55 protein-coding genes and 1 tRNA gene (2 of these 56 only partly in view) are annotated in these 57,671 nt (G+C 59.2%); 36 read left to right on the top strand and 20 right to left on the bottom strand.

Annotated elements, in window-relative coordinates:
* A protein-coding gene (locus tag PL640_RS11685; RefSeq protein ID WP_271362023.1) for a bile acid:sodium symporter family protein crosses the window boundary here: on the top strand, positions 1-84 show its end. It extends 936 nt beyond the left edge of the window; only the last 84 of its 1,020 coding nucleotides appear in the window; its start codon lies off the left edge, out of view; it ends in the stop codon at positions 82-84.
* 66 nt (positions 85-150) lie between these two features.
* Here PL640_RS11685 and hspL read toward each other — a convergent pair whose 3' ends face one another.
* Entirely contained in the window at positions 151-633 is a 483-nt protein-coding gene (gene hspL / locus PL640_RS11680) for a heat shock protein HspL (protein WP_046799048.1), read from the bottom strand.
* 222 nt (positions 634-855) lie between these two features.
* Here hspL and PL640_RS11675 point away from each other — a divergent pair, with 222 nt between their 5' ends.
* A complete protein-coding gene (locus tag PL640_RS11675; RefSeq protein ID WP_193559526.1) occupies positions 856-1,029 on the top strand; it encodes a hypothetical protein in 174 nt (57 codons plus the stop codon).
* On the top strand, positions 1,001-1,942 hold the full coding sequence (locus tag PL640_RS11670; protein ID WP_271362022.1) for an alpha/beta fold hydrolase: 942 nt from the start codon (positions 1,001-1,003) through the stop codon (positions 1,940-1,942). The genes PL640_RS11675 and PL640_RS11670 overlap by 29 nt, the downstream gene beginning before the upstream one ends.
* 19 nt (positions 1,943-1,961) lie before the next feature.
* On the opposite strand, the gene hisN is transcribed toward PL640_RS11670, so the two are convergent.
* Positions 1,962-2,738: a histidinol-phosphatase gene (gene hisN / locus PL640_RS11665; RefSeq protein ID WP_271362021.1), complete on the bottom strand. Its 777-nt coding sequence runs from the start codon at positions 2,736-2,738 to the stop codon at positions 1,962-1,964.
* Between the two features lie 333 nt (positions 2,739-3,071).
* Entirely contained in the window at positions 3,072-3,956 is an 885-nt protein-coding gene (locus PL640_RS11660) for an N-formylglutamate amidohydrolase (RefSeq protein ID WP_046799046.1), read from the bottom strand.
* Between the two features lie 182 nt (positions 3,957-4,138).
* On the opposite strand from PL640_RS11660, the gene cpdR reads away from it, so the two are divergent.
* The 12 genes from cpdR to PL640_RS11600 all read left to right on the top strand — a co-directional run bounded on the left by cpdR (position 4,139) and on the right by PL640_RS11600 (position 18,329).
* Positions 4,139-4,501 (top strand): cell cycle two-component system response regulator CpdR, encoded by a 363-nt coding sequence (gene cpdR / locus PL640_RS11655; protein WP_003497910.1) that lies wholly within the window; start codon positions 4,139-4,141, stop codon positions 4,499-4,501.
* Between the two features lie 82 nt (positions 4,502-4,583).
* Positions 4,584-4,658: transfer RNA gene (locus tag PL640_RS11650), tRNA-Val, on the top strand.
* Between the two features lie 328 nt (positions 4,659-4,986).
* Complete coding sequence (locus PL640_RS11645; RefSeq protein ID WP_271362019.1) at positions 4,987-6,000, top strand: substrate-binding domain-containing protein; 1,014 nt, start codon at positions 4,987-4,989, stop codon at positions 5,998-6,000.
* 69 nt (positions 6,001-6,069) lie between these two features.
* Positions 6,070-7,590, top strand: a complete 1,521-nt coding sequence (locus PL640_RS11640) for a sugar ABC transporter ATP-binding protein (protein WP_271362017.1) — start codon at positions 6,070-6,072, stop codon at positions 7,588-7,590.
* Positions 7,591-7,602: 12 nt separating this feature from the next.
* Positions 7,603-8,604, top strand: coding sequence for an ABC transporter permease (locus PL640_RS11635; protein WP_142841687.1), 1,002 nt, complete (start codon positions 7,603-7,605; stop codon positions 8,602-8,604).
* Positions 8,605-8,656: 52 nt separating this feature from the next.
* Positions 8,657-9,631, top strand: a complete 975-nt coding sequence (locus PL640_RS11630; protein ID WP_271362015.1) for a sugar-binding transcriptional regulator — start codon at positions 8,657-8,659, stop codon at positions 9,629-9,631.
* A complete protein-coding gene (locus PL640_RS11625) occupies positions 9,628-10,626 on the top strand; it encodes an aldo/keto reductase (protein WP_271362013.1) in 999 nt (332 codons plus the stop codon). The genes PL640_RS11630 and PL640_RS11625 overlap by 4 nt, the downstream gene beginning before the upstream one ends.
* A 122-nt stretch (positions 10,627-10,748) precedes the next feature.
* Positions 10,749-12,473: a glycerol-3-phosphate dehydrogenase/oxidase gene (locus PL640_RS11620; RefSeq protein WP_271362011.1), complete on the top strand. Its 1,725-nt coding sequence runs from the start codon at positions 10,749-10,751 to the stop codon at positions 12,471-12,473.
* 2 nt (positions 12,474-12,475) lie between these two features.
* Complete coding sequence (locus PL640_RS11615; protein ID WP_271362102.1) at positions 12,476-13,318, top strand: class I fructose-bisphosphate aldolase; 843 nt, start codon at positions 12,476-12,478, stop codon at positions 13,316-13,318.
* Complete coding sequence (locus PL640_RS11610) at positions 13,311-14,810, top strand: FGGY-family carbohydrate kinase (RefSeq protein ID WP_271362009.1); 1,500 nt, start codon at positions 13,311-13,313, stop codon at positions 14,808-14,810. Before PL640_RS11615 ends, PL640_RS11610 begins: the two co-directional genes overlap by 8 nt.
* A gap of 257 nt (positions 14,811-15,067) precedes the next feature.
* A complete protein-coding gene (locus PL640_RS11605; protein WP_271362007.1) occupies positions 15,068-17,272 on the top strand; it encodes a methyl-accepting chemotaxis protein in 2,205 nt (734 codons plus the stop codon).
* Positions 17,273-17,423: 151 nt separating this feature from the next.
* Positions 17,424-18,329, top strand: a complete 906-nt coding sequence (locus PL640_RS11600; RefSeq protein WP_142841683.1) for a LysR substrate-binding domain-containing protein — start codon at positions 17,424-17,426, stop codon at positions 18,327-18,329.
* A 60-nt stretch (positions 18,330-18,389) separates the two neighbouring features.
* Here the strand turns inward: PL640_RS11600 and PL640_RS11595 are convergent, their stop codons facing one another.
* Together PL640_RS11595 and PL640_RS11590 are read right to left on the bottom strand one after the other, a co-directional pair.
* The gene (locus tag PL640_RS11595) at positions 18,390-19,082 is read right to left on the bottom strand and encodes an SDR family NAD(P)-dependent oxidoreductase (protein WP_271362005.1); all 693 of its coding nucleotides are present in this window, start codon (positions 19,080-19,082) and stop codon (positions 18,390-18,392) included.
* 10 nt (positions 19,083-19,092) lie between these two features.
* A complete protein-coding gene (locus PL640_RS11590; protein WP_271362003.1) occupies positions 19,093-20,295 on the bottom strand; it encodes a pyridoxal phosphate-dependent aminotransferase in 1,203 nt (400 codons plus the stop codon).
* A gap of 432 nt (positions 20,296-20,727) precedes the next feature.
* Between PL640_RS11590 and PL640_RS11585 the strand changes: the two genes are divergently transcribed.
* Genes PL640_RS11585 through PL640_RS11570 form a run of 4 tightly spaced genes read left to right on the top strand, consistent with a single transcriptional unit; the run spans position 20,728 to position 24,675 of the window.
* Positions 20,728-21,660: an ABC transporter permease gene (locus PL640_RS11585; protein ID WP_142841680.1), complete on the top strand. Its 933-nt coding sequence runs from the start codon at positions 20,728-20,730 to the stop codon at positions 21,658-21,660.
* Complete coding sequence (locus PL640_RS11580; RefSeq protein WP_271362002.1) at positions 21,657-22,460, top strand: ABC transporter permease; 804 nt, start codon at positions 21,657-21,659, stop codon at positions 22,458-22,460. Before PL640_RS11585 ends, PL640_RS11580 begins: the two co-directional genes overlap by 4 nt.
* 25 nt (positions 22,461-22,485) lie before the next feature.
* Positions 22,486-23,562, top strand: coding sequence for an ABC transporter substrate-binding protein (locus tag PL640_RS11575; protein WP_271362001.1), 1,077 nt, complete (start codon positions 22,486-22,488; stop codon positions 23,560-23,562).
* A gap of 9 nt (positions 23,563-23,571) precedes the next feature.
* Positions 23,572-24,675 (top strand): ABC transporter ATP-binding protein, encoded by a 1,104-nt coding sequence (locus PL640_RS11570; RefSeq protein WP_271362000.1) that lies wholly within the window; start codon positions 23,572-23,574, stop codon positions 24,673-24,675.
* A gap of 153 nt (positions 24,676-24,828) precedes the next feature.
* Here PL640_RS11570 and PL640_RS11565 read toward each other — a convergent pair whose 3' ends face one another.
* Genes PL640_RS11565 through accB form a run of 6 tightly spaced genes read right to left on the bottom strand, consistent with a single transcriptional unit; the run spans position 24,829 to position 29,619 of the window.
* Positions 24,829-25,596, bottom strand: a complete 768-nt coding sequence (locus PL640_RS11565) for a 5-oxoprolinase subunit PxpA (RefSeq protein WP_271361999.1) — start codon at positions 25,594-25,596, stop codon at positions 24,829-24,831.
* Positions 25,597-25,621: 25 nt separating this feature from the next.
* Positions 25,622-26,620, bottom strand: coding sequence for a biotin-dependent carboxyltransferase family protein (locus PL640_RS11560; protein ID WP_271361998.1), 999 nt, complete (start codon positions 26,618-26,620; stop codon positions 25,622-25,624).
* Positions 26,617-27,330, bottom strand: a complete 714-nt coding sequence (pxpB, locus tag PL640_RS11555) for a 5-oxoprolinase subunit PxpB (RefSeq protein ID WP_271361996.1) — start codon at positions 27,328-27,330, stop codon at positions 26,617-26,619. The genes PL640_RS11560 and pxpB overlap by 4 nt, the downstream gene beginning before the upstream one ends.
* Positions 27,327-27,767, bottom strand: coding sequence for an acetyl-CoA carboxylase biotin carboxyl carrier protein (locus PL640_RS11550; RefSeq protein WP_271361995.1), 441 nt, complete (start codon positions 27,765-27,767; stop codon positions 27,327-27,329). The genes pxpB and PL640_RS11550 overlap by 4 nt, the downstream gene beginning before the upstream one ends.
* Complete coding sequence (gene accC, locus PL640_RS11545; protein ID WP_271361993.1) at positions 27,764-29,158, bottom strand: acetyl-CoA carboxylase biotin carboxylase subunit; 1,395 nt, start codon at positions 29,156-29,158, stop codon at positions 27,764-27,766. The genes PL640_RS11550 and accC overlap by 4 nt, the downstream gene beginning before the upstream one ends.
* Positions 29,155-29,619: an acetyl-CoA carboxylase biotin carboxyl carrier protein gene (accB, locus tag PL640_RS11540; RefSeq protein WP_271361991.1), complete on the bottom strand. Its 465-nt coding sequence runs from the start codon at positions 29,617-29,619 to the stop codon at positions 29,155-29,157. The genes accC and accB overlap by 4 nt, the downstream gene beginning before the upstream one ends.
* A gap of 195 nt (positions 29,620-29,814) precedes the next feature.
* Between accB and PL640_RS11535 the strand changes: the two genes are divergently transcribed.
* A complete protein-coding gene (locus PL640_RS11535; RefSeq protein WP_271361990.1) occupies positions 29,815-30,741 on the top strand; it encodes a DMT family transporter in 927 nt (308 codons plus the stop codon).
* Here PL640_RS11535 and PL640_RS11530 read toward each other — a convergent pair.
* Entirely contained in the window at positions 30,722-31,633 is a 912-nt protein-coding gene (locus tag PL640_RS11530) for a DMT family transporter (protein ID WP_271361989.1), read from the bottom strand. The genes PL640_RS11535 and PL640_RS11530 overlap by 20 nt on opposite strands.
* 198 nt (positions 31,634-31,831) lie before the next feature.
* Between PL640_RS11530 and PL640_RS11525 the strand changes: the two genes are divergently transcribed.
* The 15 genes from PL640_RS11525 (at position 31,832) to PL640_RS11455 (ending at position 45,309) form a co-directional block, all read left to right on the top strand.
* Positions 31,832-32,719, top strand: coding sequence for a LysR family transcriptional regulator (locus PL640_RS11525; protein WP_271361988.1), 888 nt, complete (start codon positions 31,832-31,834; stop codon positions 32,717-32,719).
* A 94-nt stretch (positions 32,720-32,813) separates the two neighbouring features.
* Positions 32,814-33,767, top strand: a complete 954-nt coding sequence (locus PL640_RS11520; RefSeq protein WP_271361987.1) for a tripartite tricarboxylate transporter substrate binding protein — start codon at positions 32,814-32,816, stop codon at positions 33,765-33,767.
* A gap of 96 nt (positions 33,768-33,863) precedes the next feature.
* Positions 33,864-34,532 carry a 4-carboxy-4-hydroxy-2-oxoadipate aldolase/oxaloacetate decarboxylase gene (locus PL640_RS11515; protein ID WP_271361986.1) on the top strand — a complete coding sequence of 223 codons (669 nt, stop codon included), beginning with the start codon at positions 33,864-33,866 and terminating at the stop codon, positions 34,530-34,532.
* Positions 34,533-34,604: 72 nt separating this feature from the next.
* Positions 34,605-35,057: a tripartite tricarboxylate transporter TctB family protein gene (locus PL640_RS11510; RefSeq protein ID WP_271361985.1), complete on the top strand. Its 453-nt coding sequence runs from the start codon at positions 34,605-34,607 to the stop codon at positions 35,055-35,057.
* A complete protein-coding gene (locus PL640_RS11505; RefSeq protein ID WP_269698912.1) occupies positions 35,054-36,565 on the top strand; it encodes a tripartite tricarboxylate transporter permease in 1,512 nt (503 codons plus the stop codon). Before PL640_RS11510 ends, PL640_RS11505 begins: the two co-directional genes overlap by 4 nt.
* A gap of 42 nt (positions 36,566-36,607) precedes the next feature.
* Entirely contained in the window at positions 36,608-37,594 is a 987-nt protein-coding gene (gene denD, locus PL640_RS11500; RefSeq protein WP_271361984.1) for a D-erythronate dehydrogenase, read from the top strand.
* Complete coding sequence (locus PL640_RS11495) at positions 37,591-38,346, top strand: SDR family oxidoreductase (protein ID WP_271361982.1); 756 nt, start codon at positions 37,591-37,593, stop codon at positions 38,344-38,346. Before denD ends, PL640_RS11495 begins: the two co-directional genes overlap by 4 nt.
* A 9-nt stretch (positions 38,347-38,355) precedes the next feature.
* On the top strand, positions 38,356-39,291 hold the full coding sequence (locus PL640_RS11490; protein WP_271361981.1) for a 2-hydroxyacid dehydrogenase: 936 nt from the start codon (positions 38,356-38,358) through the stop codon (positions 39,289-39,291).
* Between the two features lie 182 nt (positions 39,292-39,473).
* A complete protein-coding gene (locus PL640_RS11485; protein ID WP_271361979.1) occupies positions 39,474-40,292 on the top strand; it encodes an SDR family oxidoreductase in 819 nt (272 codons plus the stop codon).
* Positions 40,289-40,996: an amino acid ABC transporter permease gene (locus PL640_RS11480; RefSeq protein WP_080819611.1), complete on the top strand. Its 708-nt coding sequence runs from the start codon at positions 40,289-40,291 to the stop codon at positions 40,994-40,996. Before PL640_RS11485 ends, PL640_RS11480 begins: the two co-directional genes overlap by 4 nt.
* On the top strand, positions 40,993-41,751 hold the full coding sequence (locus PL640_RS11475) for an amino acid ABC transporter permease (RefSeq protein WP_135396999.1): 759 nt from the start codon (positions 40,993-40,995) through the stop codon (positions 41,749-41,751). The genes PL640_RS11480 and PL640_RS11475 overlap by 4 nt, the downstream gene beginning before the upstream one ends.
* Positions 41,748-42,512: an amino acid ABC transporter ATP-binding protein gene (locus PL640_RS11470; protein ID WP_271361977.1), complete on the top strand. Its 765-nt coding sequence runs from the start codon at positions 41,748-41,750 to the stop codon at positions 42,510-42,512. Before PL640_RS11475 ends, PL640_RS11470 begins: the two co-directional genes overlap by 4 nt.
* 93 nt (positions 42,513-42,605) lie before the next feature.
* Positions 42,606-43,442: an ABC transporter substrate-binding protein gene (locus PL640_RS11465; protein ID WP_137453553.1), complete on the top strand. Its 837-nt coding sequence runs from the start codon at positions 42,606-42,608 to the stop codon at positions 43,440-43,442.
* A gap of 94 nt (positions 43,443-43,536) precedes the next feature.
* Complete coding sequence (locus PL640_RS11460) at positions 43,537-44,211, top strand: 4-carboxy-4-hydroxy-2-oxoadipate aldolase/oxaloacetate decarboxylase (protein ID WP_142841660.1); 675 nt, start codon at positions 43,537-43,539, stop codon at positions 44,209-44,211.
* Between the two features lie 66 nt (positions 44,212-44,277).
* Complete coding sequence (locus PL640_RS11455; protein WP_271361974.1) at positions 44,278-45,309, top strand: L-idonate 5-dehydrogenase; 1,032 nt, start codon at positions 44,278-44,280, stop codon at positions 45,307-45,309.
* Positions 45,310-45,383: 74 nt separating this feature from the next.
* Here the strand turns inward: PL640_RS11455 and PL640_RS11450 are convergent, their stop codons facing one another.
* Positions 45,384-46,325 (bottom strand): bifunctional helix-turn-helix transcriptional regulator/GNAT family N-acetyltransferase, encoded by a 942-nt coding sequence (locus PL640_RS11450; protein WP_271361973.1) that lies wholly within the window; start codon positions 46,323-46,325, stop codon positions 45,384-45,386.
* Positions 46,326-46,556: 231 nt separating this feature from the next.
* On the opposite strand from PL640_RS11450, the gene PL640_RS11445 reads away from it, so the two are divergent.
* Complete coding sequence (locus tag PL640_RS11445) at positions 46,557-46,901, top strand: hypothetical protein (protein ID WP_271362101.1); 345 nt, start codon at positions 46,557-46,559, stop codon at positions 46,899-46,901.
* 27 nt (positions 46,902-46,928) lie between these two features.
* On the opposite strand, the gene PL640_RS11440 is transcribed toward PL640_RS11445, so the two are convergent.
* The 7 genes from PL640_RS11440 to PL640_RS11410 all read right to left on the bottom strand — a co-directional run.
* Entirely contained in the window at positions 46,929-48,077 is a 1,149-nt protein-coding gene (locus PL640_RS11440) for an alpha-hydroxy acid oxidase (RefSeq protein WP_269698921.1), read from the bottom strand.
* A 138-nt stretch (positions 48,078-48,215) separates the two neighbouring features.
* Positions 48,216-49,226, bottom strand: a complete 1,011-nt coding sequence (locus PL640_RS11435; protein ID WP_271361972.1) for a 2-hydroxyacid dehydrogenase — start codon at positions 49,224-49,226, stop codon at positions 48,216-48,218.
* A gap of 63 nt (positions 49,227-49,289) precedes the next feature.
* Positions 49,290-50,912, bottom strand: coding sequence for an ABC-F family ATP-binding cassette domain-containing protein (locus PL640_RS11430; RefSeq protein WP_271361970.1), 1,623 nt, complete (start codon positions 50,910-50,912; stop codon positions 49,290-49,292).
* Between the two features lie 160 nt (positions 50,913-51,072).
* Positions 51,073-52,311: a vWA domain-containing protein gene (locus PL640_RS11425; protein ID WP_271361969.1), complete on the bottom strand. Its 1,239-nt coding sequence runs from the start codon at positions 52,309-52,311 to the stop codon at positions 51,073-51,075.
* A gap of 166 nt (positions 52,312-52,477) precedes the next feature.
* The gene (locus PL640_RS11420; RefSeq protein WP_271361968.1) at positions 52,478-53,359 is read right to left on the bottom strand and encodes a transglutaminase family protein; all 882 of its coding nucleotides are present in this window, start codon (positions 53,357-53,359) and stop codon (positions 52,478-52,480) included.
* Between the two features lie 4 nt (positions 53,360-53,363).
* Positions 53,364-55,769, bottom strand: a complete 2,406-nt coding sequence (locus PL640_RS11415) for a circularly permuted type 2 ATP-grasp protein (RefSeq protein WP_271361967.1) — start codon at positions 55,767-55,769, stop codon at positions 53,364-53,366.
* 1 nt (position 55,770) lies between these two features.
* Positions 55,771-57,671, bottom strand: partial view of a transglutaminase family protein gene (locus tag PL640_RS11410; protein ID WP_271361966.1) — the 3' portion only. 1,426 nt of this gene lie beyond the right edge of the window; only the last 1,901 of its 3,327 coding nucleotides appear in the window; its start codon lies beyond the right edge, outside the window; it ends in the stop codon at positions 55,771-55,773.

Here is a 57,671-nt window from a genome sequence, read left to right as displayed (position 1 = left end):
CAGCGTTATGCCCGCAAGGCCCATGAAAAGGCAGCAATAACCGAAACGTCTGCCGCAGAAGGCGCGGCGGCATCCACCCGCTGACACAAAAATTTCTGCAAACAAAAACGGCCCCGTGAAGGGGCCGTTCCGATTTCATTTCAGGATAGTTTAGTTGACCTGAGCCGGCGTGATTTGGGCTTCGATCGTCTTCGGCGCATCGGCGCTGTCGGACGAGATCGCGATGCGGCGCGGCTTCATGGCTTCCGGAATATTGCGGACGAGATCAATGTGGAGCAGGCCGTTCTTTAAGGACGCGGTCTGGACTTCGACGTGGTCGGCAAGCTGGAAGCGGCGTTCGAAAGCGCGCGTGGCGATGCCGCGATACAGGAATTCGCCTTCGGATGACTTCTCGTCCCCGGACTTCTCAGCCTTCACCGTCAGCGCATTGGCGCGGGATTCAATGCTGAGTTCGGTCTCATCGAAACCGGCAACAGCCATGGTGATACGATAGGTGTTTTCACCCGTCCGCTCGATATTATAGGGCGGATAGGACTGGGCCTGTTCGGGCTGGCCGAGGCCGTCAAGCATCGAGAAAAGACGGTCAAAGCCAACGGTGGAGCGATAGAGGGGGGAAAAATCGACGTGACGCATGGTGTCCTCCTAAGAAGCGACTGTTTGCGGTTAAATCCGGCGTCCCGTTCTGGCAACGGCCGGACATAGGGCGCGGTCCCGTTCTGGCGACCGCATGAAGGAGATGGGAATGGCTTGAGCCTGCGTCAAGGGGTGGTCACAACATGAACCATGGCTGAACATCCGGTTCCGGCATCGTTCAGTTTGAGCGCCATAAAACTGCGGTCATCGGAGACATTCTCCGTGGACAGAAGCAATAACGTCCCTTCTTCTTCTGTCTTACTGGCCGGAACCGCGACTGCTTTAACCGACGGTTCCGGCAATTTTTTCTTTGACCTTCTGTCGCCGCCGACCTATCCGAAAAGAGTTGAAAAGCCGGAAAAGACCGATGATCGAAGCCACATTGCGCGTCAGTGAAGATAACCCGGTTCCCGGCAACCATACCGTCGGATATTTTGCCGGCCATCGCGGAAAGCAGCTTCGATATGCGATCTTTCGCGCCAGCCGCCATATTGCCCGCGGAACGGTGGTTCTTCTGCACGGCCGCAACGAGTGTATCGAGAAATATTTCGAAACGATTGCCGATCTGACGGCCATGGGCTTCTGGGTCGCGACCTTCGACACGCGCGGGCAGGGCGGTTCTGAACGGCTGCTGAAGAGGCCGGGCGCCGGGCATGTTCGGCGGTTTTCCGACTATCAGCGCGATATCAGCCTGTTTCTCGAGCAGGTGGTGTTGCCGGATACGCGGCTGCCGTTCTTCATGATCGCGCATTCCACCGGTGCGCTTGCAGCACTTGCGGCGGCACCCGACCTGTCCAACCGGATAGACCGTCTGGCGCTTTGCTCGCCATTCATCGAGCTGGACAGCCAGCAATCCATTCCCTCGTCCGTCATCCGGCTTGTCTCGACGGCCTTGAGTCTCATCGGCCTCGGAAAAATTCAGCTCGGCAAGGATCAACGTGAGCGGGATTTCGATGGCAACCCGCTGACCTCGGATGCGAAGCGTTTTGCGCGAAATCTATCGCTGCACCGGCAATTTCCGGAACTGTTCATCGGTGCGCCAACGGCGCGCTGGGTCTATGAAGCCTTGAAGGCCATGGCGCGGGTGACCCGTCAGGATCATCTGACGAACATCACCATTCCCACCCTCATTCTGGCGCCGATGCTGGATACGATTACGCCCTATAAGGCGCAGGAAGAACTCTCGCGCAATTTCCGGGCGGCACAGCTTCTTCCCGTTACTGGTGCACGCCATGAGCTGTTGCATGAGCGCGATGTTTTCCGCAAACAGGCGCTCGCGGCCATCGACGCGTTTTTCGCGCCGGAGTGATGGCGGCTCAGCCAGGTTCCTAGAGTTTCGAGAGAATGGCCAGGGCTTCTTCGTGCACGGCCCCGGAACCGGCTGCCAGAATGCGCCCGCCATTTTCCGGGCGCCCGCCATCCCAGTTGGTCATGATACCGCCAGCCTGTTCGATCACCGGGATCAATGCGCCGACATCATAGGGCTTCAGACCGGATTCGATCACCAGATCAACATGGCCGGCGGCCAGCAGGCAATAGGCGTAACAATCCACACCGTAGCGGAAAAGGCGGACCTGTTTCTCTACCTTTTCATAAAGCGGCTTTTCTTCTGCGGTGAAGATATGCGGGGTGGTGGTGAACAGCACCGCATCGGACAGAGACGCGCAATCACGCGTGCGGATTTTCTTTTCGCCATCGGGTCCGAAATACCAGGCACTTTCACCATCCGCGAAATAACGCTCTTTCGTGAAGGGCTGGTCCATGATGCCCATCGTGGCGCGGCCGGCTGACTGGAAACCAATCAGCGTGCCCCAGACCGGCACGCCGGAAATGAAGGCGCGGGTACCGTCGATCGGATCGATGACCCAGATATGGTCGCGGTCGAGACCGACATTACCGTGTTCTTCGCCAAGAATGCCGTGCTGCGGAAAATGCTCTTCGATGAGCGCGCGAATGGCGGTTTCTGCTGCCTGATCGCCTTCCGTCACCGGATCATAGCCGCCATCCTGCTTGTTGGTGACGGCAATACCTGTGCGAAAGCGGGGAAGCGTTTCAGCACTGGCTGCATCGGCAAGTTTGAAGAAGAAATTCCGGTCGGGCAGCATGCGAAACCTCATTGCCTGGATGGTGGAGCCTGAATGATGTGGCCTGAATTGCGTGGCGAAATGCATAGACCGGAATCACATCCGCCGTCCACTCGTATGGATGCGGAGCCGGTGTTTCCATATTTTCGGCATAAGTCTAAAAAATAGGCATAAAATAAAATGATTGACAATTGTGCACGTACTGCGTAGCGTGACCCTGCAGTCTTTGACTGTAAATACCCTCCTTGGGTGTTTCCTCCCTAGACTTGACCGCGCCAAAAGCGCGGTTTTTTTTGCCCGGCATGCCGCCAGACGGTCTCGTCTAAAGATTTGAAATATCGGGAATTTGACGCGTTATTCGGCGGCGAGCGAGGTCTCGATCGCGTATTCCGAAACGAAAGCGCCGAGCTGGCGCATGAAGATTTCCAGCGATGCCTGAATGGCCGGAAAATCGGCTTTCTTCGAAAGCGTCTTCTCATCGACGTAAAGCGACCGGTTGACCTCGATCTGCAGCGCGTGGAGGGAGCGAATGGGCCGGCCGTAATGTTCGGTGATGAAGCCGCCGGCATAAGGCTTGTTGCAGACCGCGATGAAGCCCAGCTCCTCCAGGAAATGCAGGGCGGCGCGGGAGACTTCCTGGGATGCGCTGGTGCCGTATCGATCGCCGATGATCACATCCGGCCGGAGGTTCGAGCCGGCGACGCGGATATTGCCGGGCATGGAATGGCAATCAATCAGCACCGCCATGCCGAAATTGGCATGGGTGCGTGAAAGCAGCCGGCGCAGGCAGGCGTGGTAGGGTTTATAGATCGTCTCAATCCGCGAGAGTGCCTCATCGACCGGCAGGCGGTGAGCATAGATATCCATATTTTCGGCGACGATGCGCGGCACCGTGCCCAAGCCGCCGGCAACCCGCATGGAGCCGATATTGGCATAAGGCGGCAGGGTGCCTTCGAACATGCGCGGATCGAGCTCGTAGGGCTCGCGATTGACGTCGAGATAGGCGCGGGGAAAATTCGCTTTCAGAAGCGGCGCGCCGATCTCAGGCGCGGCGGCGAAAAGCTCATCGACGAAATGATCTTCCGAGCGGCGAATCTCATGTGAATCCAGCCGCGCCGATTCGAGGAAGGAAATGGGATAACAGCGGCCGCTATGGGGTGAATTATAGACGAATGGCAGGGTTTGAACGGCAGGCTCCGTTACTTCAAACAACTCATATTCGCCCGTTACCCAGTCCATTCAGACCCATTTACCATGTCACAAACTATCAGGACGTTCATGTTGCCAGTTACCGTGCAGCAAGTCCATACTATCGCCAAAGCAGCGCTATACCGATTCACGTGTTCACAGGATATTTACCGTGAAAATCCTATAATCGGGCTAGGGTATTCCAAACATTGAGCAGTTACGGTCACTTAACCATGAATCAAAAAATTCTTCTTGCTGAAGACGACAACGATATGCGCCGCTTCCTCGTCAAGGCGCTGGAAAAAGCCGGTTATAAGGTTTCTTCCTTCGATAATGGCGCAAGCGCTTACGACCGGCTTCGCGAAGAGCCTTTTTCGCTGCTGCTGACCGATATCGTCATGCCTGAAATGGATGGCATAGAACTCGCGCGACGCGCGACCGAACTCGACCCGGACCTGAAAGTCATGTTCATCACCGGCTTTGCCGCGGTCGCGCTGAATGCCGATTCGAAGGCTCCGAAGGACGCCAAGGTGCTTTCCAAGCCGTTCCACCTGCGCGATCTGGTGGATGAGGTCAACAAACTCCTTGTGGCGTAAGGCCTCTTAAAAAACCTTCACAAAACCGAAAAAAAGCAGTTGACGCATGAACCGGTTTTGTGGTCTATCCGCCGCCAACGGAGGGCGTGTAGCTCAGCGGGAGAGCACTACGTTGACATCGTAGGGGTCACAGGTTCAATCCCTGTCACGCCCACCATCCGAATTCATGAAAAGGGTTTCTGAGTGATCAGAAACCCTTTCTTCGTTTCTGGCCTGCGCCAATTCAATCTCCCCACATGATCCGCAAGAGGTTTTCACAACGTTTCGAAGCGTGAATATCCGCAAGCGGCAGATTGCCCCCGATGGGACCTTATCGCCAACCTTCCCCGATAACGTTTGTGTTGATCGCAATAAATTTCACATAATAAAATAAAATTCAAACCGCATTGACGCCCCCTCGGTTTGCGGATATCTCAATGGTCATGCAATAAATTACAAAGTTCAAAATTTATTGCGGACTAGCTCATTGTCCTTGGGAGGGGAATATGTTGGCTTTTCTGAAATCGACCGTTGCCGCGGGTGTTTTTGCCGTGGCGGTTTCCGCTGGCGTGGCTTCACCGGCCGCCGCTGCGGGCAAATTCGCCTGCGAACCGGGTGAGACCTATGTGATGAATGTCATGGTTTCCAGCCACCCCTATTGGGTGCCGGTCTTTGAAGGGTTCAAGCAGGCCGCCAAGGCGCTTGGCTGTGAGGCTGTTTTCACTGGCACGCCCGAATATGACATCACCAAGCAGATCGCGTCCTTCGAACAGGAACTGGTGAAAAAGCCGAAAGGCATTTTGCTGCATCCAATGCAGGCTGATCCCTTCATCGAACCGATCAACAAGGCTATTGCCTCAGGTGTGTCGGTGACGACTTTCGCGGCTGACTCTCCGAAGTCGAAGCGCACCGCCTATATCACCTCGGACAATGTTGCCGAGGCGAAATTTGCGGCTGATGAAATCGTCAAGAAGATCGGCGAAAAAGGCGAATATGCGGTTCTGGAAAATCCGGGTCAGAGCAACCACGATCTGCGCGTCACCGCCCTCATCGATTATATGGGGCGCACCTACCCGCAGATGAAACTGGTCGGCCGCCAGGCGACCAATCAGGATTCGAACCTCGCCTATCAGGCAACCGGCGCATTGTTGCAGGCCAACCCCAATCTGGGCGCCCTGTGGATTCCCGAGGCCGGTTCGGCCGAAGGCGCGACGGCCGCTGTTCTGGAGGCAAAGAAGAAGGTTCTGATCCTGCATGCGGACATCACGCCTGCGACGCTCGAGCATATCAAGCAGGGCAATATCTACATGTCCATCAACCCCAACCAGGGCGTTCAGGGCTTCATGGGTTTCATGAACACCTTCCTCGGCGCCCATTCGGACCTGATTGACCCGTTCAACGACTATAAGGTGTCGGGCTTCAACCCGATGCAGGTTCCGTCGATGGACAATGGTTTTGCCGTGATCACCAAGGCGAATGCCGCTTCCTTTGATCTCAACGACTATATGAAGGGGCGCTGACGCGTCGCCCTTGAACCGGCGGGGTTTGAGCCTCGCCGGTCAAATGGGAAGCAGCTTCGGGAGGGCGTTATGGGCGAGGTCATCCTCAGCATGACGAATATTCATAAGGCGTTCGGCCCCGTGCGGGCGTTGCGCAGTGCTGCACTCGAGTTGCGGCGGGGTGAAATCCACGCGCTGGCGGGTGAAAACGGTGCCGGCAAGTCGACGTTGATGCATATTATCGATGGCATTCTGCAGCCGGATGGCGGCGAAATCCTGCTGGACGGCAAACCGGTGCGGATATCTTCGCCCAATGCGGCGAACCGGCTCGGCATCGGTTTTGTCCATCAGGAGATTGCCCTTTGCCCGGAAATTTCGGTTGCCGAGAACATGTTCATGTCGGAGACCGGCCAAAGCCGCTCCCTGTTCATGAATTATCGCGATCTCGGCAAGCGGGCGGCAACCATCCTGCGGGAAATTGGTGATATCGACCCCGCCAGCCGCGCCGGTGATCTGTCGATCTCGCAACAGCAGATAGTCGAAATCGCCAAGGCGCTGACGCTGGATTGCCGTATCCTGATCCTGGATGAGCCGACGGCGGCTCTGACCGAAACTGAAGCACAGACGCTTTTCCGGATCATGCATCGGCTGGCGGAACGCGGGATTGCCATCATCTATATCTCGCACCGGATGGCAGAGATTTTCGAGCATTGCGACCGCATCACTGTCATGCGCGACGGTTGTCACATCAAGACGGCGAATATCGCGGAGATCTCCCCGGAGGAGGTCGTCAACAGCATGGTCGGGCGGGTTCTGGACAAGCTTTATCCGCCGAAACTCTCGGAAGATGAAAAGTCGGACGATGTCATTCTGTCCGTTCGGGGATTGAACGAAGGAAAACGGGTTTTCGATGTCGATTTCGATCTGCGTCGCGGTGAAATCCTCGGTCTTGCCGGTTTGATCGGTGCGGGCCGAAGCGAGATCGCACGAGCGGTTTGCCGGCTGGAAGGGAAACCCAGCGGCGAAGTTACACTGCGCGGCCGGCCGCTGAGGCTGAAGGATTATCGCGACAGCATCCGCGAGGGGCTGGTCTATCTGTCCGAGGATCGCAAGGGTGACGGGCTTTTCCTCAATATGTCCATTGCCGAAAATGTCTCGGCGCTCGATGTCGGCAGGATATCGAACGGCATGGGCTTCATCGAGCGGCGCAAGGAAATGAAGCGCGCCGATGAGTTGGGCAAGCGGCTGAAATTGCGGGCCAATAGCGTCGGCGACGCTGTCTCCACCTTGAGCGGCGGCAACCAGCAGAAAGTGGCTCTTGCAAAGATGCTCTCGGTGGAACCCGAGGTCATCTTTCTGGATGAACCGACACGGGGGGTGGATGTGGGTGCAAAGGCCGAAATCCACCGCCAGATACGGGAACTGGCGCGCGAAGGCGTCGGAGTGGTGGTCATATCCTCGGAGCTGCCGGAACTCATCGGCGTCAGCGATCGCGTGCTGGTCGTGCGCGAAGGGCGCATTGCCGGTGAGGTGCAGGGAGAGGACATGACGGAGGAGAAGATCATGCAGCTTGCATCGATCAATATTGTGCATAGCCCGGCCGGGGCCTGAGGGAGCGGGAAAATGGCAACATCGGAAACACCTTCAAGCCTTGCCGAGACGGCGGTTCGCCGTACTGCCTGGTGGGAGCCGGCGCTGAAAGCACGCGAAACCGGACTGATCGTCATCATCCTCGCGCTTTTTGCGGTGATGTCGTTCATATCACCGTATTTTCTGACCGTGGACAATCTGCGGGCCATGGCCATGGTTTTCGCCATCGAAAGCATCGTCGTGGTCGGCATGACGATCCTGTTGATCTCCGGTGGTATCGATCTGTCAGTTGGTTCCGTCACGGCACTTGCCATGGTCGCGGCCGGCTGGCTGTTCCTCAACGGTGTCGATCCCTGGGTGGCGGCCGGACTGGCGATCTGCCTCACCACATTGGTCGGCATGGCCATGGGCTTCCTAACAACGGTTATCGGCCTGCATCATTTCATTGTGTCGCTGGGCGTAATGGTGATTGCCCGCGGTGTCTGCCTGCTGGCAACGGGTGGCCGACCGCTCGGGCTCTTTTCCCTGCCGCCGGAATTCAAGTTCATCGGCCAGGGCGCGCTTGGTGGCATTCCGCTGGTGCTGATCATCTTCGCGGTGGTGGTGGTCTCGTTCGATCTATTGCTGCGGCGCACGACCGCCTTCCGCAAGGTGTTCTATACCGGCAGCAATCCCAAGGCGGCGGCCTATTCCGGCATCCGCGTCGGTCGGGTGGTCTTCGCCACCACCACGCTGTGTTCGATGCTGGCCGGCGTCGCAGGCGTGATCTACATGGCTCGCTTCGGGTCCGCCCAGCCAAGCTTCGGCATCGGCATGGAACTCAACGTGATTGCCGCGGCGGTCATCGGCGGCGCCAGCCTTTCGGGCGGCTCGGGCACCATTCTCGGGGCAATTCTCGGGGCAATCCTCCTGTCGGTGGTTTCCAGCTCGCTTGCCTTGCTTAACGTGTCTGTCTACTGGCAGGACATTATCAGGGGCAGCATATTGCTGACGGCGGTTCTGTTCGACCACTATCTGGTCAGGCGTCGCCGCTGAGCGCCCATCGAGCGCGCATTGAACGCCCGAAGGTAACTGGAGAAAGACGATCATGCTGGATATCAAGGACGACTTCGATCAACAGAGACAGGTGTATTCCGTCCTCGTGCTGCATTTCATCGAGGGTGTAAAACAGTCGGAGATCGCTGAGCGGCTCAATCTTTCCCACACCAAGGTAAACCGCATGATTGCCGCCGGCCGCAAGGCCGGCATGGTGAAGATCACCATCGCCAGCCCCTATCAGCGGCTGGTGGATCTCGAAAACGAGATCACCCGCCGTTTCGGTCTCAGACAGTCGGTGGTGACGCCGACGGTTTCCGATAATCCCGAAACCGCGCTGCAGATGGTCGGGCGGGTGGCCGCCAATCATTTGCTGGAGACGATCCGGGACGGTGACGTGATCGCGATTACCGGCGGCAAGGCGGTAAGCGCGGTTGTCGACAACCTGGAGGCGGAGCGCCGCTTCGATGTGCGGGTGGTGCCGCTGACCGGCGGTGTGCAGGGCAAACATTATACGGATGTGAACCATCTCGCCACGCAGCTGGCGGAAAAGCTCGGCGGCAGCGCCTCGCTTCTGCATGCGCCGCTGTTTGCCGAGGATGAGGAACAGCGTGATCTCTTGATGAATGTCGCATCGATCCGCGAAGTGTTTGATCTGGCGCGGCAGGCGCAGGTGGCGCTGGTCGGCATCGGTTCGGTGGAGGCGCCGGGTTCCGGTTATTACGATCTTCTGCCGGATGTGGCCCGCGGCGGGCAGGCGCTGGTGGATGCGGGCATTGCCGGGGAATTCCTCGCCCACCTCACCATGGCGGACGGGCAGCTGGCGCGGATCGATCTCAACTCGCGCGTTGTGGCGCTGGACCCCGGGCAGCTTGCCCGGTGCCCGAACATCATTGGTGTGGCGGCAGGCGCCATCAAGGCAGGACCGGTGGCGGCCACGCTTGCCGGCCGATATCTGACGTCGCTCGTCGTGGACGAGGCGATTGCTGGCTATTTACTGGATCAGGAAGAAGGGGAAACTTCGTGACGGACAATGCTATATTGACCCGGACGATTGGCGGCAGTGGCATCAGCGCTTCAGTCGTGGGGCTTGGCACCTGGGCGATTGGTGGCTGGATGTGGGGCGGCACTGATGAGCGGCAGTCCATAGCCGCCATTCAAGCCTCCATCGATGCCGGCATTTCCCTCATCGATACCGCACCGGCCTATGGCATGGGGCTTGCGGAAACCATTGTCGGCAAGGCGATTGCCGGCCGGCGCGACAAGGTGGTGCTCGTCACCAAATGCGGCCTCGTCTGGCATGTGAACGAGGGCGCTTATTTCTTCCATCAGGATGGCAAGCCCGTTCACCGTTATCTCGGCGCGGCGTCGATCCGGCATGAGGTTGAAGAAAGCCTTAAGCGGCTCGGAACCGATTATATCGACCACTACGTTACCCATTGGCAGGACGCCACGACCCCGATTGCCGAAACGGTTGAGGCTTTGGTGCGGCTGAAGGAGGAGGGAAAGATACGCTCGATCGGGGCAAGCAATGTCTCGCCTGGCGATCTTGAGGCCTATATCGACACTGGTGCGCTCGATGCCATTCAGGAAGAATATTCCATGGTGAAACGGGACATCGAAACGACGCTCCTGCCTCTGTGCGGAAAGAATGCCGTTTCCGTACTCAGCTATTCCTCGCTGGCGCTTGGTCTGCTGTCGGGCAAGGTCGGGCCTGATCGGGTATTTGCAGAGGATGATCAACGCCGCGGCAACCCCCGTTTCAGCCAGTCGAACCGTCAGAAGATCGCCCGGTTGATGGGTGCGCTGGAGCCGGTGGCGGCCGGGCATGGGGCCTCGGTCGCGCAGGTGGTGATTGCCTGGACGATTGCTCAGCCAGGCATCACATTTTCACTGTGCGGTGCGCGTGATCCTGCTCAGGCGGTTGAAAACGCCGCGGCAGCCCGCCTGCGCCTCACGGACAGTGAAGTGGCTCTCATCAGCGCCGGCGTCGCCGAGCATCTTGTGGGGCTTGATAGCTGAACACGTAGTCGGGACGGGTCTTACGGCGAATAGCACATAATTTTCGCTGCCCGTCTTTCCTGTCGCTTTTGAACGATCAACAACATTGGGACGCTGGTCATACGCCAGCGAACGGTATTTCTATGCCCAGTTTTCGCGAGGACGCTCTGCGCCGCATCCGGCAAGATGGTGATTTTGATGCCGTCGTCATCGGCGGCGGCATCAACGGCATCGCCGCCTATCGCGATCTCGCCTTGCAGGGCTTGCGGGTACTGCTGGTCGAGCGCAACGATTTTTCCTCCGGCTGCAGTGCGGCGCCGTCACGCATGATCCATGGCGGCCTGCGTTATCTCGAAAACGGCGAATTCGGCCTCGTGGCGGAATCTTTGCGGGAGCGCGATGCGCTGTTGACGCTCGCACCGCACATGGTTCATCCGCTGCCGACGACGATCCCGATTTTCTCGACTTTCAGCGGGTTGTTCAACGCGGCAGCGACCTTTTTCGGCTCCGGCGGCAAACCCGCAAGCCGGGGGGCGCTGGCCATCAAGGCGGGCCTCACGCTTTATGACTTCGTTACCCGCAAAAACCGCATCCTGCCCCGCCATGAGTTTCGCAGCGCCGGCAAGACGCTGCAGCACTGGCCGGGCCTGACACCTGACATCAGATATTCGGCCACCTATTACGATGCATGGATAAGCCAGCCTGAACGGTTAGCGCTGGAACTCCTGATCGATACTTCGACGGATGCACCGCAAAGCATTGCGCTCAACTATGTGGAGCTTGTTCGCACCGGGGATGAATATCGTCTTCGGGTGGAGGAAACGGCAGAAAGCCTGGCCATCCGGCCCCGGATCATTGTCAATGCTACGGGTGCGTGGATCGACGAGACGATCGGCGCGCTGACGGAAGCTCCGACTGCGGAGAAAGCAAAACCTACGGTTTCCGGAACCAAGGGATCCCATTTGATCCTGGCGAACGAGGCGCTTCTCAAAGCCCTGAACGGGCATATGATTTTTTTCGAGAATGCCGATAACCGCGTCTGTATCCTCTTTCCCTATCTCGGCCGGGTTCTCGCGGGTTCAACCGACATAAAGGTGGATCGTCCTGAGCGGGTGCGATGCGAGCCGGAGGAGCGCGACTATATTCTCGATGCGATCCGACAGGTTTTTCCGAATATCGCTATCGACCATTCCGACATCGTCTTTAGCTTCAGCGGCATACGCCCGCTGCCGCGCAGCGATGCCGCTTTTACTGGAAGAATATCGCGCAGCCATTTCATTCACCGCGTCGCCGGCGATCCACCGCAGCTTTGCATGATCGGCGGTAAGTGGACGACCTTCAGGGCTTTTGGTGAGCAGGTGACCGATGAGGTTCTGGCCTTTCTCGGACGCAAGCGGCTGACCGGCACGATGGGTCGCCCAATCGGCGGCGGCAGGAATTTTCCAACCGGTGCCGGACGTCTGCCCGCTTTGCTATCAGAGGAGTTTTCGATCGGCAGGGACCGGGCCGAACATCTGGCGTCGGCCTATGGTTCACGTGCGCTTGAATTGATGGGCTTTTGCCGGGGCCGCCCGGATGACACGCCGCTTTGCGAAAAACTGCCCGTCACGGCTGCGGAGGTGATCTGGCTGATCCGTTCCGAACATGTCCGGCACATGACCGATCTCATTCTGCGGCGAACCACACTTGCCATAACCGGTCGCATCGACGCGGATCTGATCGACGCAATCCTCGGCGTCACGGCACGGGAACTGGGCTGGTCATCAAGCCAGGCGGTGGAAGAACGGCAGCGGCTTATTCATGAGCTGGAGACCTTTTATGGGGTCAGTCCGGCAATGCTTCAACACAGATGCAAGGAGAATGCATGATGATGCGGATTTCAAAAAAGGCGCGCATGAACCGGTTGTTCCGCAATGGCGGATGCCTTGATGTGGCCATCGATCACGGGGTTTGCAACGAGCCGAGTTTCCTCATCGGGCTTGAGGATATGCCGCAGACCGTCGAAAAGCTGGTTGAGGCCGGTCCCGATGCCATCCAGATGGTCTACGGGCAGGCAGATCTGTTGCAGCAGAGGCCGGAGCGGGACAAGCCGGCCCTCGTCATGCGCATCGATATGGGCAACCCCTATAATTCCACGCGTCACAGAACCATGTGGTCGCAGCTCCAGAATTATCACGATCCAATCATCGGCGCGCTGGAAATGGACGCGGCCTGCGTAGTCGTGAACCTGTTCATGCTGCCGGATGAGCCGGAACTGTTTCGTCAATGCGTCGAAAATATCAGCCGTGTGCGGGCCGATTGCCACCGCTTCGGCATGCCGCTGATGATCGAGCCGCTGGTAATGCTGCCCAACGATGTGCGCGGGGGCTATCAGGTGGATGGCGATGCCGAAAAGATTGTTACGCTGGTGCGCCTTGCCTCGGAAATGGGTGCCGATATCATCAAGGCCGATCCCACCAGTGATCCGCAGGATTTTCACCGGGTGATCGAGGCGGCGCGCTGCCCGGTGCTGGTGCGAGGCGGAGGGCGAGAGGATTTGCGCAACGTGCTGGCAAAATCGGCGGCCTTGATGGCTCAAGGGGCGAACGGACTGGTTTATGGTCGCAACATCTATCAGCATGACAATCCGAAGGCCGTTATTACGGCCCTGATGGCCATCATCCATGAGGGTGCGAGCGGTGAGGAAGCATGGGACATCTATAATCGTGGCTGAGAAAAATCACATATTGGGTCTGGATGTCGGCAACACGGTCATCAAGGCCGTGCTGTTCGACACGGCGGGCCGGCAGGTCGCACAACATGCCATCGACGGCCATTCGACATTTCCGCAGCCCGGTTATGTCGAGCGCGATCTTGAAGAATTATGGCGCAATGGCTGCGAGGCGATCCGCCAGCTTCTGGCAAAATCCTCGGTCGATCCCAGAAGCATTGTGGCGGTGGGATGCGCCGGTCACGGCAATGGTCTTTACCTGCTGGACAAGCGGCAACAGCCCTTGCTCGGCATCCAGTCGCTCGACAGCCGTGCCGCCGATATTGCGGCCGAGCTTGACCGGAAAAGCGGAGACTTGCTGCAGGCACGCTGCCTGCAGCGGCCATGGCCCGCGCAAACGCCCAGCCTGCTTGCCTGGGTAAAACGGCATGCGCCTGACATTTACGCGCAGACCGGAACGGTGCTGTTCTGCAAGGATTTCGTCAATTTCCGTCTGACGGGCTGCCTTGCCAATGACATTTCCGACCTCAGCGGTGCGGGATTGCTTGCCTTCCCCGAAGCCAGGCTCGACCGGGAACTCCTGTCGCTTTATGGGCTGGATGATGCCGTTGCCTTTTTCCCGCGTCTTGTGGAATCGGCTGACATCGTCGGCCGCATCACAAGCGAGGCTTCAGACGCAACCGGGCTCTCCGAAGGCACGCCCGTCATTGGCGGGTATTTCGATGTCGTCTCCAGCGCCATGGGGTCGGGTGTCATCAATGCCGGGGAAGCTTCCATCATTGCCGGTACCTGGAGCATCAATCAGGTTTTCGCCGACAAACCGGTCATCAGCCCGGATGTCTTCATGGTGACGACATTCGGCCGTGACCGCTATGTCAATATCGAATCCAGCGCCACATCCGCCGCCAATCTGGAATGGTACGTACACCGCATTCGCGACGACCATGGCGATCATGCCTTCGACCGGTGTAATGACCTCGTCGGCTCGGTTACGCCGCGCGCCGACGATCCGTTCTTTCACCCCTTCATCTTCGGTTCGCGGCTGGGTGCGGAATTCCGCGGCGGCTTTTACGGTCTGGCCGGCTGGCATGGCGAAGGTCATATGTTGCGTGCCCTGTTCGAAGGCGTCTGTTTCGAACATCGTCGCCATATCGGTGTCCTGCGTGAAGCCGGCCTGCCGGTCGACAATGCCGTGATGTCCGGCGGCGGTTCCCGCAGCCAGCATTGGCCGCAGATCATGGCAGATGTGCTGGAAATTCCCCTGCGCGTCGCCGAAGCCCGTGAAACGGGCGCGCTTGGGGCGGCGATCGGCGCAGCCGTCGCTGTCGGTCTCTATCCCGGTTATGAGGAAGCTGTTGCTGCGATGACGCGTGTGGCGAGCGCCTACGAACCGAAAGAGAACCAAGTTCGGCATTACCGTCGGCGTTATGGTCTCTACACACAATTGACCGGCCAGTTGCGAGGCTTCTGGAATGCTCTTCGCCTGCAGGAATAGAGACTTCCGGCTCCGCGGTGCGCAATCACGCGCACCGCATTGCGCTTTCGAGATTCCGAATATCGCGCAGTATTTTGTATATACTGCGATAATACAACTTCATGATGTATTTCGCTTCCCTTGGACTGCTTAAATGCAGGGTGGAAAGTAATTTTTAAGCATAGTTTTCTAATATTACCTTCCAGCCCGATCATTGACAGTTGCGGGCACCCGTAGCGGCGTCCGCCGTCGCGGCAGGGACTTTTGGGGGGAAGGGCATGCTGTTTAAATCGACTACGGGCCGCAATATCTTCGCGGTCGCCGCGTGCGGCGTAATTGCAACAATCGCGGCCTCTGCCGTGCTGTTTTATCGCTCCTTTGAGGATACAAAGGCCAACAGCCTTGAGCGTATGCGGCAGATAGCGCATGCCGAAGCCTTGGTGACCGAAAAGAAGATCGGTGGCACCATTCATATCGTCAACAGTCTCGCTTCCGTTCTGGAATCCATGAAGCAGTCGGGCGAGGCCGATCGGAGCAAGGCTGATCAGCTTATCCAGCACATGCTGGCGAACAATCCTGAAGTCCTTGGTCTTTGGACCGGGTGGGAACCGAACGCCTTCGATGGCAGGGATGCGGACTTCGTCAACAAGGCAGGGTATGACGCAACCGGTCGTTATGTGCCCTATTGGGTGCGCAGCGGTGGCAAAATAAGCAATACCGCGTTGACGGACTATACCACTGCAGGCCCGGGCGATTATTATCAACTGCCCTTCACGCAGAAGAAAACCGTCGTCATCGAACCCTATGCTTATGCGATCGACGGCAAGGAGGTTCTTATAACTTCGGTTGCCAAGCCGGTTGTCGTCGATGGTAAGCCACTGGGGGTCGCTGGCCTCGATCTTTCGCTGGAGGAAACGAGCAAGGCGCTGTCGACCATTCGGCCCATGGGAACGGGTTTCGTAAGCCTTGTCAGTGGCAGCGGCAAGATCATCAGCCATCCAGATGCGGCGATCATGGGGAAAAGCCTCGCGGATGGCGGTGCGCAAACCGCCGGCTGGGATCAGCTGATCGCAAATCCCGGCATCGAGCGGGAAATGACGGCACAGGACGGAACGGTTTCGCTTAACGTTGCCTCGCCGGTCACGCTGACCGGGGACATGAAATGGTACGCAATCGTCTCGGTGCCGGAAGACACGGTCTTTGCGCAGCTGCATGCGATGATGCGCGATGCTGCCTTGACGATCATGACGGCAGCGGTGCTTCTGGCGCTGGCGGGCTGGTTCATTGCCCGGCGGTTCATCGGCCGCATCACGAACATCATCGGTGAGACCGCCCAGATCGCACAGGGAAACCTCCAGCTGACATTGAAGGATATTGCGACCAGGGATGAGATCGGTGATCTGGCCCGCTCGCTGGACGTCCTTCGTGAAAGCAACCGGCAAAAGGCCGCGCTTGAGCAGGAAGCAGAGACCAATCGCACTCTCGGGGAACAGGAGCGCTTGACCCGCGAACGCCAGGCCGCCGATGAGGCGGGCAACATCCGGTTTGCTGTCGACAGTCTGGCCTACGCCTTGGCAAAACTTGCCGAGGGCGACGTGTCGTGCCGTATCAATGAACCCTTCGTCGAACAGCTCGATGCGGTTCGTAATGATTTCAACGGCTCCTCCGGAAAGTTGCAGAATGCGCTGCTGCGCGTGTCGGAAAACGCCTCCGGCATCGATTCGGGCGCTCATGAAATCAAGGCGGCGGCCGATGATCTGGCAAGGCGCACGGAGCAGCAGGCTGCCGCCGTGGAAGAAACGGCCGCAGCCCTTGAAGAGATCACTGTCACGGTGAAAGACGCCGCCAGCAGAGCGCATGAGGCGGGTCGGCTCGTCTCCCGCACGCGTATCGGCGCCGAACGATCGGGCGAGGTCGTACGCCAGGCGGTCATCGCCATGGAGCGGATCGAGAAATCGTCAAACGAGATTTCCAGCATCATTGGTGTAATTGATGAGATTGCCTTCCAGACCAACCTTCTGGCGCTCAATGCCGGCGTTGAGGCGGCGCGTGCGGGTGAGGCGGGCAAGGGTTTTGCAGTCGTCGCGCAGGAAGTGCGCGAGCTGGCGCAACGCTCCGCCGGTGCGGCGAAGGAGATCAAGTCGCTGATCACCAAGTCGAACCAGCAGGTGGAGGAGGGCGTGCATCTTGTCGGCGATACCGGCAAGGCGCTCGACGTGATTGTCGCCGAGGTGCAGGAGATCAATCAGCACGTCGCCGCGATCGTCGAATCCGCGCAGGAGCAATCGTCCGGCCTTCAGCAGATCAACATCGCCGTCAACCAGATGGATCAGGACACGCAGAAAAATGCTGCGATGGTCGAGGAAATGACTGCCGCAAGCCACACTCTGGCGGGGGAGGTTGATGCGCTGAACCGGCTGCTCGGCCAGTTCGAACTCGGTTCGGGAGCGGACGCTTATCGGGGGTCTCTGAAGGCAGCCTGAATGACGGCCTGACGGCCCTCTTCACGCGCAGTGTGGATCACTGTCCCCGTACCGCAATGCGGACGGGGACAGGCGGGGAAATGCAAGATGGACATTATCGGCAAATTGCGCATCTTATCCCTGCAAGCAGTAATGGGATAAGCAGCAGCAGATGGATATCAGGCGTCTGAAATCGTTTATAACGATTGTCGATATGGGGAGCATAACAAGAGCGGCGGATGTGTTGCATATCGCCCAGCCAGCGCTGAGCCAGCAGCTGGCGAGCATCGAGGAACATTTCCGCCAGAAACTGCTGACCCGAAGCCAGCAGGGCGTCGTCATGACCGATGCCGGCAAGGTCGTCTACAGGCATGCCCAGGTGATTTTGCGTCAGATGGAGCAGGCGCAGGCGGAGGCGCTGGAGGCAGGTGCGGTGCTGTCCGGCAAAGTGTCGGTCGGGCTCGCGCCCTTCAGCAGCGCCGCCACATTGGCGCTGCGTCTGATGGAGGAAACAAAACGACTTCATCCCGGTATTCTGCTGCACATCACGGAAAGCGTCAGCCAGCCCTATAGCCAGATGATCATGAATGGTCGTCTGGAGATGGGGTTGATCCACGGCACCGGGCCGATCCGTGGCGTCAAGTTCACGCCGTTATTGCGTGAGGAATTCGTGCTGGTCGTGCATCGCAGCTTCGGCGTGGAGCCCGGCGATGCACCGATCACAGTTGCTGATCTGGCATATCTGCCCTTTCTTCTGCCACCGACCTATAATTTCGTGCGCCGGGCCATCAATCTCGCCTTCACCCGCAGCCGCAAGGATCTGCTCGTGATGGCGGAGCTGGAATCGGTAAGGACCATCGCACGTGGTGTGGATGCCGGGCTTGGCGCGACCATAACGCCCAAGGCCATCGCCGATCGTATCGTGGCGGAATCCAATGAGGAAATTGTCGTCCGGCAGATCGCCAGCCCGATGATCGAGGAAACCCTGTCCTTCTGCGTATCGGATAATACGCCGCTCTCAGAGCCCGCGCTTGCCGTGAAGGAAATCCTGCTGCAGCTGGCGGAAACGCTGAAATAAAGGCGCACCGGCTTGTGATCACGCGCCGGCCTGTTTTCCGGCCCGGCGCGTGAAAAAAGACTAAAGCATCGATTCCTTGCGACAATTCACCAGCAATTCGGCCACCGAAAGATTGTTCGGCAGGCAAAGCAGCGTTTCCACCATTTCGGCAAGATCTGCCGGCTGGGTCATATCCTCGCGGCTGACTTCGGTTTCGCCAGCTGTCATGTCGGTGGCGATGTAACCGGGGCAGAGGGCGGTGGCGCGCACGCCGCTGTCCCACAATTCCTGGCGGATGCCGTGGGTAAGCGCGACGACGGCAAATTTCGTCATCGCATAACCGACATTCGAGCCGACACGCCGCCCCGCCAGCGAGGCGACATTGATGACCCTGCCCTGTCCGGTCTTCACGAGGTGAGGGATGGCGGCGCGCGTGACCCTGAGCGGACCCTTGACGTTGATACGCCACATCTGGTCGAGGCTTTCTTCGCCCGTATCCATGACCCGGACCTTGGGATTGATGCCGGCGCAATTCACCAGCCCATCGATCCGGCCGTATCTGGAGGCGACGGCATCAACCCAGGCTTCTGCCGATCCCGCCTCTTCCGCATCATATCGGTCGGCGGAAAGCCTGTCCTTCACCGCAATGGCGGATGGATTTCGCGCTCCCGCCGCGACGGTGAAACCGGCTTCGTGAAGCCTTGTGGTGATCGCAAGGCCAAGGCCTCGCGATGCACCGGAAACCATGATGACACGGCCACTTCCTCCCAGCATGCTGTTCTCCCTATTTCATTCCATTGCAGAATTCGGCGATGCGGGCGCAGCCTTCGGCGAGGTTCTCCATGCTCGTGGCATAGGAGAGCCGGAAGAAGGGGCTCAGGCCATAGGCCGCGCCCTGCACCGTCGCAACGTGATGTTCGGCGAGCAGCGCCATGACGAAATCGGTATCGTTCTCGATCTTCGTGCCGCCCTTCGTGGTCTTGCCGATCAGCGCGGCAATGTTCGGGAAGATATAGAAGGCGCCTTCGGGCTTGTGGCAGCGAAGCCCCTCGATTTCCGAAAGCTTGCCGAGCACGAAGTCGCGGCGTGTCTTGTAGATATCGGCGCGCTCTTTCAGCAGATCCTGCGGACCGTCGAGAACCGCAACGGCGGCAGCCTGCACGATGGTGGCGACACCGCCGCTATTCTGGGTGTTGACGTTGCTGATGGCCTTGATGAGATCTTTCGGGCCACCGCAGAAACCGAGGCGCCAGCCGGTCATGGCATAGGCCTTCGATGCGCCGTTGACGGTCAGGACGCGGTCGTAAAGGCGTGGCTCGACCTCGGCGATGGTGCAGAATTCGAACTCGTCATAGATGAGGTGCTCATACATGTCGTCAGTCATGATCCAGACATGCGGATGCCGCAGCATGACCGCGGCGATTTCTTTCATCTCCGCGCGGGAGCAGGCAGCGCCGGTGGGGTTGTTGGGGAAGTTGAAAAGCAGCCATTTGGTCTTCGGGGTAATGGCGGCTTCGAGATCTTCGGCCCGCAGGCGGAAACCGTTATTCTCCGGGCAAACCACCGGCACCGGCACCGCTCCGGCAAACTTGACGATATCGGCATAGCTGATCCACGATGGTGCGGGAATGACGACTTCATCGCCCGGGTCGCAGGTTGCCATGATGGCGTTGAAGATGATCTGCTTGCCGCCGCCTGCCACCAGAATCTGGCTCGGATCGTAATCGAGATTGTTGTCGCGCTTGAACTTTCGCTGGATCGCGGCCCGCAGCGCTGGCGTCCCGTCGGCCGGCGGATATTTCGTATCGCCGGCAAGGGCTGCCGCATGCGCCGCCTCGACCGCATGGGCAGGGGTCGGGAAATCCGGTTCGCCGGAAGACAGGCTGATGACTTTGATGCCCTGGGCTGCAAGGTCGCGGGCTTTCTGGGTCATGGCGAGCGAGGCCGAAACGGTGACGTTGTTGAGGCGCTGGGCGATAGTGGGCATGGATGATTTCCGATTGTAACGGTGAAGGCAGGCATCGTCGCGATGCCAGTGCATGACAAAGAGGTTACGGGAATTTTCCGCCGTTTCCCCAATACGACTTCGATGTGAGGTCATACGGGATTTTGATGCATCGCCTTCAAACGGGTGTGAAGTCCATATTCGTATGCGATGACCTCAGAGCAATAAAATATTATGCAGCCCGTCGGCTTAGACCCTAAGCTCGGGGTAACAACCAAGGGAACGACGCGTCGGGCAATATTGCCCAAAGAGGTAACCGACGCGAGCAAGCAGAAACATGCGACGGGTATCGGCAAAAGACCGGATACCTGGACAGGGAGCACACCCAGCAAATTCTAGTCATAGGGCTTGGACGACCCCGTCGTTCGGCTCAACGCGATGCCTCGTGCCGTATTCAACGCGACGGGAGTATAGATGTCGGATATTGCGATCATGAAACCCCATGCCCCGCCACGCCGTGGAATCTCCGGCTGGAAAGCCATTGAGCGCCGGCTGTTTTCGCCCGGCATACTCATATTGCCGCTTTTGATCTTTCTGCTGTTCTTTTTCTTTCTTCCGGCCATCCGCTTGATGACCTTCAGCGTCATGACGCAGAATTCGCAGGGGTTGATCGGTACACCCTTCACGCTTGCCCATTACATCAGGTTTTTCGAGGTCGATCTCTACCAGAAGGTGCTCTGGGCGACGATCCGTATCAGTCTCATCACCTCCATCATCGCCGCGATACTGGCCTATCCGGTCGCGACCGTTCTCGTGCGCGGCAATATCACCACGACCCGCATCATAACGCTGATCGTGATCGCACCGCTGGCCGTCAGCGTCGTGGTTCGCGCTTATGGCTGGCAGCTCATCCTCGGCAATGGCCCAACGGGTCTCTTGAATTATGTCCTGATGAATCTCGGCATTATCGACAGTCCGCTGACGCTGCTGTTTTCCGATGCTGCCGTCATCATCGGCTCCCTGCACATCTTCTTCCCGATGATGGTGCTGCCGCTGTCCTCCGCGCTTGGCAAGATCGATCCCAACCTGCAGCAGGCGGCCCGCACACTCGGCGCGCCGGCATGGAAAGTGTTCCTGCGGATCACCTTCCCGCTCAGCCTTCCCGGCCTCGTCGCAGGTTTCACGCTGGTCTTCTCTCTGGCCTCGGCATCTTATGTCATTCCCGCCCTTATTGGCGGTCCCGGCTCGCAGATGCTGGGCAACATGGTCGAGCAACAGGTTCTCGCGGTCTATGACTGGCCGTTCGGCGCCACCATTGCCACCATCCTCGTCTTCATCGTCATTCTCATCAACGCCGTCTCGATGAGGCTGCTCGGCGGGCGTCGTATCAAGGCAAGCGCGTCATGAACAACAAGCTGACGGGCACTTCCGCCATCGTCCTTTATGCGATTACCGCCGCCATGATGGTCTTCATCCTGGCCCCGACCGTCCTCGTTGTCGCCCTCTCGTTTTCCGACAGCTACTTCGTCACCTTCCCGCCGCAGGGCTTCACCTTCCGCTGGTATGCGGCGGTGATGCAGAACGAGGAATTCACCGCCGGCCTGACCTTCAGCGCGGCGCTGGCTGTCGCCACCACCATTCTTTCATTGGCGCTCGGTGTTCCCGCAGCCTTTGCGCTCTCGCGGGGAAAATTCATCGGCCGCTCGCTGATGAAAGGGCTGCTGCTTTCGCCGCTGATCTTTCCCGTACTGGTGACAGGTCTTGCGCTGCTGCAGCTCTTTTCCGGCTATGGCTGGATGGATACCAAGCTGAAACTTCTGATCGCCCACACCGTTGTCACCTCGCCCTATGTGATCCGCACGGTGCTGACCAGCCTCCAGCTCGTCAATGTCAGCCTTGAGGAGGCGGCGCGCACGCTTGGCGCCACCCGCTGGAAAACCTTCACGCGGGTGATCTTTCCGCAGATCGCGCCCGGCGTCGCCTCCGGCTCGATCTTCTGCTTCATGGTTTCTTTCGACAATTATCCCGTTTCGATGTGGCTGGCGGATTCCGCGAACCTGCCCGTGCCCATCGTTCTTTATCGCCAGATCGGCACGGTCTTTGATCCTTCAGTCGCGACCATGTCCACCATCATCATCCTTCTGGCGGTGACCGTTGTGCTCGTCCTCGACAGGCTGGTGGGTCTGCGCCGGGCAATGGCTATGTAAATCAACAACAAGAGGGGTACCGGAAATGACAGACAAGACCATCATCATGAAACGGCGCAGTTTCCTGACAGTCGCCGCAGGCGCGCTCGCCACACCCTATTTCTACACCGCGGCCTCTGCACAGGACCGCACCATGTATGTCGGCGTCTATAATTCGGCGCAGGGCGGGCTGATCAAGAAGGAAGTCATCCCGGCTTTCGAAAAGGAATATAAGTGCCGGGTGCTGACGACCGAAGGTGCGACGCTTGCCAATATCGCCACGCTACGCGCCACCCGCGAAAATCCGCAATATAGTGTGATGTCCATGGACGATGTCGGCGTTCCGCAGGCCAAGGAGGAAGGCCTGATCGAACAATTGCCGATGGACGAAATCCCCAACCTCAAGAATGTCTATTCCCGTTATCTTTTCGAAGACAATTTCGGCGTCGGTTTTGCGATCTCTATCGCCGGCCTGTTTTACAATCCGACGACGGGCAAGCCGTTCGAGAGTTACGAACAGATGTTCGACAAGAAATATGCTCGCCGCATGCTGCTCAACACACCGAAGAACACGCAAAGCGTGCTGATGCTGATGGTGGCGGCCGCCCTTGCAACCGGCAAGCCGCTGAAAGAAGCACAATATGATACGGATGCCGGCTGGGCCAAACTGGCCGATCTGAAGCCGAACGTGCTCTCAATCTATGACGCGGAAGCGCAGACGATGATGGTGGCGCAGGGCCAGGCGGATTTCGGCGGTATCGAATATTCCAAGGCAGTTTATCCGCACACCAAGAAGGGCGTGCCGCTCGACATGACCTTCCCGAAGGAAGGCGCTTTCACCGGCATCAACTCCATCGCGCTGGTAAAGGGCGGGCCGCACCGCGATCTCGCGCTTGCCTATATCAGCCGCATTCTCGACCCCGGCGTGCAGAAGATGCTTTCGGAAGCCACCCTCAGCGCGCCTTCCGTCAAGGGTGTCGAGTTTGGCGAAGATACGGCGAAATTCCTCGCTTATCCGGAAGCGAAGATGGAATCGCTGAACCTGTTCACACCGGACTGGAAATACATCATTCCGCGCCGCGCCCAATGGCTCGAAAAATACAACCAGACTTTTAACGGCTGAGGAACGCTGATGAAATCCGTAGAAGTCCGCCTGGAAAGACTGACCAAACACTACGGCGGTCAGGTCGTTGCCGTCGATGATGTTTCGCTGACCGTCAAGGCAGGGGAGATTCTTGCGCTTCTCGGTCCGAGCGGATGCGGGAAAACGACCTGCCTGCGTATGATTGCGGGGCTTGTCGATCCCACCTCGGGTGAAATCGTGGTCGGCGGCAAGCCGACCACGCGCACCCCGGTTCACCGCCGCAACGTTGGCATGCTCTTTCAGAACTACGCCCTGTTTCCCCATATGACCGTTGCCGAAAACGTTGCCTTCGGTCTCGAGATGCGGGGTATCTCCAAGGCCGACCGGGAAGGGCGCGTTAAACAGGCGCTTGATCTCGTTCAGCTGCACGCCTTCGGAGATCGGCTGCCGGCGCAGCTTTCCGGCGGCCAGCAGCAGCGTGTGGCGCTGGCCCGTGCCCTGGTGATCGAACCTTCCATGCTGCTTCTCGACGAGCCGCTCGGCGCACTCGATAAAGGCCTGAGGGAAAGCATGCAGGTTGAAATCCGCAGCCTGCAGCAGCGACTTGGTCTCACCACCATCATGGTAACCCACGATCAGGACGAGGCCCTGACCATGGCGGACCAGATTGCCGTGATGCGGGATGGTAATCTCGAGCAGATCGCACCGGCCGGCGAAATCTACCAGAAGCCGCTGACACGCTTCGTCGCCGGTTTCATCGGCGCCTCGAACTTCTTCGAGGCGATGGTGGAGGAACATCGCGGCCGATCCGCGCGGCTCGTGACCGGTTCTGGTGTCCGGCTTGATGTGGACGATATGGGTGCCGTGCAGGGCGACAAGGTCGTCGTCACGGTTCGCCCCGAGGCCGTTTCGGTTTCGCCGCTTGCGGCCGATTCCGCTGAAAGCCCCGGCAACTCCACCACGGCGCGGGTGGAGCAGGTCGTCTATCGCGGTTTCATGCTGCATTACTATCTGCGCCTCGACAATGGCGAGCCGATGATCGCTTACCGGCAGACCCAGACGGAAGGTTTCACCAATGCCGTCAGCGCCGCCGGTGACCGGGTGAGACTGAGCTGGACGAGCGACAGCAACCACGTGATCCAGCTGAATTGATGGTTTTATGGCCGGGGCGCTCATGCGGCCCGGCTTGCGGTGGATGCAAATCTATGCCGTAATTAGATAGCCGGCAAAGTTACGGCACCGCGCTCCTGAAGGGAATGCGATGCCGTAACTTTCGGTACGTCAGAATATGAGGCGTGCCGCGCTTCAGGCGATCACTTCGCGAGCCGGCGCGACGCTGCCGCCGCAGGCTTCCACTTCGCTGCGCACCGTGCGGGCAAGCTCCAGCGAGCCGGGTGTGTCGCTGTGAACAAGGATCGACCGGGCGCGAACGGGAATGATCTCACCCTCGATGGTCGTGACCGTGCCTTTTTCCAAAAACTGGCGCACCCTCGCACGAACTTTTCCCTCTTCCTTGATGACGGAATTGGGCAGCTTGCGTGGCACGAGCTGGCCCTTTACATCATAGGCGCGGTCGGCGAGGAAGAGGTTGAGCACTTTCAGGCCGCAATCCAGCGCCGCCTTTTCGATCAGCATGTCCGGCATCGAAAAAACGATCAGTTCGGGATCGACCGCCCTGATCTTTTTCATGATCCGTTCGGCAAGGGCCGCATCGCGATTGATCATGTTGCCCATGGCGGCATGGAAGCTGATATGGGAGAGCGCGACATCCTGCGCTTTCGCAATCGCCGAAAGCGCGCCGAGCTGGTAGAGAACCTGCTGTTCCATTTCTTCCGCGTCGACGGGAATTTCGCGGCGGCCGAAGCCGAGACGGTCGGCAAGGCCGGGATGGGCGCCGATGCCGACGCCGTTCTGTTTGGCAAGACGCACCATGCGCGCCATCATTTCCGGATCGCCGGCATGGAAACCGCAGGCGATATTCGCCGAAGAGACGACTTCCATAAGCTTCTCGTCGTCGCAGACCTTATAGACGCCGAAACCTTCGCCCATGTCGGAATTAACATCGATCTTCATGGTTCCCTCTCCTTGTTCTTCAGGATTATCGTTTTATCAGCGTGCCGAGTGCGGCGGTAACCAGCGGCAGGGTTCTGCGGATATCCGCGAAATAGTCGTCGATTGCCTTTTCGACCTCCAGCGCCTCGCGCACCGTTGCCTGCACGAAGCGGATGCGGCTGCCGATGCGGGCCTGGCCGAGACGCCACAGGTCACTGTCGATGATGCCGGCCATCTTGGGATAACCGCCAGCCGTGTTGGCGTCGCTCATCTGGATGATCGGCTCGCCACTTGGCGGCACCTGAACCACGCCCGGGATGACGCCATAGGAACGTAGTTCCACGGGAGCCGAAAGGGTCAGCGGTGTTCCGGCCAGCCGGTAACCGGTGCGGTCGCTCTGTGAGGTGATTTTCCAGGCTTCCGACCAGAAACGTTCGGCGCTGTCGCCGAAAAGATCATGTTCGGCGGCTGGAATGGCTCTCAGCAGCAATTCGCCGGTGTCGGACACCGGAAACATGTCCGGTATCGCTTCTGCAAGCGGCGTAAGGCCCAGGCCGCTTGCAGGCAGAGCGAGCGGCACGGATGGCAGAACTGGCAGCCTGTCGCCGGTGGTGAGATGCCGTCCTTCGTGACCGCCGAATGAGCCGCGAAGAGAAGTGCTGCGCGATCCCATCACCACCGGAACGTCGATGCCGCCCTGAAGGCAGAGATAGGCCCGCGCGTTTTTCAGCGGGGTCGAAAGCTCGAGGATTTGACCCTTCTCGGCCCGCACACACCAGTAAGGCGGTAAATCCGCACCATCGAGCCGTGCAGCGCAATCCGCGCCGGTTACCGCGAAGGTCAGCGCCTCTTCGAATTCGATGCGGAAAGGAAAGGTCTGGATTTCAATCGCCGCGGCCTCTTCGCCGTTCCCGGCGAGAAGATTGCCGACCCTGAGCGCAATCGGGTCCATCGCGCCCGTGGCGGTGATGCCGATATTGCGGTAACCCGCGCGGCCGAGATCCTGCACGGTGTTCAGCGGTCCGCAGGCAAGAACATGGATCATAGTTCGATCCTTTCGGGAAGGAAGCGAACGCGATCGCCGGGCGCCAGCACCGCCGGCTGTTCGGCCGTGGCATCAAACATGGTGATTTCGGTGAAACCCAGCGAGTTCCAGCCATTTGGCCCGGTCAGAACCGAGATGCCGGACTGCATGCCGCCGATCGTCACCATGCCCTTCAACATGCGAAGCGATGGGACTTTCTTGCGCGGCATGAAAATGCGCGGATCGAGGCCGCCGAGATAACCGAAGCCCGGTGCGCTGCCGACGGCGAAAACCGTATAGGTGCGCTCGAAGTGCAGACGCACGACCTCCTTGTCCGGCAGGCCGGAATAATCGCAGATCGCCGCAAGGTCGATGGCGTGTTCGCCGCCATAGGTCGTCGGCACCTCGATGGTCTTGCCGAGAAGATCGAGTTCCGCGGTTCTTTGCCAGATGTCGAGAAGCTCGTCCTGCAAGCGCCCGGCATCTTCAGGCGTGCCGCGCAGCACGATCAGCAGATTGGTCATGCCGGGTATGAGTTCCAGCACCTCCGGGCGATCTTTTAGCGCGCGCGTCAGCGCCCAGATGCGCCGCTGGGCGGGAAGGTCCAGCTCGCCGGGCGCTTCGATCAGAAACGTCCTGTTGCCGATCATCGAGATTTTCGGCAGGCCCAGATGGGCGGGGGTGAGGTGGGGCGTTTTCAGCGGGAGGTTGCTCATCGACGTCACCATCATGTTTCGGTCTTGAGAAGGGGAAAGCCATAGCCGACAAGCGTGCCGGTTTCCGCCACGATTTCGCTGACGGTGCCGGCTTTTTCGGCGATGACCGGAACAAGCACGAGGCCTGCCGTCACGAAGGCGACGATTTCACCTTTCACTACGGATTGTCCTGCCTGAACCACCCGGTCTGGGCGCTGCGGATGGGCGGGTGTGAAGATGCCAGCCATCGGAGCGCGGGCGAGAATATCCCCCGTCTTTACCGGCGCTTTGTTCGTTTCAATGGGCCGCAGCGCGGCAGGGGTCTGATCGCCTGCCATGCCAACGATCTTCAGTGACCCATCGGGGGTCTCGATCTCGATGGCGGAGACGTTGTTGCGCTCGAGGTGAGCGGCAAGATCGGCAATCGTGCCGGGCTTGCTGTAGCGGGATATGGAAACAGGCTGTCGTTTCACTGGGCACTCCGCGCTGCAAGCCAATGTTCGAGGTAGTGAATATCCGTGCCGCCTTCGGAGAAGGCCGGGTCGTCCAATATTTCCCGATGTAGCGGCAGGTTGGTGGAGACGCCTTCGATGCGCATTTCGCCAAGCGCGCGGCGCATGCGCAGAATCGCCTGTTCGCGCGTCGGCGCGTGGACGATGAGCTTGGCGATCAGGGAATCGTAGTGGGGCGAAACCCGATAACCCGCCGTCACATGGGTATCGACCCGCACGCCGGGGCCGCCCGGCAGGTGAAGGGACGTGATCAGACCTGGGCAGGGAATGAAATTATAGGGGTCTTCGGCATTGATGCGGCATTCGATCGAATGCCCTTCGCAGGTGATGTCCTCCTGCGAAATCTCGAGCGGATGGCCGAGGGCGACGAGAAGCTGCTGGCGCACCAGATCCACGCCCGAGGTCATTTCCGTGACCGGATGTTCGACCTGCAGGCGGGTATTCATTTCGATGAAGTAGAATTCGCCGTTTTCATAGAGAAACTCGAAAGTGCCGACCCCGCGATAACCGATCTGGCGGCAGGCTTCCACACAGCGATTGCCGACGAAAGCCGCGACATCCGGCGGGATGCCGATGGCCGGGCCTTCTTCGACGACCTTCTGGTGCCGGCGCTGCATGGAGCAGTCGCGCAGCCCCACCCAGACGCCACCGCCATGGCCATCGCAGAGAACCTGAATTTCGACATGACGCGGATGTTCGAGGAATTTCTCGATATAGAGTTCCGGCGTGCCGAATGCCCGGCTTGCTTCTTCACGCGTGACGAGCACGGCGTCCTGAAGGGCGGAAGCCTCGCGCACAACGCGCATGCCGCGTCCGCCCCCGCCGCCGGCCGCCTTGACGATGACGGGATAACCGATTTCGGCGGCGATTTTCGAGACTTCGGCCATGTCATCCGGCAGGGCGGAATCAGGGCCGGGAACGCAGGGCACGCCGGCCTTCATCATCGCCCGCTTCGCCGCGATCTTGTCGCCCATGGTGCGGATGGCGTCGGCGCGTGGGCCGATGAAGACGGCTCCCGCCGCCTCCACGGCCTCCGAAAAAGACGCTCTTTCGGATAGAAAACCATAACCGGGGTGAACCGCGCCAGCGCCGGTTAGCTCCATTGCGAGCAATATGGCCGGCGCGTTGAGATAGCTCTGGCCGGGAGAGGCCGGGCCGATGCAGATGGCGATATCGGCCGCCTTCAAATAATCCGCATCCTTATCGGCTTCCGAATAGACCATGACGGTCTTCAGGCCGAGTTCGCGGCAGGCGCGCTGCACGCGCAGTGCGATCTCGCCGCGATTGGCGATAAGGACACTGTCGAATGTTCTTTGTTCGGCCGTTGCCTTTGGGAGTGACGCATCCATCATTCGAACTCCAGCACCGGCTGTCCGAGTTCGACATCTTCGCCGTCATTGGCGAGAAATCTGGCGATCCTGCCGCTGCGTTCGGCTCTCACGGTGTTGAACACCTTCATTGCTTCGATGATGAAGAGTTCCTGTCCATGCCTGACCTCATCACCGGCTTCGACGAAAGGCGGCGTGCCGGGGCTCGGGGCGCGATGGAAAAGACCGAATGAGGGCGCTGCGACGATGCCGGATGGTGCCGGACCGGCGACGGTGGAGGCCGAAGCCTGTTCTTCGGCGCGCGGTGTCTCGGATGCTGTTTGCGCCACCGGAACAGGCCGGGGCTGTGGGGATGGCGATTGCAGTGAAATGGCGCTGTTTTCACGAATGATCCGGACCGTGGTTCCCTCCTGGCTCACGGTCAATTCGGACACTCGCGAAGAGCCGACAAACTCGATCAGTTTCTTGATCTTTTCCAGATCCATATTGGTTTCCAACGTCTTTTTGTATCCCCACGGTGGCGGGCAAACGGAGCGGAATCCGCAGCCTGTCCATCAGCAATAGCTACCATGTGGGCAGCATTAATGGGGTCAGACGAAGTTCCTATGGACACTGCTTTGAGGTTTGATATCCAGCCTTTGCGTGGTGAAACGGTTCGAAGACGTCCGAAGGAACGAACCATGGAACCCCGCAAAGGCATTCTCCTTAAAATCTCCGCGGCACTTGCGCTGGTGCTGATGGGCGCCTGTATCAGCGGTCTCAAGGGAGAGATCCCCATCGGCCAGGTCGTCTTTTTCAGGTCGGCGGTGGCCATGCTGCCGCTCTGTCTGTGGATGGCTTCGCAGGGCGGTTTCCGGAGGCAGGTGGCCACAAGCCACATTGGCGGGCATCTGGTACGGAGTTTCTCCGGTACCGGTGGCATGGTTTTCAGCTATCTGGCACTGGCCTATATTCCGCTCGCCGATGCTACGGCCATCAGCTACGCGACACCGCTCTTCACAGTGATTCTGGCGATGCTGCTTTTGAAGGAAGTCGTCAGGATGTATCGCTGGACGGCGGTGGTCTTCGGGCTGTGCGGCATCGTGCTGATCCTGTCGCCACATTTTTCCTTCGATGTTGCGGATATCACTTCTGGCACCCGTATTGCCATGCTCGGCGGTCTTTTTGGACTGGCTGCCGCTTTTTTCTCCGCAATATCGATGATCCAGATTCGGCATCTGACGCAGACGGAAAATACCGGCGCGATCATCTTCTATTTCACCCTGCTCACCACCGTCATCGGTTTTGCGAGCATCGGCATGGGCTGGACAATGCCGACCGCGTGGCAATGGGCACTGCTGATCGGCACCGGTCTCATCGGCGGAACCGCGCAGATATTGGTAACGCTCAGCCTGCGCTATGCGGAGGCGTCGCTGCTGGCGCCGTTCGATTACACGACGATGATCTGGGCGCTGTTGATCGGTTACGCCTTCATGGATCAGGTGCCGGCGCTCACCACCATTATGGGAGCGTCGATCGTGGTTGCTGCCGGCTTATTCACGTTATGGCGGGAAAGGCGGCTGCATAAAAAGCGTATCACCGATGAGCTTACGCTCTCGGCTCCCTGATGGGTTGTTTCGCCAGCCGGCTTTCGCGCCACATGGCGAACAGTCCGGCAGCAATGACTGTCAGTGCGCCGACGATGGTCGCGCCCGTCGGAACTTCGGCCATGAAGAGATAACCGAGAGCGATCGCCCAGATCATCGTCGTGTAATCGAAAGGCGCCAGCAGCGAGGCCTGGGCATGCCGGAGGCTGAGCGTCATGGTGATCTGGCCGATGCCGCCGGCGAGACCCCCGCCGGCAAGCAGCAGGAACTGGTGAAAATCCGGCATTTTCCATCCAAATATGATCGTGGTGAAGCCGGCGACAACTCCCGTCAGCGTATAGATGAGCACGATGCGTGACGGCTTTTCGATGCTGTTCAGGTGACGGACGGCGATGGAGGAAAAGGCGGCGCAAAGCGCACCGGTCAGCGCCAGTGCGGTTCCGATCATTGCAACGCCATCGATCCGGCCTGATGCGGTATCCAAGACCAGATTGGGTGATAAGGTGATAAAGACGCCGATGAAGCCGGTGAGCACGGCGGACCAGCGGAAAACCCGCACCTTTTCGCGCAAGAGCAGCGCTGCCAGCATGATGGTGAAAAGCGGCGTCGTGTAGCTCAGCACGGTCACATTCACCAGCGGCAGATAAGCGAGCGCCAGAAAGCCGAAGAACATGCCGCCAAGCCCGGCCGAGCTGCCCGCGAGCAGGCTGCCGATGTTTTTCCGGGCCGGGATGGTTATCCGCTCGGACGATGCGATGAACCAGAGACAGAGGGGAATGAGGGCAAAAAATCCCCGACAGAAAACGACTTCGCCCACCGGGATCGCCCCGTCCAGGCCCTTCACACAGGCGGACATGACTGTGAATGCCAGCATGGCCGTCAGCTTGAGCAAAATACCGGTCTTAGGATCCATCCCGCTCCCCATCGCAGCCAGGACCGTGTCATGGGAAAGAAGCGGAGAAAAGCCTTAGCCGGCTGTCATAAGAATCTTGTCTTACCCCATCACTTGCCCCATTGCCCACCTTTCGCGGAAAAGGGCTTTTTGCCCTAGGTCACGGCGGCGATTTGGTGTCATGATCACCTCGTGAACCGGCGGGAGGTGGAAGCGGGCATGTTGGATTTGCGCAGGCTGCGATATCTGGTCGCGATTGCCGATTGCGGCTCAATGTCGGCTGCGGCGCGGCAGTTGGGGATAGCCCAGCCGGCGCTCAGCCACCACATCACGGAACTCGAACGGCTGGTGGGTTTTCCCGTGCTGCACCGGCTGGCGCGCGGCGTGAAGGCGACGGAGAAGGGCGAAGTGCTTCTCGCCCATGCCCGGGAGATCACCGAGAAAGTTCGGCAGGCGGAGGCGGAAATTCGCGCCATGGCCTATCTGGACGAGCGGGTGATCCGGCTGAGCCTCATCCCCTCCTGGGCCACGGCCTTTGCACCAAGCATCATCAGTGAAGTTGCCGCTTCGATGCCCAAGGTTTCGCTGCGGCTGATAGAGGCACGCAATGATGAATCGCTACGACTCATTCGTCTTGGCAAGGTGGATATGGCGGTTGCGCTTGTCGGTGCGGAAGAGAAGGCCGACGATCTCATCGTCAAGGAGAGCTTGTTTGCAGTTTCCTCAAGGCCACTCGGCCGGTCGATGCCGCTTGAGGCTGCGGCTCAGCTCAATCTGATCCTGCCGCCGAGAGATAATCCGCTGCGCGCATCGATAGACGAGGCCGCTACCCGCGCCGGTATTGGCCTGAATGTGACGATGGAGATAGACGGGCAGGATACGATCAAACGGGCCGTAAGCGCCGGCATCGGTGCGACGATCCTGTCATGGAATTCGGTTCAGCAGGAGGAGGAGGCCGGCCAGCTTGAGGCCGCGCATATAACCGATCCGGTTATTTATCGCTCCATCCATCTGCTGAAGGGCAGGGAGGTGGATGAGCGCACCTTCAGGCTGTTTCGGGACCTGCTGCGGTCGGTCGCAAGGCGCGAACCTTCTTTCAACCCATAAAAGATTTGTATGGGTAGTTTGAAAACTCGGTATTTGTGTTGTTGATGGCTTGTTCCTAGCCTCCCCGGTGAAAGCGTATCGGGGAGGAAAAGATATGCGTTTGAAGACATCTCTGCTTGGTGTGTTGGCGGCAGCGGGAATCTTTGCTGCGGGAGGGGCGGCGGCGGAATATCCGGAGCGGCCGGTGACGCTGGTCATCGGTTATCCGGCCGGTGGCGGCACCGATCTCCAGTCGCGGGCGCTGGTGCCCTATCTTGAAAAATATCTCGGCACATCGGTCGTGGTGGAAAACCGCGAAGGTGCCGGCGGGCTGATCGGCGCAACCTATATCGCCAATGCCAAGCCTGATGGCTACACCATCGGTGCGTTGAATTTTCCGTCCATGTATTCGCCGATCGTGCAGGGCAACGCCAGCTACAAGGAGGACGCCTTCACCCCGCTCGCAAACCAGATCGGCGGCGATCTGGCGCTGACGGTCAACAAGGTGTCGCCGATCAAGACCGCCAGGGAATTCGTCGAGGCGGCCAAGGCTAACCCGGTCGTCGTCGGCGTGACCGGCATCGGCCATCCGAGCCAGATCACTGCGCTGCTGTTTGAAGATGCGGCGGGCGTGAAGCTGAACTTCGTGCCCTTCAATGGCGGCGGACCAGCAAGGCTCGCCATGCTTGGCAACCACGTCACGCTCGGTTTCATGAACCTCAACGAGGTTTTTGCCGACAATCGTTCCGGCGCACTTCGTGTACTGGCCACATCAGGTACCGAGCGCTCGCCGCTGTCGCCTGACGTGCCGACCTTCAAGGAAGCCGGCTACGATGTTCAGTTCAGCCTGCTTGCCGGTTTCGGTGCGCCGAAAGGTCTGCCGGCGGATGTGGAGGCAAAGTTGGTCGATGCCTTCCAGAAGGCGCTAGAGGACCCGGATTATCTTGCCGACGCCAAGAAGCGCGAACTGACCACGCTGCCGCTGACGCAGGCCGAATTTGCCGAGGCGCTCAAGAAGGGCAACGCCAATCTGGCCGAGCTCTGGAAAAGCAAGCCCTGGACAAAATAAGCGGCCGGTACCGACCGCTTCTCTCACCCCTAATCAAAATGACGCTTGGGCCGCGTTTGGTCCGGGCATGACCCACTGTTGAAAGGAACCCGGCCAATGGCCCATGTCATCCGCAATTTCCAGCGCCCTTCCAAGGCCGATGTCGAGGCGATCAGTAAGTTCAGCCCCGCCACCATTCATGAGGCGCAGGGCAAGCTCGGCGCTCTCGATTATCGTATCAAGCCGATCAAGCCGGGCCTGAAAATCTGCGGCCCTGCGATCACCGCGAAATGCCATATCGGCGATAATCTGATGATTTTCGAGGCCATCAATCTGGCAAAGCCCGGTGACGTGCTGGTCATCGATGGCGGTGACAATCCCAATCAGGGGGGCTTTGGCGATGTGCTGGCTGCCGCCTGCATCGGCAAGGGCATTGTCGGCTTCGTGGTCAGCGCCGCCGTGCGTGATGGCAAGGGGCTGCGCGAGATCGGCTTCCCCGTGTTTTCGCTCGGCCTTTGCATGAAGGGCACCTCCAAGGACACGCTCGGCACCATCAACCATCCGGTGGTGGTGGGCGGCGAATTGATCAGCCCCGGCGATATCGTCTGCGGTGATGATGACGGCGTTGTCGTCGTTCGCGAGAGCGATATCCCGAAACTCGTCAATGCCTGCCGGGAGCGCGACGATCACGAGAACCACATGATGGAACTGCACCGTCAGGGCAAGATGGATATCGAGGATCGCTACGAAATGATGCGTTCGAAGGGATGTGTCTGGGCCGATTAAGCCAGCAATCCGGCATCTGAATACGCCGTGTCGGGAGGTGCGGCGTATTCTCAGTGTGGAGGGGAGATAATCATGGCCGAACACGGCTCGAAACTGACGGCGAATATTCTGTCCGGGGCTTTCTTTCTGGTGGCCGCCGCGGGGCTTTATTACGGCGCGCGGCCGCTGAGCATGGGCACTAATTTCCAGCCCGGACCCGGCTATATGCCGACGGTCATCGCGGCTTTGATGTTCGCACTCGGCATCGCGCTGCTTTTGCAGGATTTGCTGGGAAAGACACCGTCCGAAGCCTGGGTGGCGCCGAAAATGCGTCCGTTTCTGGCGGTCGCCGGCATTGTCGGTTTTGCGCTGCTGATCGAGCCATTGGGCTTCATTGCCGCCGCTTTCGTGCTGATCGTGCTCGCCTGCATCGCCTATGGCAGGATCCGGCCGGTTGAAGTTCTGCTACTTTCGGCAGTGCTCATCTTTGCCTGCATCCTCATTTTCGTTGTCGGCCTCGGACAGAGGATACCGTTGCTGCCATGACCGATCTTCTTTCCAATATTGTTCTCGGTTTTGGCGTGGCTGTCACGCCGATAAACCTTTTTTACTGTCTGCTCGGCGTCACGCTCGGCACGATGATCGGCATCCTGCCGGGCATCGGCCCTTCCGCCACCGTCGCGCTGCTTCTGCCCATCACCTATACGATGCCGGATACGGCGGCGCTGATCATGCTCGCGGGCATTTTTTATGGCGCGCAATATGGCGGCTCGACAACGGCGATTCTCGTCAACCTGCCGGGCGAATCCTCGTCCGTCGTCACCTGCATCGATGGTTATGCAATGGCCCGGCAGGGCAGGGCGGGTGTGGCGCTGGCCACGGCGGCGCTCGGGTCGTTTTTTGCCGGCACGGTGGCGACGGTCTTGATCGTCGTTGTCGCAAAGCCGCTTTCTGCCGTTGCGCTCGCCTTCGGGCCGGCCGATTATTTCAGTCTCGTGATCTTCGGGTTGCTGTTTGCCGTGTTCCTGTCGAGCGGATCACCGGTCAAGGCGGTCGGCATGGTCGCCTTCGGTATCGCCCTCAGCCTCGTCGGCATAGATCCGACTTCCGGCGAGCAAAGGTTTACCTTCGGCATGGCGGAACTGTTCGACGGCATCGATTTCGTGGTGCTTGCCATCGGGCTTCTCGGCGTCAGCGAAATTCTCTTCAACCTGCAGCAGGGCGTGGAGCGGGATGCAGGGGCAGCAAAGACCGGATCGCTGATGCCGACCCGGCAGGATTTCAAACAGGCTTTTCCCGCCGTGTTGCGCGGTACCGCGCTCGGCTCTTTCCTCGGCGTGCTGCCCGGTGGTGGTGCGATCATGAGTTCGTTCGCGAGTTATGCGCTGGAACGCAAGATCGCCAAGGACCCGTCCCGGTTTGGCAAGGGCGCAATTGAAGGGCTGGCGGGGCCGGAAAGCGCCAATAATGCCGGCGCGCAGACCTCCTTCATTCCGCTTCTGACGCTCGGCATTCCCGCCAACGGGCTGATGGCGCTGATGGTCGGTGCGATGATGATCCAGGGCATTACACCGGGACCTGAAGTCATGCAGTCGCGGCCAGACCTTTTCTGGGGGCTGATCGCCAGCATGTGGGTGGGCAATCTGCTGCTTCTGGTGTTGAACCTGCCGCTGATTGGCATCTGGGTTCGCCTTCTCGGCATTCCCTACCGGTTTTTGTGCCCCGCCATTTTGATGTTCTGCGCCATCGGCGCCTATGGCCTGTCTTACAGCGTCGTCGATGTTCTGTTCTGCGCGGTCTTCGGCATCGTCGGCTTCTTCCTGCGCAAGATCGGCTGTGAGCCGGCACCTCTGGTGCTGGGCTTCGTGCTTGGTCCGCTTCTGGAACAGAACATGCGCCTCGGGCTGCTGATCTCGCAGGGAAGTTTTTCGACATTCGTCACCCATCCGATCAGCGCCACCCTGCTGGCTTTGTCTGCCATCGTCGTCATCATGATGGCGATGCCGGCGATCATGCGCCGCCGCGAAGTGGTGTTTCAGGGTGACGAGGACTGACAATCAATCGAGCCGGCAATGCCGGTCAATCAAAGGTGAACCATGCATATTCTGATAATCGGCGCGGCCGGAATGATCGGCCGTAAATTGACGCAACGCCTTACCGCGGACGAAACGCTTGGCGGTGTGAAGATCAGCCAAATGACGCTGACGGATGTTTTCGAGCCGGTTGCGCCGGAAGGTTTTGGCGGCACGGTGACCCTCGAGCGTAACGATCTGTCGAACGCCGGCGTAGCCGAAAAGCTGATCGCAAAACGGCCGGATGTGATCTTCAATCTCGCCGCCGTGGTTTCGGGCGAAGCGGAGGCCGATTTCGATAAGGGCTATCGCATCAATCTCGATGGCGGACGTTCGCTGTTCGAAGCCATTCGTCTGGAGCATCAGAAGGACGGATACCGGCCGCGCGTGGTGTTCTGCTCGTCGCTTGCCGTGTTCGGCTCGCCATTCCCGAAGGTGATCGGCGATGAGTTCCTGACGGCTCCGCTGACCAGCTACGGTACGCAGAAGGCGATCGTGGAGCTTTTGCTCGCGGATTATAGCCGCCGTGGTTTCTTCGATGGCGTCAGCATCCGCTTGCCCACCATCTGCATCCGCCCCGGCAAGCCGAACGCGGCCGCCTCCGGCTTCTTCTCCAATATCCTGCGCGAACCGCTGGTGGGCCAGCAAGCGGTGCTGCCGGTTGCCGATACCGTGCGCCACTGGTTCGCTAGCCCGCGTTCGGCCGTCGCCTTCCTGCTGCGCGCCGCGACCGCCGATCTTTCCGGGCTTGGCGTTCGTCGCAATCTCATCATGCCGGGGCTTTCGGCCACGGTTGCCGACGAGATCGAGGCTCTGCGCGCCTTCGCCGGCGAAAAGGCGGTGGCGCTTATCAAGCGTGTTCCCGACGAGCGGATCATCCGGATCGTCGACGGCTGGGCCGAGGATTACGATCCGCAGCTCGCTCTGTCGCTCGGCTTCCGGGCGGAAACATCCTTTGCCGAAATCATTCAGGCGCATGTGGAAGATGAACTGGAAGGGAAAACGGCATGAGTGGGGGAAAGATCGCACTCGTCACGGGTGGAGGAACAGGAGTCGGCAAGGCGATTGCCGAGGCGCTTCTGGAAGATGGTTACAGCGTTGCGATCACAGGGCGGCGGCGTGAGGTTCTGGACGCCGCTGTCGGCGAATGGCGCGAACATCGAGACCGCGTTCTGGCCGTCACGGCCGATATTTCCGTTCCGGCCGATGTCGAACGGTTGTTCGCCGAGGTCACCGGTCGTTTCGGCCGTCTCGATCTTCTGGTCAACAACGCCGGCATGTCGGCACCGGCGGTCCATATCGAAGACGTGCCGTTCGAAACCTGGAACGCGGTGGTCGGGGCCAACCTCACTGGCGCTTTCCTCTGCACGCAGGCGGCGTTTCGCCAGATGAAAGCGCAGTCACCACAAGGCGGGCGCATCATCAATAATGGCTCGATTTCGGCCACCACGCCGCGTCCGCGGTCCGCACCTTACACCTCGACCAAGCACGCCATTTCCGGGCTTACAAAATCGGCCGCTCTGGACGGTCGGGCGTTCAACATCGCCTGCGGGCAGATCGATATCGGTAATGCCAGCACCGAGATGACCCGCGCCATGGCGACCGGCGTGTTGCAGGCGGATGGCAGCACCGCCATTGAGCCGACCATCGACGCCGGCATCGTCGCCAAGGCCGTGGTGCACATGGCCTCGCTGCCACTTGAAGCGAATGTGCTGACCATGACCGTGATGGCGAGCGGCATGCCTTTTATCGGTCGTGGGTAAGGAGTGCGCATGAAGCCCGATCTTCTGCAAACCTATCCGCTCCAGCCACAGATAGAAGCCGAACTGCAAAAGCGCTTCCGGGTCCATCGATGGCACGAAATATCCGACAAACAGGCGTTTCTGCAGGCGGAGGCGGCGTCGATAAAGGCTGTCGTTACCGGCGGCCATATCGGGGTCGCACCTGAACTCGCTGCCTGCCTGTCCGCTCTTGAAATCGTCGCGATCAACGGCGTCGGCTTTGACAAGGTCGATCTCGATCAGGCCCGCGCACGCGGCTTCAGGGTGACGAACACACCGGATGTGCTGACCGAAGATGTGGCCGATCTTGCCATCGGTCTTTGTGTCGTGCTGCTGCGCCAACTCGTCAATGCGGACTACCATGTCCGCTCCGGCGCATGGAAAAGAAGCGAGATGCCGCTCGGCAACAAGGCCTCGCGGCGGCGTTACGGCATTTACGGGCTTGGCCGCATAGGTCGTGCCATTGCGGTACGGTTGGAGGCTTTTAATGCGGAAATCTCCTATTTCAGCCGACAGAAGCAGGACGTGGCCTATGAATATCATTCGACAGCGGTGTCACTCGCGAGTGCGTGCGATGTCCTGATCGTCGCAGCGGCGGCGACGTCGGAGACGAAACATGTCGTCAACCGAGAGGTGCTGGAGGCGCTGGGGCCGGACGGGGCCCTCGTCAATGTCGCCAGAGGATCGCTCGTCGATGAAAAGGCGCTGGTCGATATTCTCATGGCGGGTGGGTTGAAAGGTGCGGCGCTCGATGTCTTCGAGAACGAACCGCACGTTCCCGAGGCACTGTTCGGCATGCGCAATGTGGTTCTCACACCGCATATCGGCGCTGCGACCCATGAAACGCGGCTGGAAATGGGCGCTCTGGTTCTCGCCAATCTCGACGCTCATTTTGCGGGGAAAGATTTGCTGACGCCGGTCGTCTAGGCGATTTCGCCGCTTCGGGCGGTGGCGCGGCGGTTGTGCCTTTTCGCCGGCCGGACTGATGCAGTGTCGAAAGTAGCGCGCGCATCCATCATCCATACAAGTTGCTTATTACTCCAAAAAAAATCGGTCTTAGGCAAGCGATGAAAGCTTCACTAATGTTTGGTCAACGATAGGGGACAAACATGCCATTCTCAGACTACAAGACCGCACTCGTGACCGGCGCATCTTCCGGAATTGGCGCCGCCGTTGTCGAGCGCCTTTGCCGTGAGGGGCTGGAAGTCCATGCGGTTGCCAGAAGTGCGGATGCTCTTAATCAGTTGGCGAAGCGCACGGGCTGTTTTGCTCATGTCATTGATGTGACGGACCGGCCGGCGCTTGCGAAGCTCACCAGTGAGGTTGCATTCGATGTCCTCGTCAACAATGCCGGCGTCGACCGTCCGAAGAAGTTTCTGGAAGCGGATGAAAGCGATATCGATCTGCTGATCGACGTCAACCTGCGCGCCGTGCTGCATCTGTGCCGCATGGTCGTGCCGGGCATGGTGGCGCGCGATCGTGGCCATGTCATCAACATCTCTTCCATTGCCGGCAACTATAATTTCGGCGGCAACTCCATCTATCATGCCAGCAAGGCGGGCGTGGCGATGCTGTCCAACCAGCTGCGCATCGATGCGTTCGGCAAACGCGTGCGGGTAACGGAAATCTGCCCCGGCCGCGTCGCGACCGACATATTCAACCATGTGCACGGCGATGATCCGAGCATTCGCGAGCGCTTCATCGATGGTTTCGAGCTACCGCAGGCATCCGATATCGCCGATGCGATTGCCTTTGCCATCGCTGCACCCGTGGCCATGAATATCGGCCACATGGAAATTACCCCGACGCTTCAGGTCATGGGTGGGTTGCAGACTGCCAAGCCACAGACGGTTGAAAGTCGGCCGATTGAAACTCGACCGGCTGAAAATAAAGCCGCGGCGGGCGGAGCCGGAGGAAAAGTCGCGTGAGCGGTTTTGACCTTTGGGCAATCCTGAGCAATGCGGACTATGTCTCGATGCTTTTGCATGGCATCCAGATGACGTTCATCATCTATGCCGGCTCATGGCTGCTCGCCATGTCGCTGGCCATTGTGCTGCTTGCCATTCGCCTGTCACCTTTCCGCTTCGGTGATCCGCTGGTGGCGGCCTATGTTTCCTATCACCGCAACGTGCCGACACTCGTGCAGCTGATGCTGTGGTATTTCGGCGTCTTCACGCTGCTGCCAAGCGGATTGGCCAACTGGCTTTCCAGCCACAATGCCGAAGCGATCTTCGCAATTATCGGTCTCGGCCTCTGTCAGGCAGCCTATTTCAGCGAAGATCTGCGCTCCGGCGTGCGTTCCATCAATCCCGGCCAGATGGAAGCGGCGCGTGCGCTCGGACATAGCTATGTCTCGGCGATGCGTTTCGTCATCATGCCGCAGGGCGTTCGCAATGCACTGCCGCCGCTGATCAACCACAGTACCTCGCTGTTCAAGAACAGCAGCCTTGGTGTCCTGATCGGCGCACCGGAGCTCACCCATGCGGTCAAGGAAGTCGAAAATCTCAGCTTCCGGACATTTGAAGTCTATCTCGTCGCCACCGTGCTTTATCTGTTCTTCTCGCTGCTGATCATGGGTCTCGGAGCCTATATCTCCATGCGTGCCGATCCACTGCGGAGGGCACGGGCATGATCCATGACATGATCGCAATCGTGCAGGATTACTGGCTGCTTCTGCTGATTGGCCAATATCCCAACGGGCCGCTGGGCGGCCTTGCCAACACGCTCATCCTGTCGGCGCTCAGTATCGCGCTCGCCTTTCCCGTCAGCATCCTGATGGCGCTGGCGCGGCTGTCGAAATGGCGGCTCCTGCGCTGGCCAGTCACCGCCGTGGTGTATTTCACCCGTGGCGTGCCGCTGCTGATGCTCATCCTCTGGAGCTATTTTCTCGTTCCGTTGTGGACCGGTGCAGATGTGCCGAGCTTCGTTACCATGCTGGCAACACTCGTCATCTATCAGGGCGCTTTCATGAGCGAGGTTGTGCGCGCTGGCATCGTATCGCTTGGGGCCGGACAGATGGATGCGGCGCGGGCGCTGGGGCACGGATATTTCAGCGCGATGCGCTATATCATCCTGCCGCAGGCGCTCTACAACATGATCCCGAGCCTCATTTCGACGTTCGTGTCCACCATCAAGGACACGACGCTTGGTTATGTCATCAATGTGCCGGACCTGACTTTTGCGGCGAACCAGGTGAACAACCAGCTCCTGACACAGCCTTTCCAGGTCTTCCTCATTCTGGCGCTGGTTTATTACATCATCTGCTGGTCGCTGACCCATGTCGCCAATCTTCTCGAGCGGCGCATCGCCCGCCGGCGGGCAGGCCCGCGCGGCAAGCTCGCGGCAGACGCACCGGCCCCCGCCAATATCGTTACGGAGCAGCTATGACCGCGCCAGTTTCCGCCACTCAGGAATACACCATCACGCTTTCGCAGGTCTGCAAAAGCTATGGCGATTATCAGGTGCTCAAGGATGTCAACGAAAACGTCACCCGTGGCGAAGTCGTTGTCATCTGCGGGCCGTCGGGCTCCGGCAAGTCCACCCTCATCCGCACGATCAACCGCCTGGAGGAAATCAGCAGCGGCTCGATCATGCTGGATGGCAGGAACATTCATGCCCAGATGCGCGCAAAGGAGCTGAATGCACTGCGCAGCCGGGTGGGTTTCGTCTTCCAGAGCTTCAACCTCTTCCCGCATCTTTCAGTGGTCGAGAATGTCTCCATGTCGCCGATCCGGGTGAAGGGCGTTTCTCCGGCTGTTGCCCATGACAAGGCGCTGAAGCTTCTTGATCGCGTTGGCCTGGCCGACAAGGCCAGCTCCTACCCGGCCCAGCTCTCCGGTGGCCAGCAGCAGCGCGTCGCCATCGCGCGGGCGCTTGCCATGGAACCGCCGGTCATGTTGTTCGACGAACCGACCTCTGCGCTCGACCCGGAAATGGTCGGCGAAGTGCTCGCTGTCATGAAAAGCCTCGCTGCCGAAGGCATGACCATGCTCTGCGTCACCCATGAAATGGGCTTTGCCCGTGAAGTGGCCGACCGCATCTGGTTCATCGACGCCGGGCGCATTCTCGAAACCGCCAAACCGAACGAGTTTTTCAAAAATCCGCAACACCCGCGTGCTCAGCGCTTTCTCGCTGATCTCAGGCACTAGGGCGGAGCTGGCGACAAATATGAGCGGTTTCGCAAAAAAAACGCTCCGGACTGAATTACCAACCCAACCTCTATAATAACAGGGAGAACTGAAATGAACTGGAAGACAATTACGCTTACCGCTGCGCTTGCCACCTCGGCAGCAGTCATTCCGGCCAAGGCCGACCAGCTCGACACGATCATGGCGAACAAGACGTTGCGTTGTGCCACTTTCGCCGACGTGCCGCCTTTCGCCTCGCCGGATCCGAAGACGCGCGAAATGGCGGGCTTCGACGTTGACCTCTGCGGCGCCATCGCCAAGGAACTCGGCGTCAAGGCCGAGGTCAAGCCGGTGTCGGTTGAAGCGCGCGTCCCCGAAGTCAAGCTCGGCCGCGTCGATCTCTCGGTCGCCAACCTTGCCTATACCCAAAGCCGTGCAGAACAGATCCAGTTCAGTGACCCTTATTACCTGGCTAAGGAAATGCTGATCGTTCCGGTTGATGACCCCGGCACCAAGAAGTCCGATTTTGTCGGCCAGCGCATCGCGTCCAGCAAGGGCTCGACATCGGAGCTCTCCGTCAAGCTCAACAAGTCCGAGCCGCTGACGTTCCAGGATACGGCGTCTGCCTATCTCGCCGTTCAGCAGGGCAAGGCGCGTGGCATCGTCGGAAATACCATGACGATGACCAAGTTCGTCAACGAATCCAAGACCAAGGGCAAGCAGATGCGGATGATCGAAGAGCCGATGCTCTTCCAGCCTATCGGCATTGGCATGGCCAAGGACAATCCGGCGCTGACCGCCAAGATCAACGAAATTCTCCGCAAGCTCGATGCGGATGGCGAGATCAATCGCATCTGGGACAAGTGGCTTGGCCCGAACACCGAATACAAAATGACGCGCACTGACAAGGTTGTGCCTCTGTCCGAACTGAAGTTCGATCCGATCCCCTGAGCTTCGGCTCAGCTTCAGTCATCATTCCATTTATCCAACATCATCATCGGTCGGCGAGATGTTCTCGCCGACGGTTTCAACGTGGGAGGTTTTCATGATCCACATTAAAGATATCGCGCAGCGTCCGGCCAAGGCCGATGTCGAGGCCCTTGCCAAATTCTCTCCTGCGACGATCCATGAGGCGCAGGGGCGTCGTGGCGCATTGTCTTCGCGGCTGAAGCCGGTCGATTATCGCATGAAGCTCTGCGGCCCGGCCTTCACGGTCAAATGTGCGCCGCGCGACAACATTATGCTGCAGCTCGCCATCAACTATGCCAAGCCGGGTGACATCATTGTCGTTTCCGCCGGTGAATATGAAGAAGCGGGTTCCTTCGGCGATGTGCTCGCCAATGCCTGCCTCGCAAAAGGCATCGGCGGTCTGGTGACCGATACCGGCGTGCGCGACACTCTGCAGCTGCGAGATCTCGGCTTTCCCGTCTTTTCGCTCAGCGTCTGCATCAAGGGCACGGTCAAGGAGACCATTGCCGCGGTCAACGATCAGGTGATCGTCGGCGGCGAAATCATCAATCCGGGCGATATCATCGTCGGTGATGCCGACGGTCTTGTCGTCGTCCGACGCGAAGAAGCGCAGGAATCGGCGAAGCTTTCGCAGGCCCGCGAAGATGCCGAGGCCGGTTACATCGAAGCCTACAAGCAGGGCAAATCGGTGATCGAGGTCAGCAAGCTCGAGGCTGTGCTGAAAGCCAAGGGCCTCGTGGTCGATATCTGAGACAAATCCAGGGAAATGGCCTGGCGGCAATAACCGCCATGCCGAACCCCCATGGGAGGAGCGAATATGAAAGCGGTTGTCATCCACGCGGCCAAGGATTTGCGGATTGAAGAACGGGAGGCGGAGCAGCCCGGGCCCGGACAGGTCGAGGTCGCCATCGAGGCGGGTGGTATCTGCGGCTCCGACCTGCATTATTACAATCACGGCGGCTTCGGCACCGTGCGGGTGCGGGAGCCGATGATCCTTGGCCATGAGGTCGCCGGCACCATCAGGGCTTTGGGAGAAGGCGTTTCCGGTCTTGCCGTCGGCGACCGCGTTGCCGTGTCGCCGAGCCGGCCCTGCAACCATTGCGAATTTTGCCTGAAGGGCCAGCAGAACCAGTGCCTGAACATGCGCTTTTATGGCTCCGCCATGCCGATGCCGCATATTCAGGGCGCATTCCGCCAGCGCCTCGTTGCCGAGGCCTATCAGTGCCACAAGGTGCGCGACGGTATTTCCATCCATGAAGCGGCCATGGCTGAACCCTTTGCAGTGACGCTGCATGGTGTCAATCGCGCTGGCGCATTGACCGACAAGCGTGTTTTGGTCACCGGCTGCGGGCCCATCGGCGCGCTTGCCATCATCGCTGCCCGCGCCCATGGCGCCCGGGAAATCGTTGCGACCGATGTCATGGATGCGGTTCTGCAAAAGGCGCTTGCCGTCGGCGCCGACCGTGTCATCAATGTTGCCAGCGACCCGGATGCGTTATCAGCCTATTCGGCGAACAAGGGCTACTTCGATGTGCAATTTGAAGCCTCCGGAAACGAAAGGGCCGTCCGGTCGGGTCTCGAAGCGCTGAAACCGCGCTCCACGGTGGTTCAGCTCGGGCTCGGCGGTGATGTGTCCATTCCCCAGAACATGGTGGTCGCCAAGGAAATCGAGATGAAGGGCACGTTCCGTTTCCATGAGGAATTTGGACTTGCCGTCGATTTCATCAACCAGCGCCGCGTCGACCTGAAGCCTCTGCTGACCGGCACCTTCCCGTTGGAAGAGGCGGTCACAGCATTTGAAACCGCCGGTGACAGAAGCAAATCCATGAAAGTTCAGCTCGCCTTCTGATAGGTCCAATTTATGATCCGTAGACGGCTGCACGGTAACTTTCGGTGCGGCCGTTCATCCACCGGGATTAGCGATCATTCGGGCCGGGAACGAACAAAGCGCTGTTCCAGAACCTCGCTTCCCCATTGGCTACCAGGACGTTCTTCGACACAGGCGAAACCATGGGTCTCGTAAAGATGTCGGGCGGCCGAAAGGCCGTTGAATGTCCAAAGATGGGTTTCCGAAAAGGCCTTTTCATCCGCAAAGGCCAGAGCGGCTGCAAGCAGCCTGCGTCCGACACCGCCACCGCGAACACTGTCATCCACGATGAACCAGCGTAGATGCGCGTTGCCCGATCCAAGGTCTTCGCCGTCGATGGCGACGGAGCCGATAATCTCGTCGCCGCGCCGCGCCGTCCATATCGCATTTTGCGGTCTTTCGAGCCGGTTGCAGAAGGAGGCGAGGCCTTCGGCGACAACGGATTCGAAACGCTGGCCGAAGCCGGATGTCCGGGCGTAATAGAGCGCATGCATCTGTGTTATGTGGGCGATAATACCCGGCCGGTATCCTGAGACGATATCTATGGCGGGAGCGGCGGCATCGCCTCGGTCTCCCAGCGCATCGGCATAAAGGCGCAGCCCCGCAAGGATGGTGTTTGCATCCGCCGGTGTAAGCTGTGTCAGGGCGCCGGATACCTGCCGGTTGGCGAAGGTGTGAATGGCGCCGACCCGTTTTTGTCCCTTGTCGGCAAGAAACAGCAGCTTGATACGGTTATCCTGTTCGTCCGTCTTCTCCAGAATATCTCCTGACAGGACGAGTTTGCGAAGCATGCGGCTGACACTGGATTTTTCAAGCCGCAGAAGCTTTCCCAGATCACGCGCCGTAATTCCCGGGCACGTCTCGATCTCGATCAGGGCATGAACGGCGGAAGGTGGCAGATCGGTGCCTGCGAAATCGCCGCCCATGAAACCGAGTTCCCGGACAAGCCGGCGCGAGGTGAAGCGGATGTCATTTATGGGGAGAGACTGTTCGGACATATTAAACCCATTATAGTTGCATTGTGCAACGATAATCATACTCACCACGATCTGCCAAGTTCGGTCTTCTTTAAAATGCTGGATTCCTCCGGGAAATCGGGCAAGCTCCCGTTCAGGATCGTTGGCACGACTTCAGGAATGACCGCCATCGAGAAAAAAGCCATCCTCAAGCAGTCCGCGCGGAAGGTTTCGTACCATCGCGATGTGTAATTACCCGGCTATGGAGCAGACATACCCGATACGCCTCGCTTCTTCCGTTATGCCGTTCTCGCTGCGATGTTGCCCGTCGCCGTCCTCGGCATCACGACACCGCCGAATGAGTATCGCGCCGTCGGCATCGAGGCAGTCGATTGTGATGGGCCTATATCGGTTTTGATCCCTGCCGTGCCGGCACTTGCAGCCTATGCCATTATCGGCTGGGTGTTCCTGTCAGGTGCAAAGCGCCACCGTTCCCTGATCTCTGGCAGCATTTGTGTGGTGATATCCTTGGCGCTTATCTGGAATATCGGCGCAGCGCTGCTGGAACATCGACGAAACGCCGCGGAAATAGCCTGTGGTTACAGCGGGAAGCTGTAACCTTGCCTGGAAATGCGGAATACGGTTCTATCCGTGAAACCGCAGGTTCCGGCGCGTCAGCTGCTCGACAGTGGTGCAGCCCATCAGCTTCATGCCGCGCTCGATTTCGATGCGCATCATTTCCAGCGCCCTTTCCACCCCCGGCTGGCCGGCGGCAGCGAGCGGGAAAAGATAATAACGGCCGAGCCCCACAGCCTTTGCGCCCAGAGACAGCGCTTTCAGAACATGGGTCCCGCGCTGTACGCCGCCATCCATCATTACGTCGATCCGGTCGCCGACGGCATCAACAATTTCTGCCAGCTGGTCGAAGGCGCTGCGGGAACCATCGAGCTGGCGACCGCCGTGATTGGAGAGCACGATGCCGCTGCAGCCGATTTCGACAGCGCGCCGGGCGTCGTCAACCGACATGATGCCTTTGAGGCAGAAGGGTCCATCCCATTCTTTCACCATCTGCGCCACGTCATCCCAGTTCATGGAAGGGTCCAGCATCTCGGTGAAATAGCGGCTGATGGAGAGCGCCCCGCCATCCATTTTTATGTGGCCGTCGAGCTGCGGCAGGCTGAAGCGCTCATGCGTCAGATAATTGATGCCCCAGGCCGGCTTGATGGCGAATTGCGCGATGCCGGAGAGATTGAGCTTGAAGGGGATGGCAAAACCAGTGCGCTTGTCGCGCTCGCGGTTTCCGCCGGTAATGCTGTCCACGGTCAGCATCATCGTCTCGACACCGGCACTTTTGGCGCGCGCCATCATATCGCGGTTGAGGCCACGGTCCTTGTGGAAATAGAACTGATAGACCTGCGGCCCGCCGCTGATCCGGCGCGCTTCCTCAAGGCTGGTGGTGCCGAGGGAGGAGACGCCGAACATCGTGCCGAACTTTCCAGCCGCGGCCGCGACCGCCCGCTCTCCCTGATGGTGGAAGAGACGCTGCAGCGCCGTCGGGGAACAATAGACCGGCATGGAGAGCTTTTGCCCCATGACGGTGACCGACATGTCCACGTCGGACACACCGCGCAGCACATCCGGAACAAGATCGCAGTTTTCAAAGGCGGCCGTATTTCGCCGATACGTTACTTCGTCGTCGGCAGCGCCATCTATGTAGTTGAAGATCGGTCCGGGAAGACGCTGTTTGGCCATGCGGCGAAAATCATGGAAATTATAGCAGTCTTTGAGTTGCATCTGTCGCTCGACCGGTCCGGTTTGGAAGCCCTGAAAAGATTGCTCGAAACCTATACCGGGGATTTGGGGCGGGCAATCGGCTTGCCGACGATTTTCGCAGGCTCGAAGCATGAATAATTCAGAGGCGGGGCGGAAGCGCTAAACGGGGCCTGCAAGTTGTTCGGTGGAGACCGCATGCAGCGCTTTGCCAGTGCTGATGAAGCTTTCAATATTGCCGATCGTGGTATCCGCAATGTTTTTGAGGGCTTCCTCCGTGAAAAACCCTTGATGACCGGTTACCAGAACATTGGGGAAGGTCAGTAACCGTGCAAAGACATCGTCGCGCAGCACGTCATTGGAAAGATCTTCAAAAAAAAGATCGGCCTCCTCCTCATAGACATCGATGCCGAGAGAACCGATCCTACCGTCTTTCAGACCCGTGATCGCGGCGCGCGTGTCGATGATTGCGCCGCGGCTGGTGTTGATGAGCATCACGCCTTTCTTGAGGAGGGGCAGCGTCTCCCTGCGGATCAGGTGCCTGGTCTCTGGCGTGAGCGGGCACATCAACGTAAGAATGTCCGATGTCCGGAACAATTCCTCCCGTGCCACATAGGCCATGCCCAGCGCCTCGCAATCAGGATTCGGCTGAAGATCGTGGCCGATGAGACGGCAGCCAAAACCGGCTGCAATACGCGCAAAAATCGCGCCGATCTTTCCAGTGCCGACGATGCCGATGGTCTTGCCGTGGAGATCGAAACCAAGCAAGCCATCAAGGGCGAAGTTGCCTTCGCGGACGCGGTTATAGGCGCGATGGATCTTGCGGTTGAGTGACAGGATGAGCGCCATCGTGTGTTCGGCAACCGCATAGGGCGAATAGGCGGGAACGCGAGCGATGGTCACGCCCAACTTTTCGGCGGCCGCGAGATCGACCTGGTTGAAACCGGCGCAACGCAGGGCGACGAGCTGCACGCCCATTTCCGTCAGCCTTTCGAGCACGGGCCGCGACAGGTCATCATTAACGAAGGCGCAGATGGCACCTGCTCCCTCCGCCAGGGCAACAGTTTCAAGCGACAGGCGCGCTTCGCAATATTGTATCCGCATGCCTGACTGGGCGGCGGCGTCAAGGAACTGCCTGTCATAGGGCTTGGCGCTGTAAACCACGATCCGCATCTGCTTCTCCAGTATCGAGTACGAAAGTTACCGTTGCGGAGACCCTGTGTCCGGTACGTGGCCTCAGCTGCGAAGGCCCGGTGCTTCCTGCCCGGTGCTTTCTACATATTCGGTGTAGCCGCCGCCAAATTGGTGAATGCCATCCGGGGTCAGTTCAAGTACCCGGTTTGAGAGGGCGGCGAGGAAATGGCGATCGTGGGAAACGAACAGCATCGTGCCCTCATAATCCGACAGGGCCTTGATCAGCATTTCCTTGGTATCGAGATCAAGATGGTTCGTCGGCTCGTCGAGTACCAGGAAATTCGGTGGATCGAAAAGCATGGCCGCCATCACGAGACGGGCTTTTTCACCGCCGGACAAAACGCGACAGCGTTTTTCGACATCGTCTCCGGAAAAGCCGAAACAGCCGGAAAGCGCGCGGAGCGGCGCCTGTCCGGCTTTTGGAAAACGTTCCTCCAGCCATTCCAGAATGGTGCTGTCGCCATCCAGAACATCCATGGCGTGCTGGGCGAAATAACCGAGCTTGACGCTGGCGCCGAGCGTGACATTGCCGGAATCCGGCGCGGTCGTGCCGGTCACCAGCTTCAGCAAGGTGGATTTTCCAGCGCCATTCACGCCCATGATGCACCAGCGCTCCTTGCGCCGCACCATGAAATCCAGCTCGCCATAGATCGTGCGGCTGCCATAGGCCTTGTTGACCTTTTTCAGCGCCACGACATCCTCACCCGATCTTGGGGCTGGGGCGAATTCGAAAGCGACCGTCTGGCGCCGTTTTGGTGGTTCGACGCGGTCGATCTTTTCAAGTTTCTTGACGCGGCTCTGCACCTGCGAGGCATGCGAAGCACGCGCCTTGAAGCGTTCGATGAATTTGATTTCCTTGGCGAGCATGGCCTGCTGGCGCTCGAATTGCGCCTGCTGCTGCTTTTCGTTCTGTGCCCGCTGCTGTTCGTAAAAGCCATAATCGCCGGAATAGGTGGTGAGGTTGCCGGCATCGATCTCGATGATCTTGGTGACGATACGGTTCATGAATTCGCGGTCATGCGAGGTCATCAACAATGCGCCGTCATAGTTTTTCAGAAAATCCTCAAGCCAGATCAGGCTTTCGAGATCGAGATGGTTCGACGGTTCGTCAAGCAGCATCACGTCCGGGCGCATCAAAAGGATGCGGGCGAGCGCCACACGCATCTTCCAGCCACCGGACAGTTTTGAAACGTCACCGTCCATCATTTCCTGGCTAAAGCTCAAGCCATCCAGAACCTCACGGGCGCGGCCCTCCAGTGCGTAGCCGTCAAGCTCTTCGTAACGCGCCTGCACTTCACCGTAACGTTCGATGATGGCGTCCATTTCGTCGATTCGGTCGGGATCGGACATGGCGGCTTCCAGTTCCCGCAGTTCCGCCGCCACTTTGCTGACCGGGCCTGCGCCTTCCATGACTTCGGCGACCGCGGAACGCCCGGACATTTCACCGACATCCTGATCGAAATAACCGACCGTCATGCCCTTTTCGACGACGACCTGTCCCTCATCGGGCTGCTCCTCGCCGGTCATCATCCGAAACAGCGTGGTCTTGCCGGAACCGTTCGGCCCGACAAGGCCGATCTTCTCGCCGCGATTGAGCGCAGCGGAGGCCTCGATGTAAAGAATGCGGTGACTGTTCGACTTGCTGATATTTTCGATGCGGATCATGACAGGGCCTATGAATGGGAGCGGCCCTCCTATGCCACGGGTCGCAGCCGCTGTCACCTGCCGCGCATGTCTTGTCAGCCATGCAGAACCCGGGAAGACTGGCCTCCGGGGCAAATACCCCGGAAGCGATATGTTTGCGTCTTCGCCTGCCGAATTTTCGTCAGTTCGTCAGCGTGGCTATGCTGCCGGCTGCCTTGCGGGCGATTTCGCCAAAGGCGGTGACAATCTGCTCCATGTTTTCGGGCGCGTAATAATTGTCGAGGCTGGAAGCGCAATATTGCAGCAGCGACTTGCCCTTGTCCGGCGCCATGAAGGCGACGCTGAAGATCTTGATCCCGTCTTTCTTGGCGGTCTCGCAGGTGGTGCGCACCGACTGGTCGATGCTGGAACTCCACGAGGAGCCGTTTCCAGTCATTTCACCGTCGGTCATGAGAACGATATAGCGTTCGAAGGATTCACTGCCTTTGTCTTTGTGTTCTTTCGCTTCGTAGGGGTTGGATTTTTTAAGAGCGTTATATGCGGCGGTCAGGCTGCTGCGGGCATCCGTGCCGCCGGTCGGAAATTCCGGAATCTGTTTATCGACATAAGTGACAACGCTGCTTGTACCCCAGTTGGTGGCCTGCGCCGGATAGGTCTCATGTGTATAGACTGACGCACCTGTGCGAACGAGCTGGGAACCACCGCTGGCGGTATAGGTCGGGTCGGCCTTGTTCAACGTTGCAACGAGAAAGCCGACCGCGGTTTTCAGCGATGTGGCCTTGTTGACGTAGCACGGGCTGGACGTAACCTGCGCTTCGCTTTTTCCCCAATTGCTGGAAGTATAATTCGGGCACGATTTTTTCGCGGCATTGATCGTATCGGTCTTGAAGGACATCGAACCGGAGCGGTCGAGCACCAGATACATGGATATCGGGGCGCCTTTGTTGACGGTGCTTTTTGCGGTGCCGGTCGCGGAAATATCGATAGTCTTCAGTCCAAAAAACCCGATCAGAGGATTGAGCTGCAGCTGACGGTTAATCGTGGTCTCGATGAAGTAGGTCTTGCCGCGCGCGTCTTCGGTTGACGAGATACTGACAGGAGAGTTCTTTTCGAGCTCCATCCTCTCTTCCTCCGTCAGGTTCTTTAGCTGTTGACTGGCGATGAAAGCCTTGGCGATTTCCTTGATTTGCTCGTCGGTGGCATCGCCTTCCTTCAGGCGTGCCTCGGTTGCTGCGGCGAGCGCTGCAGAATCCGCCGTGTTCTGCAGGTCGGCTTTCACCTGCATCACATTTGCCAGCTCCAGGCCGGCTCCGGCCACGCCCAGCAACATCGGCAGCAATATTGCCGTCATGATGCCGAAATTACCGCTGGTATCGGTAAGGAAACGGCGCTTCAGTTTTTTGTCTGTGGAGGCAGTCATGATGGGGCTCACCGATTAGAATATGCGACTGAGCGCAGAAAACCCGTAAAGGATATAAAATCCGCTAACACGAAGATTATAATTTTATGAATCGTTCAAATTGGTGCAGTTTTTGAAGTATTTTTAAGAATTAATTGGTTGGAAGATTGAAATAACACATATTGTATCATTGCTGGACGGGAACCACATCCACCGCCTGTTTTATCTGCTGGTTGCCGTAGCTCTTCAGGACCCCGATCACCGGTGCGACATCCGAATAGTCGCGGCCATAACCGACGACGATGTGGTCGCAGCCGGCCACGATATCATTGGTGGGGTCGAGTTCCAGATAACCGGCCGCTTCTCCGCACCAGATGCGGACCCAGGCATGCATGGCATCGGCGCCTTCCAGCCGTTCCTTGCCAGGCGGAGGAATGGTGCGCAGGAAACCGCTGACATAACCGGCGGGAATGCCGAGGCTGCGTAGCGCCATGATCATGATATGCGAAAAATCCTGGCACACGCCGCGCTTCAATTTAAAGGCTTCCGATGGTGTCGTATCCACGGTTGTCGCCTCGCCATCATAGGTGAAGTCCTTGTGGATGCGTTTGCACATGGCCAGCGCGATTTCGCGGATCGTCATTCCCGGTTTCAGCAACTCCCGCGCATAGGCGGATATTGCCGTGTCCACTCCTATTCTGGGGCTCGCGCCAATGAAATGGTGTGGTGACTGGAAATCGATCGACCAGACATCGGCAAGGTTCTGCGGCAGGCGGGAAAGCTCGGGTGAAAAATCTGCCGTCATGGCCGGCGCTTCCACCATCACACGCGCCTGCATGCGGATATCCAGCTTTTCATGCGGCGCGCGCAGATGCACAGACGTGGCCGATTGATGAAAGAAATCGTCAAAGACGGCACGTTCTTCCGGCACGGGCGAAACATCGATGGAACCTGCGACCAGTCTCTGCCGACCCGGGATCGACAGAGGCAGCACACGGATAATGTGGCGTGCGCCATGGGCCGGCGTGTCGTAGGTGTAACCCATATGCAGGGAAAGATCGTAAAGCATAGGGTTATCCGAGATATGTGCGGGCCAGAACATCGGACAGATGTTCCATGTCGGTTTCAAGCTGGCGATAGATCGCACCATTCATGTTTTCCGGCGTCATGACGGCGAGCCCGGAATGAAGACGCATCGTTTCGCGGTAAAATGGCGACATCTGGCCGTTCACAAAGGCATTTGGAAGCTGCTCCACCTCGGTGCGGATTTCGTTCAACTGGAACAGGATCGAGCGCGGATTGAGCGGATCAAGTGCCAGAAGATCGGTGACCGTCAACCCCGCCGTGGCGACATTGTAGCGGCGGCGATGGGTCATGACGCTGTCGCCGATTTCGAGCAGCATGTCATAGGAACCATCAGGCGCGTCCGGCCCGGTCATGTGGCCGAGAAGCCGTGTCATGTGCAGGCCGCGTTCAAGATAACGGCCGATCGACAGGAAACGCCAGCCGGTGAAACGGTACATGTTTTCGTGCACGAGACCGGCAAAGCCGGCAAGCTTGCGCAGCAGGATGGTCATGGCGTGGGTAGCATCGTCGCCGGGCGCCACTTTCGCGTGGAAACGGCGGGCGGTCTTGGCAAGGTCGTTCAGCGCCAACCATCCATCGGGTGAAAAGCGGTCGCGGATATTGCTGGCGGAATAAAGCGCGCTGTTAATGTTGTTCAGCAGGCTTTCCGGCACGGCATCGTTCATCTCCACGTCAAGCGCTTCGAGATACCGCGTCACATGGGCGAGCAGGGGTTGGCGCGGATCGGCCGATTCAGCATAACGCCCGTGCCAGGCGCGCAGGATGCGTAACGCGCCTTCAGAACGTTCGATATAACGGCCGAGCCAGAAGAGGTTGTCGGCAGCCCTGCTGGGCAGGCTGCCCGGCATGTTGCGGGTAAAGCTCTCTTCCGCCGGCAGAAGCGTGGTGCGTTCCACCGGTTTTTCGCTGACGATCCAGACATCCGCGGCGCTGCCACCCGATTGCATGGCAATGGCGGAAACGTCATCGCCGCTTCCAATTCGGGCAAAGCCGCCCGGCATGATCTGCCAGCCATTCTGCGTGCGGGCGGCAAAGACGCGAAGGCTCATCGGGCGCGGTACGAGCTTGTTGCCGATATAGGCCGGCGTGGTTGAAAGCTTCACAACTTCCTGGCCCACCAGCCTGTGGCCGTCAGAGGCAAGCCAGTCGCTGATCGATTCCTTCGCTGTCTCGCGCAAGGACGAACCGAGTACGGATTGGCCGTTATCGTCGAAGAAGGGCAGGCGGGAATAGGCCGGGCCGATGACCATGCCTTCGATATTGCCGGCAACGTGGCGGCGTTCGGATTCCTGTCCGCACCACCAGGTAGCGATCGACGGCAGCTTCAACTCCTCGCCCAGAAGGTGGCGGCAGATGCGCGGCATGAAGGCAAGCAGTGCCCGCGTTTCGAGAATGCCGCTGCCGAGGGCGTTGACGATGGTGAGTGCTTCGTTGCGTAGTGCCTGCACCATGCCGGGCGTGCCGATATGGGATTGCTGGTTGAGTTCCAGCGGATCGGAATAGGAAGCGTCGAGACGCCGCCAGAGCACACCGATCGGCTTCAACCCGGCCACGGTTCGAACCATGACGCGGCCGTTGACGACGGTGAGGTCCTCACCCTCCAGCAGCATGAAGCCGAGATAACGGGCGATATAGGCGTGTTCGAAATAGGTTTCGTTGGCGGGGCCGGGCGTCAGCACCGCGATGCGGTCGTCCGGGTGCTTTCTGTGGGCCTGTAGCGTGTCGCGGAAAGCGCCGAAAAACGAGGCCAGCCGGTGAACATGGGTTTCGGCGTAAATATCGGACAGTGCGCGGGTGGTGGCTACCCGGTTTTCCAGCGCGAAACCAGCGCCGGAAGGCGCCTGCGTCCGGTCGGCCAGCACCCACCAGTTTCCATCAGGTCCGCGTCCTATTTCGAACGAGCAGAAATGCAGGTAATGGCCGCTTGCCGGTTTGACGCCAACCATCGGCCGTAAGTATTCCGGATTGGAAGCGATCAGCGCCGGCGGCACGTAACCTTCGTTCACGAGCCGGTTCTCGCCATAAAAATCGGCAACCATGGCCTCCAGAAGATCGGCGCGCTGTTTCAGCCCCTCGGAGAGAACCGTCCATTCCCTGTCATCGATCAGTACTGGAATATGCGAGATCGGCCAGTTTCGCTCGCTGCTGCCCTTGCTGTAATCGCGGTAGAACACGCCTGCGTCGCGTAGATAGCGGTCGGTGCGGGCAAAGCGCTCGTGCAGTTCGCGTTCGGACATGCGCGAGAGCGCACCGAGCAGGTGCTTCCAGACCGGCCTCACCTTGCCGTCGGTATCGAGCATTTCGTCGGCCACGCCCGGCAAGGTGGAATAGCCAAGCCCGCGCGGTGGTGCGCCGGTTTCCGTCTTGCGTTCCGTTGCCGGGGCTTTGGACAATTTAAACTCCGTATGGCCGACGCAGATCGAGCGTCAGCGGAAATTCTGGCGACACGGTTTCCGCATGAAGCGGATATTGTCCTGCCGTATGTCCCCATGGTTCGAAACGGGCAAGGCGGCGTGCCTCGGCCTCGTTGCCGTTGACGGGAAACGTCTCGTAATTGCGCCCGCCCGGATGAGCAACATGATAGATGCATCCGCCGATCGATCGTCTCGACCATGTATCATAAATGTCAAAGGTCAAGGGTGAATTGACGGGCAGAACGGGATGCAGGCCGGAAGCCGGCTGCCATGCCTTGAAGCGCACGCCGGCAACCGCGACGCTGCGGTTCTCCGTCGGGATCAGCGGAACGGCGCGGCCGTTGCATGCAACGGCGTAACGCGCTGGGTTGGAGGTTTCCAGCCGTACCTGCAAACGCTCGACCGAGGAATCGACAAAACGCACGGTTCCGCCGATGGCGCCCTGTTCGCCCATCACATGCCAGGGTTCCAGCGCCTGACGCAACTCCAGTTTCGAGCCTTCATATTCCACTTCGCCGAAGAAGGGGAAACGGAACTCCTGCTGGGCGGTGAACCACTCGGGTTTCAGATCGAAGCCGTTTTCCCTGAGATCGGCGAGCACATCCAGAAAATCCGCCCAGATGTAATGCGGCAACATGAAGCGGTCGGCGAGCGCCGTGCCCCAGCGCACGAATTTGCCGCCGGTGGGGTTTTTCCAGAGGCGAGCGATAAGCGCGCGCACCAGCAATTGCTGGGCCAGCGACATGCGGGCGTTCGGTGGCATTTCGAAGCCGCGGAATTCCACGAGCCCGAGGCGACCGGTCGGCCCGTCAGGCGAAAACAACTTGTCGATGCAGATTTCCGCGCGGTGGGTGTTGCCCGTTACATCCGTCAGCAGATTGCGGAACAGGCGGTCAACCAGCCATGGCAGCGGCGGCGCGCCCTCACCGGGCGCAGGCACCTGCGCGAGTGCGATTTCCAACTCATAAAGGCTGTCGTGGCGGGCCTCGTCGATACGCGGGGCCTGACTGGTCGGGCCAATGAAAAGGCCGGAGAAGAGGTAGGAAAGCGAGGGGTGTCGTTGCCAGTGCAGAACGAGGCTTTTCAGAAGGTCGGGTCGGCGCAGAAAGGGGCTGTCATTGGGGTTGGCGCCGCCCACCACCACATGGTTGCCGCCGCCGGTGCCGGTGTGGCGACCGTCGATCATGAACTTGTCAGCGCCGAGACGTGTCTGGCGTGCTTCCTCATAAACCGCCGAGGTGATGTCGACGCATTCCTTCCAGCTTGCGGCGGGATGGATGTTGACCTCGATGACACCGGGATCGGGCGCGACGCGGATGACATTGATGCGCTCGTCATGCGGTGGCGCATAACCCTCGATATGAACAGACAGTCCCAGCTCGGCCGCCGCGGCTTCCGCGGCTGCGACTAGCTCGAGGTAGTCTTCGATGCGTTCGACCGGCGGCATGAAAACACAGAGACGGCCGTCACGCGGCTCAACGGAGAGCGCGGTGCGCACCGCACCGCCGATTTCTCCAAGCGTCTGTTCGACACGCGCTTGTGCGGCAGCTTCATCCACATGGAAGGACGCTGCCGGCATGGCGCGGCCAGACGGCGAGGCGAGATCGGGAAGCGGGCCGCGGGGGATCGATGGATCGGCCTCGTGGATATAGGGGTAAGCAGAGGGTGGCACATATGGCAGGGTGCCGAGCGGCAGGCGGTAACCGACCGGGCTGTCACCCGGAACGAGGAAAATCTTGCCGCGCCGCGTCTTCCATTTTTCGCTGACCCAGCGCTTGCCGTCTGCCTTGGCGTTCCACGCCTGGACGGGAAGAATATAGCCCGTCGGCGTCGTAAGCCCGCGTTCGAACACCCGGGCTATGCGGTTTCGCTCTTCGGGAT

The organism is Agrobacterium sp. ST15.16.024, assembly GCF_027956545.1.
GTDB classification, from domain to species: Bacteria; Pseudomonadota; Alphaproteobacteria; order Rhizobiales; family Rhizobiaceae; genus Agrobacterium; species Agrobacterium cucumeris.
The sequence above is the reverse complement of the archived record's forward strand: the minus strand, read 5'-3'. Positions and strand labels throughout refer to the sequence as shown.

Bases quoted from the DNA above. Each gene is read 5' to 3' on its own strand.
- PL640_RS11455 (WP_271361974.1), top strand. From the start codon at position 44,278: ATGAAAGCGGTTGTCATCCACGCGGCCAAGGATTTGCGGATTGAAGAA.
- PL640_RS11620 (WP_271362011.1), top strand. From the start codon at position 10,749: ATGCCCAGTTTTCGCGAGGACGCTCTGCGCCGCATCCGGCAAGATGGT.
- PL640_RS11635 (WP_142841687.1), top strand. From the start codon at position 7,603: ATGGCAACATCGGAAACACCTTCAAGCCTTGCCGAGACGGCGGTTCGC.
- PL640_RS11615 (WP_271362102.1), top strand. From the start codon at position 12,476: ATGCGGATTTCAAAAAAGGCGCGCATGAACCGGTTGTTCCGCAATGGC.
- PL640_RS11440 (WP_269698921.1), bottom strand. From the start codon at position 48,077: ATGCAACTCAAAGACTGCTATAATTTCCATGATTTTCGCCGCATGGCC.
- PL640_RS11585 (WP_142841680.1), top strand. From the start codon at position 20,728: ATGTCGGATATTGCGATCATGAAACCCCATGCCCCGCCACGCCGTGGA.
- PL640_RS11510 (WP_271361985.1), top strand. From the start codon at position 34,605: ATGGCCGAACACGGCTCGAAACTGACGGCGAATATTCTGTCCGGGGCT.
- PL640_RS11465 (WP_137453553.1), top strand. From the start codon at position 42,606: ATGAACTGGAAGACAATTACGCTTACCGCTGCGCTTGCCACCTCGGCA.
- PL640_RS11475 (WP_135396999.1), top strand. From the start codon at position 40,993: ATGATCCATGACATGATCGCAATCGTGCAGGATTACTGGCTGCTTCTG.
- PL640_RS11425 (WP_271361969.1), bottom strand. From the start codon at position 52,311: ATGACTGCCTCCACAGACAAAAAACTGAAGCGCCGTTTCCTTACCGAT.
- PL640_RS11560 (WP_271361998.1), bottom strand. From the start codon at position 26,620: ATGATCCATGTTCTTGCCTGCGGACCGCTGAACACCGTGCAGGATCTC.
- PL640_RS11435 (WP_271361972.1), bottom strand. From the start codon at position 49,226: ATGCGGATCGTGGTTTACAGCGCCAAGCCCTATGACAGGCAGTTCCTT.
- PL640_RS11645 (WP_271362019.1), top strand. From the start codon at position 4,987: ATGTTGGCTTTTCTGAAATCGACCGTTGCCGCGGGTGTTTTTGCCGTG.
- PL640_RS11660 (WP_046799046.1), bottom strand. From the start codon at position 3,956: ATGGACTGGGTAACGGGCGAATATGAGTTGTTTGAAGTAACGGAGCCT.
- PL640_RS11640 (WP_271362017.1), top strand. From the start codon at position 6,070: ATGGGCGAGGTCATCCTCAGCATGACGAATATTCATAAGGCGTTCGGC.
- PL640_RS11570 (WP_271362000.1), top strand. From the start codon at position 23,572: ATGAAATCCGTAGAAGTCCGCCTGGAAAGACTGACCAAACACTACGGC.
- PL640_RS11595 (WP_271362005.1), bottom strand. From the start codon at position 19,082: ATGCTGGGAGGAAGTGGCCGTGTCATCATGGTTTCCGGTGCATCGCGA.
- PL640_RS11490 (WP_271361981.1), top strand. From the start codon at position 38,356: ATGAAGCCCGATCTTCTGCAAACCTATCCGCTCCAGCCACAGATAGAA.
- PL640_RS11505 (WP_269698912.1), top strand. From the start codon at position 35,054: ATGACCGATCTTCTTTCCAATATTGTTCTCGGTTTTGGCGTGGCTGTC.
- PL640_RS11590 (WP_271362003.1), bottom strand. From the start codon at position 20,295: ATGCCCACTATCGCCCAGCGCCTCAACAACGTCACCGTTTCGGCCTCG.
- PL640_RS11580 (WP_271362002.1), top strand. From the start codon at position 21,657: ATGAACAACAAGCTGACGGGCACTTCCGCCATCGTCCTTTATGCGATT.
- PL640_RS11565 (WP_271361999.1), bottom strand. From the start codon at position 25,596: ATGAAGATCGATGTTAATTCCGACATGGGCGAAGGTTTCGGCGTCTAT.
- PL640_RS11495 (WP_271361982.1), top strand. From the start codon at position 37,591: ATGAGTGGGGGAAAGATCGCACTCGTCACGGGTGGAGGAACAGGAGTC.
- denD (WP_271361984.1), top strand. From the start codon at position 36,608: ATGCATATTCTGATAATCGGCGCGGCCGGAATGATCGGCCGTAAATTG.
- accB (WP_271361991.1), bottom strand. From the start codon at position 29,619: ATGGATCTGGAAAAGATCAAGAAACTGATCGAGTTTGTCGGCTCTTCG.
- hspL (WP_046799048.1), bottom strand. From the start codon at position 633: ATGCGTCACGTCGATTTTTCCCCCCTCTATCGCTCCACCGTTGGCTTT.
- PL640_RS11520 (WP_271361987.1), top strand. From the start codon at position 32,814: ATGCGTTTGAAGACATCTCTGCTTGGTGTGTTGGCGGCAGCGGGAATC.
- accC (WP_271361993.1), bottom strand. From the start codon at position 29,158: ATGATGGATGCGTCACTCCCAAAGGCAACGGCCGAACAAAGAACATTC.
- PL640_RS11450 (WP_271361973.1), bottom strand. From the start codon at position 46,325: ATGTCCGAACAGTCTCTCCCCATAAATGACATCCGCTTCACCTCGCGC.
- PL640_RS11485 (WP_271361979.1), top strand. From the start codon at position 39,474: ATGCCATTCTCAGACTACAAGACCGCACTCGTGACCGGCGCATCTTCC.
- PL640_RS11530 (WP_271361989.1), bottom strand. From the start codon at position 31,633: ATGGATCCTAAGACCGGTATTTTGCTCAAGCTGACGGCCATGCTGGCA.
- cpdR (WP_003497910.1), top strand. From the start codon at position 4,139: ATGAATCAAAAAATTCTTCTTGCTGAAGACGACAACGATATGCGCCGC.
- PL640_RS11535 (WP_271361990.1), top strand. From the start codon at position 29,815: ATGGAACCCCGCAAAGGCATTCTCCTTAAAATCTCCGCGGCACTTGCG.
- PL640_RS11470 (WP_271361977.1), top strand. From the start codon at position 41,748: ATGACCGCGCCAGTTTCCGCCACTCAGGAATACACCATCACGCTTTCG.
- PL640_RS11630 (WP_271362015.1), top strand. From the start codon at position 8,657: ATGCTGGATATCAAGGACGACTTCGATCAACAGAGACAGGTGTATTCC.
- PL640_RS11525 (WP_271361988.1), top strand. From the start codon at position 31,832: ATGTTGGATTTGCGCAGGCTGCGATATCTGGTCGCGATTGCCGATTGC.
- PL640_RS11515 (WP_271361986.1), top strand. From the start codon at position 33,864: ATGGCCCATGTCATCCGCAATTTCCAGCGCCCTTCCAAGGCCGATGTC.
- PL640_RS11575 (WP_271362001.1), top strand. From the start codon at position 22,486: ATGACAGACAAGACCATCATCATGAAACGGCGCAGTTTCCTGACAGTC.
- PL640_RS11430 (WP_271361970.1), bottom strand. From the start codon at position 50,912: ATGATCCGCATCGAAAATATCAGCAAGTCGAACAGTCACCGCATTCTT.
- pxpB (WP_271361996.1), bottom strand. From the start codon at position 27,330: ATGATGGTGACGTCGATGAGCAACCTCCCGCTGAAAACGCCCCACCTC.
- PL640_RS11605 (WP_271362007.1), top strand. From the start codon at position 15,068: ATGCTGTTTAAATCGACTACGGGCCGCAATATCTTCGCGGTCGCCGCG.
- PL640_RS11420 (WP_271361968.1), bottom strand. From the start codon at position 53,359: ATGCTTTACGATCTTTCCCTGCATATGGGTTACACCTACGACACGCCG.
- PL640_RS11460 (WP_142841660.1), top strand. From the start codon at position 43,537: ATGATCCACATTAAAGATATCGCGCAGCGTCCGGCCAAGGCCGATGTC.
- PL640_RS11670 (WP_271362022.1), top strand. From the start codon at position 1,001: ATGATCGAAGCCACATTGCGCGTCAGTGAAGATAACCCGGTTCCCGGC.
- hisN (WP_271362021.1), bottom strand. From the start codon at position 2,738: ATGCTGCCCGACCGGAATTTCTTCTTCAAACTTGCCGATGCAGCCAGT.
- PL640_RS11600 (WP_142841683.1), top strand. From the start codon at position 17,424: ATGGATATCAGGCGTCTGAAATCGTTTATAACGATTGTCGATATGGGG.